The following is a 57,671-nucleotide window of genomic DNA, read 5'->3' as shown; positions in this document are numbered from 1 at the left end:
CAATGCCGAATCGGCACTCATTGATAGAATTCATCAAGCTCGCGAAGACAAGGTGGACTTCATCATTATTAATCCGGCCGCCTATACTCATACGAGTGTAGCGATCAGAGATGCGTTATTAGGGGTCGATATCCCTTTTATCGAAGTCCATTTATCAAACGTACATGCTCGTGAAACCTTTCGACACCACTCCTACCTATCAGATGTCGCCAAAGGCGTTATTTGTGGTTTAGGAGTTGATGGCTATAATTATGCGTTGAGTTCTGCAATAAAACTGACAGAAATCACCTGAACCCGAACACAAAGCGAATTTGTATCCCGCTTTATATTGAGAGAATGAGATTAGAATGGACATCCGCAAAGTAAAAAAGCTGATTGAACTTCTGGAAGAATCCGATATTAACGAAATCGAAATCAAAGAAGGCGAAGAGTCGGTACGTATCAGCCGTGCCTCTAGCGTTCAGCCACAATATGCAATGCCTATGGCTCCTCAAGGCTATGCTCCTGCACCTGTAGCAGCTCCTGCTGCACCAGTGGCAGCGGCGCCAACAGAAGCTAAGCCTAATGGCCACGTGGTCTGCTCGCCAATGGTCGGAACTTTCTACCGTTCAGCATCGCCTAGCTCACCTGCGTTCATCGAAGTAGGCCAACATGTTAAAGCCGGTGAAGTTATCTGTATCGTCGAAGCTATGAAAATGATGAATCAGATTGAAGCTGACAAATCAGGTGTTGTTGAAGCTATTTTGATCGAAGATGGCCAGCCAGTAGAGTTTGATCAGCCATTGGTCACTATTGTTTAATTGCCCGAATATAGCTAAAGGAACTTAACCAGATGCTGGAAAAAGTTGTTATTGCCAACCGTGGCGAGATTGCTCTGCGCATTCTGAGAGCCTGTAAAGAGCTCGGCATAAAAACCGTTGCCATCCATTCTCAGCCAGACCGCGACCTTATGCATGTACGACTGGCCGATCAGGCTGTTTGTATTGGCCCTGCGTCCTCAGCAAAGAGCTACCTAAATATCCCTGCAATTATAAGCGCAGCAGAAGTTACTGATGCTACCGCTATCCACCCAGGGTATGGCTTCTTAGCTGAAAACGCTGCATTTGCAGACCAAGTAGAGCAGTCAGGCTTTGTATTTATCGGCCCTACTGGCGATGTTATTCGCAAAATGGGTGACAAAGTTTCTGCCATTGCAGCCATGAGAGAAGCGGGTGTACCTACGGTTCCTGGTTCTGATGGTGCATTGCCAACTGACCCTGACAAGATTCACGCTATTGCTAAACGTATTGGCTACCCAGTCATTATCAAGGCAGCATCAGGCGGCGGTGGTCGCGGCATGCGCGTGGTTCATTCAGAAGCATCACTCATTAGCTCCATTCACGTGACACAATCTGAAGCCGCAGCAGCTTTTGGCGACGCAACTGTTTACATGGAAAAATTCCTTGAAAACCCACGTCACGTGGAGATTCAGGTATTAGCAGACGGCCAAGGCAATGCGATCCACCTTTATGATCGCGACTGCTCAATGCAACGCCGTCATCAAAAAGTTGTTGAAGAAGCACCAGCACCACAAATTGATCCTGAAGCACGTCGTCAGGTTTTACAGTCTTGCGTAGATGCTTGTATCAAGATTGGTTATCGTGGCGCTGGCACTTTTGAGTTCTTATACGAGAACGGTGGTTTTTACTTCATCGAAATGAACACCCGTGTTCAGGTTGAACATCCAGTAACAGAGATGATTACTGGCGTTGATATCGTAAAAGAACAGCTACGCATTGCGGCAGGCCTTCCGCTTTCTTATAAGCAAGAAGATATTGTTGCACGCGGGCATTCATTTGAATGTCGTATCAATGCTGAAGATGCTAAAACATTCTTACCAAGCCCAGGAAAGGTTGTTCATTTTCATGCGCCTGGTGGTAACGGCGTACGTGTTGATTCTCACTTATATGATGGCTACACAGTGCCACCACATTACGATTCACTCATCGCTAAGCTCATAACTTATGGAGAAGACCGCGAAACGGCTCTTACCCGTATGAAAAACGCATTAGATGAAATGCTGGTTGAAGGTATTCGCACCAATATCGGCTTGCATCAAGAGATTGTTCGTGACGCCCACTTTATGGAAGGCGGTATGAATATTCATTATCTTGAAAAGAAACTAGATATGTAAATATCCATTTTCACTTTTAAAGCCCGCACAGCGGGCTTTTTTGTTCTCACAAAGGAATCTTTGAACAAAACTTTACCCTAACCGTTCGACTGAGGATTTTAGATACTATGCCCTGGCTTCAACTCAAAATGGAAATCAAACCCGAATTATCAGAACAATTCGAAGATATTCTCCTGGCTGCAGGATGCGCCGCTGTTACTTACGAAGACAGCGCAGATCAGCCTATTTTTGAGCCAGATTTGGGCACTACTCCTCTATGGCAACACACCACCATTACTGGTTTATTTGCGGCCGAACACGACGTTCAAATAACTGAAGATTTTATTAGACAAGCACATAAGCAAATTTTTGATAACTCGCCCTTCCCTCCTTTCAAAGCTGAAATATTGGAAGACAAAGACTGGGAACGTGAGTGGATGAAAAACTACCATCCCATGCAGTTTGGTAAGCGTTTATGGATATGCCCAAGCTGGAGAGATGTTCCTGACCCTAAAGCAGTCAACCTAATGCTTGACCCAGGATTAGCCTTTGGCACAGGCACACACCCAACTACTGCGCTTTGTCTTGAGTGGCTAGATAGCCAAGAACTTGATAATAAAACGGTCACTGATTACGGCTGTGGTTCAGGCATTTTAGGCATAGCTTCTTTGTTGCTTGGCTCAACCCACGTTACTTCTGTTGATATTGACCCACAAGCATTACAGGCCACTCGCGATAATTTACAGCGTAACAAGCTGCCAAATAAGCTTATGGATGTTTATTTTCCTGAAAATGCACCACAAGTTGAAACCGATGTGCTGGTCGCTAATATTTTAGCAGGACCACTAACCGCATTAGCACCTACGCTAGCTAAACGTGTGCGCCAAGGTGGACTCATCGCATTATCCGGTTTATTAAACCAACAAGCTGAAGAAATTCAAAAAACCTATGGTGAGTGGTTTGATTTAGACCCCGTTTGTGAACGGGAAGAATGGATTCGCATTACCGGCAGGAAGCGATGAATGAAAGCTCTATAAACACTTGCTGTCCAGCCTGCAAAACCCACTTCAACGTTACCACAGGGCAGCTTAAAGTAGCTGCCGGCATGGTGCGTTGCGGCAGCTGCTTGCACGTTTTTAATGCAACACCTATTGACCACATTAGCAAACCATCCGTAGCTAAAACATCTGCACTTAAACCATCGGTAGTAAACCCACCCAAACAAGCCAATGAAACTATCGATCAAAAACCTCATAAAATTGACAGTAACAAAACGCGCACCCAAACAAAAAAGCCAACCCCAACCAGCACTCCCATACAGCCCAAACAATCATTAAGCCAAGGCATACTCCAAAAGGAAAATTCAAAAATAGCAGCATCGCGTACCACATCGCTTAACATTCCCCAGATCGATACTGAGCTACATGAAGAAGTCGTTGTTACAACGCTCTCTCCTTTTCGATATATAACCGACCTCTGCATCGCCGCACTGATTGCGCTCCTCATCAGCCAACTACTTTGGTTCAAACAGGATCAGTGGACCCAAAAAGATTTACTAAGACCTGTTTACAAAACGCTTTATGAGCTTGCTGAGTTACCCTTACCTACTAAAAAAGCGCCTCAACTTATTCTTAATAAAAAACTTATCATCCAACCGCACGAAGAACTGAGTGACGCAATTCGTGTCTCTGTATTGCTTGAAAATACTGCCCATTTTTCGCAACCCTTTCCTACATTACAATTACTCTTTACTGATATAAAAGGCCGCACAACATCTCAGCGCACCTTAGCTGTTGAGGAATATATAAATACCTCTCTATTCCCTGAACGACTAATGCCTAGTGAACAACCCATTCAAATTCAGATCGACCTAATGGCTCCCGGTCGTCGAGCTGTTGGCTACCAGTTGAACCTGCTTTTCAACTAAAACGCTGCTTATTCACAAAAACCAAAATGATCAAAAAATCATCAAAACGTCTTGGAGCCTCAGGCGCAAATGGAGTATCATTACGCCCTTCCCTTGAATAAACATTTCACTGTCCTTTATGGAGAGTGGTTAACTATTGTTTCTGACAACTAAGGCATGTCATGTTCCAAATCGGTCCCTACAACATCGACAGCCAAGTGATCCTTGCTCCTATGGCTGGCGTTACTGACCAACCCTTTCGACAGCTATGCCGCCGCTTAGGTGCAGGTCTTGTTGTATCCGAAATGGTGACCTCTGATACTCGCTTATGGAATAGCCGCAAGTCAGCTCACCGGCTTAACCATGCTGGCGAAGATGAACCTCGTTCGGTACAAATTGCCGGTGGCGACCCTCTGATGATGGCAGAAGCTGCTCGCATGAACGCAGAACGAGGCGCTCAGATTATTGATATCAATATGGGCTGCCCTGCAAAAAAAGTCTGTAATAAAGCGGCAGGATCAGCTTTATTAAAAGATGAACCCCTAGTGCTGTCCATTTTACAAGCAGTCGTCAGCGCGGTAGATATTCCGGTGACTCTTAAAATTCGTACAGGCTGGTCAACTGACCAAAAGAACGCCGAAACAGTCGCTCGTATGGCCGAAGATTCAGGCATTCAAGCACTCGCCATTCATGGAAGAACCAGAGCCTGTGGCTACAAAGGCGAAGCCGAGTACGACACAATAGCGAAAGTCAGAAAAATTATTGAAATACCTCTGTTTGCTAATGGCGACATTTCATCTCCTGAAAAAGCAAAAGAAGTATTAAATCACACCGGCGCAGATGCCGTTATGATTGGCAGAACAGCACAAGGGAACCCATGGATTTTTAAGGAGATCGATCATTATCTCCGCCATAACGAGCGATTAGAGAAGCCTGCATTAAAAGAAGTTCAAGACACTCTTCTTTCGCATGTTGCCGCTTTACATCAATTCTATGGTGAATATTTAGGCGTTAGGATAGCCCGAAAACATGTTGGTTGGTACTTGCATCACCAGCCAAAAGGCGTATCTTTTCGCGCTCACTTCAACCAACTGGAATCAGCAGTCGAACAGGTAGCCGCTATCGAGCAATATTTTAAACTGGCTCATGTGACAATTGCTGCTGCCTGATTCAAGTCAATGGGTATAGGTATATAAGTACTGTGGATATTAAAGAAAACTCAACAATAGCTTTTACCAGAACAACAGGATCTCAGGAAGAGACACAACACCAAACGTTACGCGACAGTGTTCATACATCGCTGGGGCATTACTTTAAACAGTTAGATGGCCAGCCTGTTACTGATGTTTACCAAATGGTATTAGCAGAAATCGAAGCTCCATTATTTGAAACAGTGATGGCATATACCAAAGACAATCAGACCAAAGCCTCCGAGTTACTCGGTCTTAACCGCGGCACTCTACGCAAGAAGCTGAAACAATACGGCTTACTGTAATTTTTTTCATTTCCAACGATAGTGACATTACCAATGGCTGAGCAAAACTACACTCCTATTCGTCGAGCACTTATTAGTGTCTCAGATAAAACCGGAATCATTGAGTTCGCACGTGCGCTACAAGCACAAGGCGTAGAAATTCTTTCAACAGGTGGAACATACAAACTTCTGTGTGATAACCAAATTCCTGCAGTTGAAGTGTCCGACTACACCGGCTTTCCTGAAATGATGGATGGGCGTGTAAAAACTCTGCACCCCAAAGTTCACGGCGGCATTTTAGGTCGTCGCGGTAAAGATGATGCCATCATGAACGAGCACGGTATCAATCCAATTGATATGGTAATCGTCAATCTTTACCCGTTTCAAGAAACCATAGCACGTCCTGATTGCGACCTAGCACTTGCTATCGAGAACATTGATATTGGCGGCCCTACCATGGTTCGCTCTGCTGCTAAAAACCATAAAGATGTTGCTATCGTTGTTAACGCTAATAGCTATGAAGTAGTACTTGAAGAGCTTACTACTAACAAAGGCTTGTCGCACAAGACTCGCTTTGACTTAGCCGTACAAGCATTTGAGCATACTGCTGCATACGATGGCATGATTGCTAATTACCTAGGCGCTATTGTTGAAAGCGACGATATTGAAGATCCTGCCACTTTCCCTAGAACATTTAACACTCAGTTCATTAAAGCGCAGGACATGCGATACGGTGAAAACCCTCACCAGCGCGCAGCCTTCTACGTTGAGAGCAACCCAGTCGAAGCATCTGTAGCCACTGCTCGCCAACTACAAGGTAAAGCACTTTCTTACAATAACGTTGCAGATACTGATGCGGCCTTGGAATGTGTGAAACCATTCCGTGAACCAGCGTGCGTTATTGTTAAACATGCTAACCCTTGCGGTGTTGCTGTTGGTAACGACCTTCTGAGCGCATATAACCTGGCTTTCCAGACAGACCCAACATCTGCATTCGGGGGCATTATTGCCTTCAACCGTGAGCTTGATGCAACCACGGCTCAAGCCATTGTTGATCGTCAGTTTGTAGAAGTGATCATTGCGCCAAAAGTGACACAAGCAGCATCAGATATCATCGCAGCTAAGCCGAATGTTCGCTTATTAGAATGTGGCGAATGGGATTCTGAACGATCACATGGTTTTGACTACAAGCGCGTTAATGGCGGCCTACTCGTCCAAGACCGTGACATGGGTATGGTTAACGCTTCTGAATTAAAAATTGTTACTAAGGTTGCTCCTACTGAACAAGAGATTCGCGACCTACTATTCTGCTGGGAAGTTGCTAAGTTTGTTAAATCAAACGCCATCGTTTACGCCAAAAATGGCCAAACCATCGGCATAGGCGCAGGTCAAATGAGTCGCGTATATAGCGCCAAAATTGCAGGCATTAAAGCAGCAGATGAAGGTTTAGAAGTAAAAGGTTCCGTTATGGCATCTGATGCATTCTTCCCCTTCAGAGACGGCATCGATGCCGCGGCTGCTGCTGGTATTAAAGCGGTTATTCAGCCAGGTGGGTCAATGCGCGACCAAGAAGTTATTGATGCTGCCAATGAAGCTGGCATGGCAATGGTCTTTACTGGCATGCGCCACTTTCGCCATTAATCGTTAACGTCAGTGCAGTTTTCGGGCTGCACAGGACAACAAGAGTAGATTCAGATGAAAGTATTGATTATTGGTTCTGGCGGACGTGAACATGCACTGGCTTGGTCTGCTGCAAAAGACACCCGTGTGAGCGAAATTTTTATTGCTCCAGGTAACGCGGCAACCGCTCTAGAAGACAAAATGAGTAATGTCGCTATTGATGTAATGGACATTGATGGTTTGATCGAATTTGCTAAAAGCAACGCGATTGACCTCACCATTGTTGGCCCTGAAGCACCACTGGTTGCTGGGGTTGTTGATAGTTTCCGTGATGCTGGTTTAGCTATTTTTGGCCCGACAGCAGGCGCAGCTCAACTTGAAGGCTCTAAAGCTTTCACAAAGGACTTTTTAGCACGCCACAGCATCCCTACTGGCTGGTATCAGAACTTTACTGAGATCGAACCTGCTCTTGCTTATGTTCGCGAAAAAGGCGCTCCGATTGTCATTAAAGCTGACGGCTTAGCCGCGGGTAAAGGTGTTATCGTTGCGATGACATTAGATGAAGCAGAAGCCGCTATTCGCGATATGCTAGCCGATAACGTATTCGGCGATGCCGGTAGCCGCGTTGTTATTGAAGAGTTTCTTGATGGTGAGGAAGCCTCTTTCATCGTTATGGTTGATGGCGACAATGTACTTAGTATGGCCACCAGCCAAGACCATAAACGTGTTGGCAATGCTGATACTGGTCCAAACACTGGCGGTATGGGTGCATACTCACCTGCTCCAGTAGTTACGCCGGATATCCATCAACGCGTTATGAATGAAGTGATCATGCCAACAGTTAACGGCATGAAAGCAGAAGACAATGAGTACACAGGGTTTCTTTACGCTGGACTGATGATCATGGCAGACGGCACGCCTAAAGTGATTGAGTACAACTGTCGCTTTGGTGATCCAGAAACTCAACCTATCATGCTTCGATTAAAAAGCAGCATTGTTGAATTATGCCAGGCCGCTTTAGCTAAGAAGCTCGATACAACAACAGCAGACTGGGACCCAAGAAGCGCAGTAGGCGTTGTAATGGCAGCCGGTGGCTACCCTGGTGACTATAAAAAAGGCGACATTATTTCACTACCCTCTTCTACTCCTGAAGGAACGAAAGTATTCCACGCGGGTACTAAAGAAGTTGATGGCAATGTTGTTACAGCAGGCGGGCGTGTACTATGCGTCACAGCATTGGGCGATAGCGTGACACAAGCCCAACAACGCGCTTACCAGCTACTAGAAAAAGTCAGCTGGAAAGATGCTTATTTTAGAACAGATATTGCATACCGGGCTATTGCCAGAGAGCAGTCATAATCTGATCGATTAAAAGCCACTTTCGAGTGGCTTTTTTACAGTTAGTTTTTACTAAATTAACAACCCATTAAGCAAAATTGTCTATACTTTCAGACGCTACGCATAATCTGAATATTCAGGTTATAATTGATACAACATAGGTTATGCCAGTTATTTACATTTTTCGATAATGGCACAAACATCAAGCGATCACTTCAGCGGATTAAGACAGCGATTCATGGATATTAAACTTACACCTATTGCTCTATTTATTGCTGCCACTATGACCACTACTGGTTGCAGCGCAGACAGCCAAGATGCTAGCACCAGTGAATACTGCCGTAACGGTGGCTTTAGCACTGATTACACCTGCGACCAGGATAAGCAGATCCCTGATAGAAAAATGATCGACGTTAAAGCTTTACCATCAACTGATGAAGCCTGGATGGAAGGTAAGCTTGCCGAAATCAAAGCATGGCTTCAGCAAGAACAAGAACCAACAGGTACTGCAAAGAACATATCTAACCCACCCTCTGCCGTCACTCCTCAGGGCATTGCCGTTAGAAACCCATCAGCTACTGACCCTGAGTTGATGCGTATTGAGGCAATGTCGCGAGAGAATAACCATCGCGCTGCGATGTCTGCCGTTAACAGTTTTTTAGCCACTCACCCAGATAGTCTTGAAGGTAAGCTAACAAAGAGCCTCGTATTGAATAATATGGGGCAATTCAAAGAAGCAGAAGCACTGCTAAAAAACACCATTGCCCGCTACCCTAGCTCGCCAGAAGTGTATAACAACTTGGCTGTTCTTTATGCAGGCCAAGGCGACAATGGCCGCGCTATTGAGACATTACTAAAAGCATTCAGCACTCATCCGACATATGCTCAGGTACATCAAAACTTGCGTGAGCTATATGCGACTGTTGCCTCACAAGCTTATAACCGCGCTTTGGATTTAAACGAGAAGAACAGCGCACCTCAATTAGTCATGTTACGACGAACCTCTGGTAACAACACACCGGCTTTAAACTACCAATCCAGCACGATAGTATCTAACGATACATTAGCAGCAATAAAAGCAGTGCCCGCTAACACAGTCGCGCAACCCGCACCGAAAAAACCTGTTGTTGCTACCCCCCCCATCACAAAGCCTGTTGCTAAAAAGCCTGTCGTAGCTAAAGCAATGACCGAAGTACCCAACATTAAAGCCCCCGTCATCGTTGAAGCATCAACGCCAGTTAAACCGATTAATACAAAGCAGTTGGTACAAGAAGCGGTAAGCCACGTTAACAGCTGGGCTTCGGCATGGTCTAAGCAGAATGTATCGGGCTATTTGAACGCTTATACAACTGGTTTTCGCCCTTTAAATGGATTATCAAATAATGCATGGCAAACACAGCGCAACCAACGTTTAACAAAGCCAACATTTATCAAGGTTAAGCTAAATAATATCCGCACTAGCCTCATCAATGCTGACACGGCTAAAGTGACGTTTAAGCAAACATATCAATCCAATACTTTTAAAGACACATCTAAAAAGCAGATCCTGTTAACTCGTGTTAACAACGCATGGCGCATCAAAGAAGAGCGCTCTCTTTAAAGATCACTCTTTTGATAATAGGCGAACCTCTTGATTGGTTTCGCCTATTATTTTCAAGATACCACCCTCTTCTCTTATCGACATCACCTTTAACGTGTCATCTTGATAGCCATCTGAACGATACAGCTGCCAGAATGAAGCACGAAACTCATCCTTAGTTACGCGAACAAGGTCGACAGGCCCAATCTCAATACTAATCCAAGTGGGCTGCTTCAACCTGTCTTGACGCCATAACCTCCATTCATCTGGCAACATGTAACTGTATGCAGAATAGCCTTGTGCGTACATAGAGAAGTACTTATCAATACTTTGCGCCTGCCATGCAGCCGACCACTGCTTTATGAATGAAGAAACTTTCAGAGCTTCATTTTGCGGAATAGGTTCTAGAATAGCCATAGGCTTCTGCTCTTCCAACAGCTTAACACTCTCTATTTCAAGCACCTTTTCAGTCGCTACTTCCTGTACAGGCACAGGTTTATTTTGCGTTGCAGAGAGGACCCCTACTGCAATAGTCGTCACACTAATAAACCATAATACTGAAGCCTTGTAGCGAAAAAGTACTGAAGGCTTATACAGCAACCTAGATGAGCTGCTGGAAGTATGAAGGAGTGACGGATGAGAAAAATCAGGCCCGCCTACACGTTCGTGAACAGCACTTAAGAGTGGTTGACATACTTTAGAATGGAGTTTTTCATCAGATATTTTAAGCAATATACGAATCGCAAACTGCCCTTTCTTTGACAAGGGAGCATACTCTTTTATTTGCATTAGGAGCTCATTTGAAAGAGTCTCCCCATCAACAACTAACCACAACACGCCATCGTTTTCTGCCCATTTTCGCAAACTATGCTGAAGATAAGCATGATCAGTAGTTGAGATACTTAATGTATCGGCTAATAACTCGGCAAAGCAGGAAAACGACTCCGAAGAATACCAATGCTGAACGGTGCACCCAAGCGCACGCTCAAACTCTGCTTGTATATTATCAGCCCTACTACCTGTTAATTGAACAATGCCAAAATCGGGCAGAGCCTGCATCAACCAATGCGCTTTTAAAGCTTCTTTGGTTGATGAATCCTGCGAGTACAAAGGGCTGGAATTAAAAACTAGACCACGTGTCATTCATCTCTCTAAGCACAATGATAATTGAAACAATACGCAGCACTTCTTATGGCTTACCTTTGGAAGGCTTACCTTCGTAAGCGATTTTCCACTGCCCTTCTTCTTTAACCCAATACTGGCGCTTTACAGACTCGCCGGCATAATTATTTGATTCATAATTCTGGTTAAAGGTAGCCACCATCAGGTTAGGGTCATTTGGGTAACGGAAAAGGCTTATGTCCTTCAAATCAACTTTAATAAACTCTTTGCTAGCGTTAATACGTTTCTTATAGTCAGAATACGCTTGGTAGTTACGAACACCATCACTGTATTTTTTAGAGTAATGAGTGATATAGCGACTATGCTCTTGGCTTTCCCAGTCAACACGCCATTGCTCTACATACTGCTGAATTTCATTTTGTTGAGCAATCCAATTTTTTTGATCAATCCATTTAAAGTCACTACCAATCAAAACAGGCGTGTTCTTTATATCAATCAGTTTATCAAGGTCAATAAAGTCTGGATTTGTCAGCGAAATGCAACCTTCACTCGCTTTTGGTGGGCGGCTATACGTATCCACAGGAGACCCATGTACCCATATTCCACTTCCCGTACGCCCCTTGCGTGAATCCCATACGTTTGGGTAATTTATAGGTAATGCTCCAGAGCCATAACGCTCAGGAAGGCGCGAATCAAAAAAACGATTCGTTACAAAATAAACACCAAGCGGTGTTTTTAAATCACCTCTTTTAGTTTTTTCAGTGCCGCCACGCCCATAAGATGCGTAGTAATCTTTTATCAGTGTTGGTACACCTTGGCGATTTTCAAAAACAAATAACCGAGAGAATTTTGTATCAATAGCAATCAGGTATTTTTGATCGTCACTCATTTTTATCAAGCTACTAGGAATCAATCCAACTCTTGGTTTATCTTTATTAATCAATAACCGAGCACGTGCTTCATCAATAAGGCCGTTTATCTCTTTCTTTTTTTGAATTCTTTCACTACCAATTTGCCCCAAAGGGTTAGCTTGAGACGCCATCAAATCAGCGTATACCAACTGCGCCAAACGAAAGTCGGGACGTTTGATCGTCAGCTCTTTAAACTGCGATAACGCTGTATCAAATTGCTGAGAAGCTAGGGACTCCAAGCCTTTTAACAATAGCTCTTCATTACCTTCAGAGATGCCGTAATCCGATGCTGCGTGCAACGGCAAGGAGCTCAATAGAAAAGAGCCGCAAAGAACAGAGTTAAGTACCATTGTTTTAAGCTTGCGCATGAATAACCCGAATCACGTTGAACAAAAATAATTATTAACTCGTAATGTACCACTTATATTCTAGTACAGCCGATCATCTTTACATTTTTATTACTAATAATTGTACTTTATCGACCAGCATACTCAAACATTCAGAGTCTTCAGTTTCTTTTAATTTTCTAAAATTTATTTAAATTTGCTTCAATGCACAATATTTTAGCTAAATATCCCTTATTACAGTGAATTAGCTTATCTAAGCCGCTAATTTGTATATTTTTTGCGACGCAAAATAAACATCAATCTAAAAACATAATAATTAAATACTGGCGGAACTTTCCTGCGAATTGTGCTATCCAGATAATAAGCATTAAAAAAAGCGGATGTATTAAACAACCTGATTTCCACAGTTAACTACAACGGAGGATCCCGTTATGTTTACCCAGATGGAATACGTAGGCACCTCGGATCTGCACTTATATCACGATGCGGCAACTAGCTTACAAGCGATCATTGCCATCCATTCAACGACTCTTGGCCCTGCGATTGGTGGCTGTCGCTTCATTCCGTACTCTAGTAGTGACGATGCAATAAAGGACGCCCTAACTTTAGCCAAAGGAATGAGCTACAAAGCAGCCTTAGCAGGTTTGCCACATGGCGGTGGAAAGTCAGTCATTATGCTTCCCAATAAAGAGTTTGATCGTCAAGCGTTAATGCGCTCATTTGGCCAGTGCATCGAACAACTTCAAGGCCGCTACATCACTGCTATGGATAGCGGCACGTTAACCTCAGATATGGATGCTATTGCACAAAGCACCCACGGGGTGACCTGCACAAACAGTTCAGGTGACCCTTCGCCATACACCGCCCTGGGTGTAATCCAAAGCATGAAAGCTGCAGTCAAATACCTGTTTGGTAAGGGTGATCTAGAGGGCACCCGCGTTTCTATTCAAGGATTGGGGCATGTCGGTATGGCTGTTGCCTCACATTTATCACTTGAAGGCGCGCATCTAACTGTTACCGATATTAATAATAATTTGATAAAAGCTGCCGTTGACGAGTTCCATGCAACCGCAGTAGCCCCTGATGATATATATACCGCCGATGTCGATATTTTCTGCCCTTGTGGTTTAGGTGCAATACTCAATGAAAGAACCATCGGCACAATCAAAGCACAAATTATTGTAGGCTCAGCCAACAACCAGCTAAACAGCCCTAAAGATGGCTATTCACTTCATCAGCGAGACATTCTCTACTTACCTGACTATATCGTTAATAGTGGAGGTCTGATCTTTGTTGCTCTCACTCATGCCGGCGAAAACACGCAAACAATCCACCACCAAGTAACAACAATTGGCACCACGCTGACCGACCTTTTGCTATCGTCTCACTCCAGTTCAATTCCACCTTTCGCCCTAGCCAACCAAAAGGCGGAGGCTATTTTAAACCGTGCAAGTGCTGTGGCAAAAACAGATAAGAGGGCTAACTTATGAGCATTTCCTTTGAAGGACAGATTCCTTTTTATCAATATATGGACGAACAGAGCGAGGTTGTTAATACACTTCCTGAGTGGGCGCTCATTGATGAAACACTGGTACGTTATTACCAACAAATGGTGATTGCTCGACAATTCGATAACAAGGCCATCGCTTTACAACGAACCGGACAGCTCGGCACTTACGCATCCTCTGCAGGCTGTGAAGCCATCGACGTTGTCACTGCGTCTTTGATGAAAAAAGAAGATGTATTGGTGCCTTACTATCGCAACCATGCCATGCAGATGGTCCGAGGCATGAAATTATCAGAGGTTCTACTCTATTGGGGTGGTGATGAAAGAGGCAATAGTTCACCCGCACAGGGAGAAGACTTCCCGAACTGTGTACCCATCGCCACCCAATGCCTTCATGCTTGCGGTGTCGCCAGTGCTATAAAAATCCGCGACCAACAACGTGCAACTGTTTCTATGCTAGGTGATGGCGCCACTTCCAAAGGTGACTTCATGGAAGCATTAAACGTTGCCGGAGTCTGGCAGCTGCCTGTTGTATTTATCATTAATAACAATCAATGGGCGATTTCTGTACCTCGTGCATTACAGTCAATTGCCCCAACGCTTGCCCAAAAGGCGCTCGGAGCGGGCATTCGAGGCGAGCAGGTAGATGGCAATGATGTTATTGCTCTTCACCAAAGTGTGGAGCAAGCATTAATACGAGCACGTGAAGGAAAAGGGCCCACTCTCATCGAAGCGGTTAGTTATCGTTTATCTGATCACACCACCGCTGACGACGCGACCCGTTACCGTCACCCGGACGCGCTGAAAACAGGTTGGGACAAAGAACCTATCAAGCGTTTACGTGATTACTTACATGCTCAAGGATGGTGGAATGAAAGCAATGAAACACAGTGGTTACAACACACCACAACACTCATACAAGAAGCTGTGGATCAGTACTTAGAAACGTCTCCCCAACCTGCAAGTGCAATGTTTGACTATCTATATGCTGAACTACCCTTGCAGCTCAAAAAGCAAAGAGAAATCGCCATTGCTAGAAGCGATAAGGGGGTATCATAATGAGCACTCAACAAGCCATTTGCATGGTAGAAGCCATCAATTTAGCGTTGCATCATGCCATGAGAAATGATGATGACGTGGTATTACTGGGCGAAGATGTCGGTACAAACGGCGGTGTTTTTCGTGCCACTATTGGCCTAAAAGAAAGCTTTGGTATGAAACGCGTGATGGACACACCTCTCGCCGAGAATATGATTGCAGGGTTATCCATAGGTATGGCTGCCCAAGGCTTAAAACCAATAGCAGAAATTCAGTTTCTGGGTTTTATTTTTCCCGCAATGGAACACATCATTTGTCATGCTGCCCGCCTACGCAACAGGACCCGTGGTCGCCTCAGTTGCCCGCTTGTTATTCGTGCACCTTATGGCGGAGGTATTCATGCACCTGAGCACCACTCCGAAAGCACCGAAGCCATCTTTGCACAAATACCAGGCCTAAGAGTTGTCATACCCTCGTCACCACAACGTGCCTATGGATTGCTGTTGTCAGCCATACAAAACCCTGACCCTGTCATATTCCTCGAACCCAAACGTATATACCGAAGTCAGAATCAAATCGTTGAAGATAATGGCCAAGCACTGCCTTTAGATACCTGCTTCACTTTGCGCGAAGGCGCTGATATTAGCTTAATCAGCTGGGGGGCGATGATCAAAGAAACACTAGAAGCGGCAGACCACTTGGCTGATGAAGGCATCCAATGCGAAGTCATCGATGTGGCCTCTATGAACCCACTCGACCGAGAAACCATTTTAGCCTCTGTCGGTAAAACTGGCCGGTGCGTCATTATTCAAGAGGCTCCTTTAAGCTGTTCTGTGGGTTCGGAAATTGCCAGCCTATTAGCAAGCGAGGCACTGATGGATTTACGCGCGCCAGTCGCCCGTGTCGCAGGTTACGACACTGTCATGCCTTATTTTCGACTAGAAGATCAATACATGCCCCTGACAATACAGATTATCGACGCTGCAAAACGCACGATGGAGTTCGCATAATATGAAATACTTTAAATTACCGGACCTAGGCGAAGGACTGCCAGAAGCGGATATTCTCGAATGGCATGTCAGCGAAGGTGACCATGTTGATGAAGATCAGCTATTGGTTTCTGTTGAAACAGCAAAAGCAGTCATTGACGTTCCCTCTCCTCAGACAGGAATCATCGCCCACCTTTTTGGTGCTGAAGGCGATACAGTTCATACAGGAGAGCCTTTGGTCGAGTTTATTAGCGATGATAAGGAAGAAGATGCAGGCACCGTTGTTGGGTCTCTAGTGACCGCAGAGACAGCGAGTCAGGAGGACACCTTTATTATTGGAGCATCGCCCAGCTCTCTTGCTCATAGACAACAACGAGCGACTCCTGCAATACGAGCATTAGCTAATCGCTTAGACATTGATCTTGACACCATTAAAGGCTCAGGCCAACAAGGCACGATAAGTACCCATGATGTTGAGCACGCTGCTCGCTTTAACAAAACTTTTGGTGCACCAGAGCGCTTAAAGGGCGTTCGTAAACATATGGCCATCAACATGAGCCAAGCACACGCCCAAATAGTGCCCGTTTCTCTTTTTGAAGATGCACACATTAGTCACTGGCCGGCTAAAGCGGATATTACGATGCGTCTTATCCAAGCGATTGCTGCTGCGTGCCAGCACGAACCTATTCTTAATAGCTGGTTTGATGGTCAGCAACTGACATTACGCCAGCACCAGCATATTGACCTCGGCGTTGCTGTTGATACAGATAAAGGCCTATTTGTACCGGTGTTAAGGAATATTGCAGGGCGCTCAGAAACAGCACTACGCGAAGGCCTTGACCAATTACGTAGCGATGTACTCGCCAGAACTATTCCTGCAGCAGAGCTACAGGGGGCAACGATTACATTAACCAACTTCGGCACTATGGCTGGCCGGTACGCTACTCCCATCATTGTACCGCCACAGGTGGCTATTATTGGCGCAGGTGTAATCCGAAATGAGGCCGTTGTACGTAACGGAAAGATAGAGATTGGAAAAGTATTACCAATCTCTCTAACTTTTGACCACAGAGTCGCTACAGGGGGCGAAGCAGCTCGTTTTTTAAGTGTTTTCATACGTTCGTTAGAAGATAACTTAAACTAAAATGAAACCAAGAGCTTAGACAAAAGGTCTAAAAATTAGCGAATATAAATGTAAAGTGTGAGCTACACTGAAATTATAGGTGCTTCAAAATAAAGCTTTTCTATTCAGCGCCTTGACCAGCTCGCCAGCAAACATAAAGGTGAATGTAATGGGTATCTTTGAGAATTATAAATCGCGCTATACCGCTACAATACAGGAAGAAATGTCTCTCACGGAGTATCTTGAGCTCTGCAAAACTGACCCTATGACATACGCCAGTGCCGCAGAAAGGATGCTGCAAGCAATAGGGGAGCCTGAGCTAATTGATACCGCAAAAGACCCTCGTCTAAGCCGTATTTTTTCCAATAAGGTAATGAAACTCTATCCAGCATTTCATGAATTTTATGGTACTGAAGACGCCATAGAAAACGTTGTTTCTTACTTCCGCCATGCCGCTCAAGGACTTGAAGAGCGTAAACAGATTCTTTATCTATTAGGCCCTGTGGGTGGCGGTAAATCTTCACTTGCTGAACGTCTGAAACATCTAATGGAAAAGATTCCTTTCTATGCTATCAAAGGATCGCCAGTTTTTGAGTCTCCACTAGGGTTATTCAACCCTGAAGAAGACTCCGTAATTCTTGAAGAAGAGTTTAATATTCCGCACCGCTATTTAAAAGGCATCATGTCGCCCTGGGCAGTAAAACGCTTGCATGAATATGGAGGGGATATATCTAAGTTTAAAGTCGTCAAATTATATCCCTCTATTTTAAACCAGACTGCTATTGCAAAAACCGAACCCGGCGATGAAAACAATCAAGATATTTCCTGTCTTGTCGGTAAGGTTGATATCCGTAAGCTAGAAGAATTTCCACAACATGACCCAGATGCCTATAGCTTCTCGGGTGCGCTTTGCCATGCGAACCAAGGGGTCATGGAGTTTGTTGAGATGTTTAAAGCACCGATAAAAGTGCTTCACCCTCTCTTAACAGCCACTCAAGAAGGTAACTACAATAGTACCGAAGGAATGGGAGCCATCCCTTATGACGGTATTATCCTAGCTCACTCCAATGAGTCCGAGTGGCAGACATTTAAAAACAATAAAACTAACGAGGCCTTTATTGACCGAGTTTATATTGTCAAAGTGCCTTATTGCACACGTATTTCTGAAGAGATAAAAATATACGAGAAGCTCTTAGAAAACAGTTCTTTACACGCAGCGCCTTGCGCTCCAGACACACTAAATATGCTAGCGCAGTTTTCTGTACTATCCCGCATGAAAGAACCAGAAAATTCTAATCTTTATTCAAAAATGCGTGTTTATAACGGTGAAAACCTGAAAGACACTGACCCCAAAGCAAAATCAATGCAGGAATATAAAGACCTTGCCGGTGTTGATGAAGGAATGAAAGGCTTATCTACCCGTTTTGCCTTCAAGATTCTTTCAAAAGTCTTCAACTTTGACCCTTCTGAAGTCGCCGCTAACCCTGTTCATTTAATGTATGTATTAGAACGTGAGATAGAACAGCAACAATTTGCTCCTGAAGTTCAAGAAAAATATATTGGTTTCATAAAAGAATATATTGCACCCAAATATATTGAACTTTTGGGCAAAGAGATTCAAACAGCCTACCTAGAGTCGTATTCTGAGTACGGCCAAAATATTTTTGATCGATACGTCACCTATGCTGATTTCTGGATTCAGGATCAGGAATACCGTGACCCCGAAACTGGCGACATTCTTAACCGTCAGGCCATCAGCGAAGAACTAGAGAAGATTGAGAAACCTGCCGGCATTAGTAATCCAAAAGATTTCCGTCATGAAATTGTTAACTTCGTATTACGTGCTCGTGCCAGCAACGATGGTAACAACCCATCGTGGTCAAGCTATGAAAAAATGCGCTCCGTTATCGAGAAAAAAATGTTCTCCAACACTGAGGACTTACTACCCGTCATCTCTTTCAATGCGAAAGGCTCTAGTGATGAGCAGAATAAGCATGGCGAATTTGTGCAACGGATGACCGAACGAGGCTATACAGAGAAACAAGTACGCTTGTTATCTGAATGGTATATCCGCGTTAGAAAATCCCAGTAACAGAATTCGGTTTCTCGCCGAGAAGGAGTACGGAACATGAGTTACATCATTGATCGCCGTCTCAATAGTAAAAAGAAAAGTGCTGTCAATCGACAGCGCTTTCTTCGCCGATATAAAAAACAGATAAAACACGCTGTTGAAGAATCGATCAAAAAACGTTCTATTCAAGACATGGACCGCGGGGGAGAGATTACAATCCCCCGCAAAGGTACCTCTGAACCCATGCTTCATCATGGCCAAGGAGGTAAACAAACACGCGTCTACCCTGGTAACAAAGAGTTCGACACTGGTGATGAATTTCAACGTCCTCAAGGAGGAGGCGGTGGTGGCGCAGGTCAAGGACAAGCCAGTAATCAAGGTGAAGGAGAAGATGACTTTTCTTTCTCTATCAACCAAGAAGAGTTTCTAGACTTTATGTTTGATGGGTTAGAACTCCCCTACTTGGTAAAAAAACAACTGATGGATACCACACAGTTTGAAACTCACCGAGCAGGATTCACGCAAGCAGGCTCACCAGACAAACTGAACATTGTTCGCTCACTCAGAGCAGCACATGCTCGACGCATTGCCCTTTCGGGTTCTGATAGAGACGAAATAAGAGAATTAAAAAAGCAATTATGGGCGCTGGAAAAAGAATCTATTAGTGATGAGAACAGCCAAAAAATACATGCTTTACAAGAACAGATCAAAACTCTGGACATCAACAAAAAACGCATCCCGTTTATTGATGATTTTGATTTGCGCTACAACAACATTGTAAAAACTCCCGTTCCTTCCAGCAAAGCTGTGATGTTTTGCATCATGGATGTTTCAGGCTCTATGACACAATCTATCAAAGAGATTGCTAAGCGCTTCTTTATTCTTTTATATCTATTTTTAACGCGAAACTACAAACAGATCGAAGTAGTTTTTGTACGACATCACACGCATGCAAAAGAAGTAGATGAAGAAGAGTTTTTCTACTCACGTGAAACCGGCGGTACGATTGTTTCTAGTGCCCTGGAACTCACAGCAGATATTCTTCAAGAGCGCTACCCTCGTAGTGACTGGAATATTTACGTGGCTCAAGCATCTGATGGCGATAACTGGGATGGCGACTCACAACGATGCAGCAAACTTCTTAGCGAAAAAATATTACCGCTGGTTCAGTATTACGCCTACGTAGAAATAACCAATGGGCCACACCAAAACCTGTGGAATGAGTACCAAGAAACCCACCAGCAACACCCTGAACAATTTGCAATGCAACACATCGAAGATGTAGCTGATATCTTTCCCGTTTTCCGTCGACTATTTGAGCGTAAGACTAAGGGGGCCGCATGAAAAAACCGCCTATTTCAACCGGTGCAGAATGGACCTTTGAGCTTATTGAAGCCTACGATCGAGAGATTGGCCGCATTGCAGCGGACTTCGGCTTAGATACCTACCCAAACCAAATTGAAGTGATTACATCTGAGCAGATGATGGACGCCTATGCATCTGTTGGGATGCCCCTTAATTACCATCATTGGTCATACGGTAAACAATTTGTGGAAACAGAACAACGCTATAAACGTGGCCAGATGGGGCTAGCATACGAAATCGTCATCAACTCCAACCCCTGCATCGCTTATTTGATGGAAGAGAACACCATGACCATGCAGGCGCTCGTTATTGCGCACGCCTGTTACGGACATAACTCTTTCTTTAAAGGTAACTATTTATTCCAAACTTGGACAGACGCCTCTGCCATTGTGGACTACCTAGTATTCGCCAAGCGTTATATAGCACAATGCGAGGAGCGTCATGGCATTGATGAAGTAGAATCACTCCTTGATGCCAGCCATGCCTTAATGAATTATGGCGTTAATCGTTACCTGCGCCCAAAACCATTAACAGCTGAAGAAGAAAAAGAGCGCGTCAACGCTCGTGAAGAATATAACCAACGCCATATAAATCAGTTGTGGAATACCATTCCTAAAAAAGATGAAGATGACACAGCCACTCAACAAGCACGTTATCCATCTGAGCCAGAAGAAAACATTCTCTACTTCATCGAAAAAAATGCACCTTTACTCGAACCCTGGCAACGAGAGATTGTGCGCATTGTACGCAAAATCGCACAATACTTTTATCCACAAAAACAAACCCAAGTTATGAATGAAGGCTGGGCCTGTTTTTGGCATCACACACTGCTACACCAGCTATATGATGAAGGCTTGGTAAATGATGGCTTTATGATGGAGTTCCTTCACTCTCATAGTAGTGTGGTCTATCAACCCTCATTTGATAACCCGCACTTCTCCGGTATAAACCCTTATACGCTTGGTTATAATATGATGCAGGATATAAGGCGAATTTGCGAAAAACCAACACCTGAAGACTATGAATGGTTTCCAGACATTGCCGGTAGCAACTGGCAAGAAACACTCGACCATGCCATGCGAAATTTTAAAGATGAAAGCTTCATACAACAATTTTTATCGCCACACCTTATCAGGGAGCTAAAACTTTTTTCCATTGTTGATGATTCAGAGCAACCCGTACTAAAAGTCTCTGCTATTCATAATGAAACGGGTTATCGAAAAATCCGTGAAGAACTTGCAGCGCAATACAACTTAGGAAATAGAGAACCTAACATTCAAATATATGACGTTGATGTACGTGGTAACCGCTCACTCACATTGCGGCACTTCATGCATAATAAACAACCACTCGGAGAAGATACTGAGGAGGTACTAAAGCATATCCATACGCTATGGGGGTTCGATGTTCACCTAGAATCGGTCACGCCCGAAAAAGCAACGGCAGCCAGTTTTCATTGTCCACCAAAAGAGAAGCTTGAGCTCTACTAACCCACCTAGCTATACTCAACCTCTGATGTACTTCCAAACACGGTAGCGGTACTACTGCTACCGCTTACATTAACGTAAAAACAGAGAATAAATAATGGATTGCCTTTTTTGTAAAATAACTAATAAAGAAATTCCTGCGCAAATTATTTATGAAGACGAACACGTTATTGCCTTTAATGATATTAACCCACAAGCTCCAGTGCATTTTTTAGTCATTCCTAAAAAGCATATCAGCACCCTAAATGACATCGAAGAAGGTGATCGTGAGCTGGTCGGGCACATGTTGATGAGCGCAAGTAAAATCGCTAAAGATCAAGGTGTTGCAGAAGACGGATACCGAACTGTCTTTAACTGTAATAGCCATGGCGGACAAACTGTTTATCATATTCACCTACATGTTCTCGCTGGAAAAGCCCTAGGTTGGCCTCCTTATCAAGCAGCCCTAAAACAACCTATTTAAATGTTTTTAAAGGAAAAAATGAACAAAATATGAACAATTCCATTCATATTTCCTTCATTAAAATATGTATAGACTTCTCCTACCCCAAAAATATTAATGCGCAGGGAAGTCTGTCATGAAAAAGCAAATTTTTACTTTCACCGTTTCAGCTCTAGCTATTGCAGTACTATCAGGCTGCTCAGCTACTAACAACTCTGCTCAGATGGATATTAAAGATTCTTCTGAGTACAAATCTCTTCAACAAGAACTAGCTTCTGTCAGAAACGCACAAGGCGATACTTCTCAGCTAGAATCTGAAATTGCACGCCTCACTCGTGAAAGCCAAACAACTAGCTTGCTACCACCAAACCCTAAAGCGGGCGAGTGTTATGCACGCGTTGTTATTCCTGCTAAGTACACTATGGCATCAGAAACTGTTCAGGTTCGTGCAGCAGGCCAGCGTATTGAAACAACAGCGCCTAAATACGGTTATGTTGAGCAGCGTGTTTTAGTAAAAGATGCTTACGAACGTCTTGAAGTTGTCCCAGCTACTTACAGAAATGTAACAGAAACAATTGAAGTTGCTGAAGCATCTGAACAGCTTGTTCGTGTACCTGCAAAATACAAAACAGTAACAGAAAAAATTCTAGTACGCCCTGCGCACACTGAATGGAAGAAAGGCACAGGCCCAATCCAGAAAGTTGATGCTGGGACTGGCGAAATCATGTGTTTAGTTGAAGTACCAGCTGTATACAAAACTGTTACAAAAACAGTCATGATTGCACCTGAATCTGTTAAAACAGTTGCTGTACCTGGTAAAAGCCAGACAATTTCTCGTCGTGTAGTTGACCAGCCTGCCGCAACTCGCAAGATCGTTGTTCCTGCTGTATACAAAACTATTAAGGTTCGTAAACTAACTAAAGCAGCACAGCAAACTGCTATCGCTATTCCTGCTGAGTACAAAACAGTTGAGAAACGTGCAAAAGTTAGTGATGCATACCTAGAGTGGCGCTCTATTCTTTGCGAAACAAACACTCAGCCTAGCCTAATCCGTGATCTTCAGCGTGCTCTAAAAGCTAAAGGTTATAACCCAGGTAGTATCGATGGTGTATTAGGCCGCGGTACAATGGCTGCTGTTAATTCTTACCAAAAAGCTAAAGGCATGGCTTCTGGCCAGCTAACAATCAACACATTGAAATCATTAGGCGTTGCTATCTAAGCACGTTTAACTTCCCTTTTAAGGCCCACATACGTGGGCTTTTTTTATTTATGCCCACTTATACAACCCATCACACGTCACTCTAATATCAGCCCAGCAACTCACTGAATAACCAAGCAGCAATCGTCCACATCATTAGCCCCACCAACGCTTCTACCCAACGCCATATCGAAGGCTTTCCTAACCAAGGAGATAATCCTTTTGCTAATAGTGTTAACAAAACAAACCACGAGAACGAAGCTAATATCGCTCCTATCCAAAAGCTGTACTTTTCACTCCCGACAAATTGATTACCCAAGCTGCCTAGTAGAACGACTGTATCCAAATATACATGTGGGTTTAAACAACTAACGGCCAATGTTGTTATCAGCGCCGATTTCAAGTCCCCTTTTGCTTGGCTTGCAGTTAACGCTACTGGCGACAAAAATGCTCTAAAAGCGAAAAACCCATAGCCAAACAAGAAAATAAAACCTCCTATCTGTATTACGGTAAGAGCATTGGGCCAGTGCTGAATGACAACACCAGCACCCACCATTCCTAGACTAATTAAGATCGCATCAACAAGAAAGCAAGTAGCTGCTACAGGCCAGTGATGCTGGCGCTTTACGCCTTGAGCTAACACAAAAGCATTCTGTGCTCCTAACGCGATGATTAATGCAGCTGCTGCCATATAACCTTTAGCTATGAAAAAAATCATGTTTTTTCCCTGAGTTAAGACTGGTAGATATGGTGCATGAGGAATAGAATTAATAAAAACTAATGATTTTAATATTTAATTAGAAATTCTTATGATTGATTATAAACAGCTTAAAGCGCTTTCTACTGTTATTGAAGAGCAAAACTTCGATAGAGCAGCATTACGTCTTCATATTACACAGTCAGCTGTTTCGCAACGTATCAAACAATTAGAAGAAATGGTTGGGCAAACATTACTCATTCGCTCGCACCCCATCTGCCCTACACAAGCTGGGCAAGCATTGCTAAAGCACTATCGCCAAATAGAAATGCTACAAAATGAAGTGATGTCAGAGCTTAATCCAGTATTACAGTCAGGGCACATTAGATTAGCAATTGCTGTTAATGCTGATAGCCTAGCCACTTGGTTTTTACCCGCTGTTGACTCTATTTTAAAACAACATAATGTTCTATTTGACCTTAAAGTTGACGACCAAGATCAAACCCAACAACTGCTGCGTAGCGGAGAAGTAATGGGATGTATTACCTCTAGCTCATCGCCCTTACAAGGTTGTCACTGTATCCCTTTAGGCGTTGCGGTGTATCGTTGCCTCGCCTCACCTGAATATATCAAACGCTACTTACCCAATGGCTGCAATAGAAGCAGCTTAATACACGCTCCTATTGTCGAATATAATCATAAAGATGCACTGCAACATCGTTATTTAAATCGCTTTTTTGATCTATCACCTGGTGACTACCCTACGCATCGAGTGCCTTCATATAGCGCTTTTATCGATATGATTATTCGAGGGTTTGCAGCAGGCATGATACCTGACCAACAAGCTATTCCTTATATGAAATCAGGCCAACTTATTGATATTAATCCAAGATATTATTTATCTGTGCCACTTTATTGGCATGTCTGGAATCTTAAAACGCCTTTAGAAAACGAACTAACCAGCGCTCTTTTAGATCAAGGAAAAATGGACTTAGAAGCTTTCTCAAAACACCCAGAACTCACATCACCATAATAATCATTAGACTTTATGATATAGGTCACCAAAATATTTGTTGCACCGCGTCATATTCGTGACATTGTACTACACTACAAATACATTCCAGAATTTATAGCACTGGATAATCCTTGAGTTTAGGTAAATTGATCATGATCCTTAAAGAAAAGCCTCCTGTACATAATCAGCTTGAGTTTTTTATTGAAGAGGCCGTTAAAGCTCGCCCCATTCGCACCGCTGTTGTCCACCCTGTAGACCACAATGGTTTGATGGGGGCTATTGAAGCTGCTGAGCACAACTTAATTGTTCCAGTTTTGATCGGTCCTAAAAGTAAGATTTTAGCTGCCGCAGAAAAAGATAATTTGAACATTGCTGATTATGAAATTATCGATGTAGAGCACAGTCACGCCGCTGCAGAAAAGGCATGCGAGCTTGCAAGACAAGCTAACGTCGAAGCTATTATGAAAGGTGACTTAGGTAGCTCAGAACTTATCAGCGCTGTTATTCACAAAACTAAGGGGATTCGTACTGAACGTCGCCTTAGCCATGTTTTTGTCTTTGATATTCCCAATTATCATAAGCCCTTAGTCATTACTGATGCGGCTATTAATGTCGTACCTAACCTAATGACCAAACGCGATATTGTGCAAAACTCTGTCGATTTTTGTCGCGCTCTGGGAATAACAGAACCTAAAGTAGCCCTGTTGGCAGCGGTAGAAAAAGTTAAAGCCTACATGCCAAGCACTATCGATGCAGCATGCCTTTGTAAAATGGCTGACCGTGGACAAATCACCAACGCTCTATTAGATGGGCCATTGGCGTTTGATAATGCAATTTCCTTACAAGCAGCTATCGATAAGCACATCACCTCATCTGTTTCAGGTGATGCTGATATTCTCCTTGCTCCTGACCTAGAATCTGCCAATATGATTGCTAAACAATTAATCTATCTGGCTGATGCAAAGTCAGCAGGTATCGCCTTGGGCGCTAAAGTACCCATTATTTTGACTAGCCGTGCAGAAACTCCTTTAGGTCGTATGGCTTCCTGTGCATTGGCATCACACATGGTTCATCATCCGGTATCGTAAGAATATAATATGCAAACAATTCTGACTATTAACGGCGGCTCCTCTAGTCTCAAGTGCTCCCTCTTCAAATCAGGAGAGCGTCAGGTCACCCCTATTTATCAGTTTAAACTGGGTAATATTATGGGTGAACCTCGCATTACATTAACGGATGGCGCTGGTAATAAAATTACACCTCCAAAAGTTGATTTTAGTAATATAGAGAAAGCCCAACGGCATCAGGCATCACTCAGTACCGTATTAGATTGGCTTGCACAACAGGTCCCCCATTTAAAGCTCACTGCTTTTGGGCACCGTGTTGTACATGGTGGCGAGCACTACAGCGCCCCTGTATTAATTGATAAGCATAAAGTAAATCAGTTAAAAGCTTTTATTCCACTCGCACCCCTACACCAACCTTATAACTTATTACTGATCGAAGCTTGCCACACTCTGGCTCCAGAACTGCCACAAGTAGCCTGTTTCGATACCATGTTTCACGTAGGTCAGCCTGCCGTTGAGCGTCATTATGCGATTCCTCGTAAATTCACACAGGAAGGCATACAACGATACGGTTTTCATGGCTTGTCTTATGAATATATTCAGAAGAATTTGAGTAGCCTTTCTGAAGAGGCAAGAGTAGCCAAAACCATTATCTGTCACCTAGGCGCTGGTGCCAGTATGTGCGCAGTCAAGCAGGGAAAGAGCATCGCCTCAACTATGGGCTTTACTGCTGTTGATGGGTTACCTATGGGTAGCCGGTGCGGAAATCTTGATCCAGGTGTTCTACTGTATTTGCAACGCCATCATCACATGGACACAGATGCACTCGAAAAGATGATCTATCAGGAAAGCGGCTGGTTAGGCGTCTCTGGTGTCTCTTCAGACATGCTAGCCCTACATAATGCTCATACACCTGAAGCAGAAGAAGCTATTGATATGCTGGCTTATCGTATCGCATTAGAACTAGGGCGTCTTTCAGCAGCGTTGGAAGGGCTAGATCAAATCGTCTTTACCGGTGGCGTGGGTGAAAACGATGCGGATTTGCGCAAACGGATTTTAGATCGCAGCCAATGGTTAGGCATTAAGCTAAATGATAAAGCCAATACAGGCAACCTAGCTACGGTTAGCGAAGAGTCCAGTAACGTTGTTGTTAGAGTTATACCGACAAATGAAGAAGCTATGATTGCTATACACACAACAGAAGTGATCGGTAGCTAGACGAATAAAACAGTAGCTCAAAATCAGTCCCCTAGATTAAAGGAGTAATCAGGGGGGCGTTATCAATGCTCGTTACCACCATAAATCCACATTGCTTCTGCCATTCCCGCCTTTTCAAAACCTAAGCTTTTATAAAAGCCGACTGCATCACCATCAGCCGTTAACATTTGCTGATGAAAGCCCGCATACTTTGTTTGCATCGCTTCCATTAATTTACGGCCGACTCCCCGACCGTGGTAAGTAGGATGAACCAACATATGAGGGTAATAAACAACTAAATATCCATCTGAAATAGCATTAGCTAGCCCCACTAACTTACCATCAAGGCGCGCCGTCACTAAAGCATCAGATTTACGTAACGCACGCATCAACAAGTCAGGTTTTTCAGCAGAAGACCAATGATTTTCACAGTACAATTCTAGTACTTCATCTAACCCAATTACATCATCCATACTTATGTTAATCACGTTAACCTATCACTCCTGTAATTCAAGAATACACTCGAGTACATCAGCCAATGCTTTTCCCAGTACCTGGTGCTGGTCCTCGTCAAGATGTATTCCATCCACTCTACTCGCATCTGTTACATCAGCAGAATCATAAAAATAGACCTGCTGTTCTTCAGCAACAGTTTTTAAGGCCTCGGCTAGGCCAACACATTTAAGCTCAGCACCTTCAAACTTTGCAGCAACAGGCCCTTTAGGGGCAAGCATTTTTGGCGGAGCTACCACTAAGATATCAGGTACAAGCATACCGGGCTCTAACGGCGCCTGACGAATGATATTAATTAGCTTCGACATACCCTGCGCAGACATCCAAGCATTATTGGTATGCATAATTTGGAAATCATTTGTTCCCAGCAGCAGCACAACCAGTGATAAAGGAGAACTTATTTCAATAAGCTGGGCTAACCCTTCTGAGCCATCACGGCCTGCTTTAAAAGGGTCACTCCATACCGTGCGGCGACCATTAAGACAGTTTTCGGTTATTCTAACGGTTACTCCGTCACCTTGTAGTTGATTTTCAACCACGCCAGGCCAGCGCCTATCAAAGGACAAACGCTTTCTGCTGTTAGGAATAATTCCCCAAGAAAGAGAGTCGCCATACACTAAAATATGTTTCATCATGTCATCCTTAACAAATTAGCCTGTTCAGAGCCGGTAACGTTGTTTATCGACTATACCTGACGCTGCCTTGCTGCCTCAAATAAACACACGCCGGTTGCCACAGATACATTCAAACTACTGACTTCACCTGCCATTGGGATTTTAACTAAGAAATCACAGCCTTCACACGTCAGCCTGCGCATTCCCTTACCTTCAGCGCCCATAACAAGTGCCATAGGCCCCGTCAGGTTTGCCTGATATACCATCTGCTTAGCTTCACCTGCCGTGCCCGTGATCCAAATACCTCTTTGCTGCAGCTCCTGTAAAGTACGAGCAAGGTTAGTCACTTGAACATAAGGCATTACTTCAGCTGCACCACATGCTACTTTTGAAACAGTCGCATTAAGCGGGGCCGATTTATCTTTAGGAGCGATGACCGCATGTACACCCGCAGCATCCGCTGTGCGTAAACAAGCACCCAAATTATGCGGGTCAGTTACACCATCAAGTACCAGCAGGAAGGGGGCCTCATCTAGCTTATCTAACAATTGATAAAGAAAGCGCTCAGTCTTGGACTCCATAGGCTTACAAAAAGCAATAACACCTTGATGAACACCTCCCTGAGCTAACTCATCGAGCTTAGGTCTTGATACACGCTCGACACTGATATCTCCTGCTTCTTCAAGTAGTTGGTTAAGACGCTCATCTTCGCGCCCTTTAAGCAGCATGATACGCTGAACTCGAAACGCATCATATTTGAGCGTGGTCTTTACCGCATGAAAACCGAATACTAATTCAGACTGCATTATTTTTTCTCATCTGCTTGATTATCTACTTTAAGCCAGTCCGCGGCTTGCTCTTGAACTAAGGTCATTAGGGCTGCAATGAATGCCTGCGAGCTATTTACTGCCGGAATATATTGGTATGACTCTCCGCCCGCCTTGTGAAAAACCTCTTTATTTTCTTCAGCTATCTCTTCTAATGTTTCAAGACAGTCTGCTGTAAAAGCAGGACAAACAACATCAATCGCTTTTACTTGTTTCTGAGCAAGGCTTTCCAAGGTTTTGTCCGTATAAGGCTGTAACCATTGCGCCGGGCCAAAACGCGATTGAAAGGTGGTTACCCACTCGTTTTCAGAAAGCCCTAGTGCTTTCGCTACCAATACAGATGTTTGGTGGCATTGCTGCGGATACGGGTCACCTTTATCGGCGTATTCCTTTGGAATACCATGATAAGACAACATTAACTTATCAGCTGAGTGTGCCGATTGGCGAAATGAGCGAATACTTTGAGCCAAAGAGTTGATGTATGCCGGATGATTATAAAATGACTTCACTATACGAATATCAAGTACTTCACGGCGGCCTAACTGAAACCTAGCCACCTGATCATAAATCGGTGCAGTGGTCGTTGCGGAGTATTGTGGGTACATAGGGATAACTAACACGCGCTGGTAGCCGTGACTGGCCAATGATTCCAAACGATTCTTTAAGCTTGGTGAGCCATAAGTCATTCCCGCAAACACACAAGGCGCTGTTTCATAACGCTGTTGTAAGAGTAATTGCAACTCAGTTACTTGCTCATTCAGGATTTTACGCATTGGGGAATCATCTTCCCATATAGAGCGATATAACTTTGCCACCTTACGTGGTCGTAAATTTAAAATAATAAAGTTAAGAACAGCTAACCATGCAATACGTCTTAAGCCTTTTCCTTCGACAACACGAGAATCAGATAGAAACTCTCGAAGATAACGTTTTACCGCACTCGCTTCTGGTTTATCTGGCGTACCTAGGTTTGTCAGTATGACCGCTGTTTTTATTGAATCCGACATGTGGATTATCTGCTTAAAATGAAAAGCATCTATTATCCAGAAGAAGCGCCCAAAAACCCAGCACTGCTTTCACTGAACAGACTAAAATAAAAAAGCCGCATAAAGCAGCTTTTATATTAAACATTTGTACGCGTATTTAGTACGACTATGCTAGACCTGAAAACACACCGTCACGAATATCATTAACACTACCAACACCAGCAACATAAACATACTTAGGTGCGTTAGCTTCCTTCGCTTCAACCCAGCCTTTGTAGTATGAAATTAATGGTGCTGTCTGGTCATGGTAAATTCGTAGGCGATCACGCACTATGCTTTCAACATCATCAGCACGCTGTACTAGATCTTCACCAGTAACATCATCCTTACCTTCCACTTTTGGAGCGTTAAATACTAGGTGGTAAGTACGACCTGAACCAGGGTGAACACGACGACCGCTCATACGCTTAATGATTTCTTCATCAGCCACATCAATTTCAACAACTGCATCAATCATCACGCCAGCATCTTTCAACGCATCTGCTTGAGGAATAGTACGTGGGAAACCGTCAAACAAGAAACCGTTTTCACAATCCGCTTCGCTAATACGCTCTTTAACTAGCCCAATGATCAGATCATCAGAAACTAGCTCACCAGCATCCATTACTGCTTTGGCTTTAACACCTAAAGGCGTTCCTGCTTTTACAGCCGCCCGCAGCATGTCGCCAGTTGAGATTTGAGGAATACCGTACTTCTCGGTAATGTACTGCGCTTGAGTGCCTTTACCAGCGCCTGGTGCGCCAAGAAGAATAATACGCATTAAGGATGTCCTCTGCTCTAACTATTAAAAATGAATTTTTTAGTGTACTCGATCAAACCATTTATAAGCGGTCTGTTTCGCTCTTTACGTCTTAAACTCAACGCAACTTACACAATATTGGATAAGAACCATACTGGGGCATCTAAATGCCGACAATTCGACATTAGCACTAGCATCGCTTCCAACTAATGGTATAAATCGGCAATTATCTAACTAAAAAGCGTATATATTTCAAATACCGACACGCGAGAGTAAGCCAAAGTTGCCTTTGGCTCAACCCCGCACAAAAATTAACCCGTATTACGCATACCGGCAGATATACCCGCCATTGTTACCATTAAAGCATGCTCAAGACGCTGGTCAGGATGATTTCGATCACGATAAAGCAGTTCAGCCTGCAAAAAATGTAGCGGGTCTATATAAGGGTTTCGAACATCTATTGATTGCTGGATAACGGGGTTAGCCACTAACAAACCTTCACTCTGTTTAATATCCAGTACCTTTTCGACTGCCACATCTAAGCGATGCCGTAGGCTAGAACCTAACACTTTAAGCTCTTCAGAGACTAATCGAGATTCATAATACTCTGTTAATCGCGTATCACTTTTTGCCAATACCATTTCCAGCATATCAACGTAGGAGCGAAAGAATGGCCATTTTTCATACATTTCATGCAGCAAAGGCAATTCATTATTGCGCACAGCCGTATCCAATGCAGTATCTGAACCTAACCACGCGGGCAACATGAGACGAATTTGCGTCCAAGCAAAAATCCATGGAATAGCACGTAAGCTTTCAACGCCACCATCCGCTTTGCGTTTCGCTGGACGAGATCCCAAAGGTAACTTGCTTAACTCCTGTTCCGGGGTTACTGCTCGAAAGTAAGGTACAAACTGCGAATCATGGCGTACTACTGATCGATAAGCTTGCAGGCCCGTTTCTGCCATTTTTTCCATCTGGTCACGCCAAACATTTTTCGGCAACGGTGCAGGAGAAAGCGTTGCAGCCAACACCGCTCCCGTATAAAGCTCCAAATTTCGAACCGCTAATTCTGGTATGCCAAATTTAAAACGAATCATCTCCCCTTGCTCAGTAACACGCAGGCTACGATCTACAGAACCCGGTGGTTGTGCAAGTATCGCGGTGTGACTAGGGCCACCGCCACGCCCAACGGTGCCTCCACGTCCATGAAACAGAGTAAGATGAACATCGTGTTCTTGGCAAAGCTGTGTCAACGCTTCTTGCGCTTTAAATTGTCCCCAGGCCGCTGCCAGTTGCCCTGCATCTTTTGATGAATCAGAGTAACCAATCATGACCTCTTGATGGCCGTGAGTGTATTGTTTGTACCAAGGAACAGATAACAGGGCATCGATACAATCACGTGCGTTATCGAGATCATCCAATGTTTCAAACAGTGGCACTACGCGCATATCATGGCTAATACCCATTTCACGCAGTAACAAAATTACTGACAATACATCCGAAGGCTGGCTTGCCATTGAAATCACATAAGAACCTAACGAAGCAGGATCAGCTTCGGCAACAACTTTACAGCTATCTAAGACTTCACGTACTTCTGGAGATGGCTGCCAGCCGTGAGGAATAAGTGGCCGTTTGCTCTGTAGCTCTTTTAATAGAAATGCCTGCCGCCCTTCTTCTGTCCAATTGTTATATGAACCCAACCCATAAAACTGGGATATCTCTTCAAACACTTGAGCATGACGATCTGAGCTTTGTCGAATATCTAACCTAACAAGCGTCATACCAAAGCAGCCAATACGCCTGATAATATCTTCAAGCGGCCCCTCTGCTATGATATCCATTCCACATTCAACTAAAGAACGGTGGCACAACATTAAGGGATCAAGAAGTTGATCTGATGTGAGCATTGGACAGGTGTCATGACTATCAGCACTGGGTTTGCCTAAGCGCTGCTTTATCCAGTTTTTAGTGCATTCCAAAGAGTCTCTCACTGCACTCAACAAATGACGATAAGGCTCAGCAACATCCCCTACTTGTTCGCGTAACTCTTGATTGCAGTTATGCATTGATAATTCAGCACGCAGGGCATCAATATCTCTTATGTACAGATCAGCAGCCATCCAACGAGATAGCATCAGCACCTCTTCGGTAACAACCGCCGTAACATTAGGGTTACCATCCCGATCGCCTCCCATCCAAGAAGAAAAGCGTACAGGGGAGCAATCCAACGGTAAGCCCTGCCCAAGAATAGCGCGGGTCTGTCCATCTAAGCGCTTTAAAAATGTTGGAACCGCTTCCCATAATGAATTTTCTATAACGGCGAAGCCCCACTTAGCTTCATCTATGGGTGTAGGTCTAATTTTTCGGATTTCATCGGTGTGCCAAATCTGGCTAATCAATTCATTTAAACGATGGTGTTGAGACTCGCCTCGATCGAACCCTTGTAAACAATCAGTTATGGAATCATATTTTTGAATTAAGGTGCGGCGGTTCACTTCAGTAGGATGTGCGGTAAGCACTAAATCTACATGCATTTCTTGTAATGTCTGCAAGATCTGTTTTTTGGGTAGGCCTTCTTTCTTCAACTTTTTCAGCAATTGGACATAAGAGTCAGTCGCTTCTAAGTCGCATATTTCCTGATGCCGACGCACTCTGTGATGCTCTTCAGCGATATTAGCCAAATTAAGGAATTGTGTGAAAGCACGCGCAACAGGGAGCATTTCATCTTCACTCAACCCCTTGAGCTCTGTCAGCAGATTCTCTCTATCACTTTCAGTACCACTACGGCCTGCTTTAGCAAGCTTTCGAACGCGTTCAACTTTCTCAAGAAAGCCTTGGCCGTGATGTTTCTCTATTGTTTGTCCAAGACTGCCGCCCAGCATCCTAACATCATCGCGTAAGGCTTCATGCAGATCATTCATACCTAACTCCTTAGTGAAAATCTAATCACAGTCAACAGAGCATAGGTATTATTTTAGCTTTGCACAAATCAGGCTTTAGTCGTCAGGGGCAAGTTAATAGGAACTGTTTAAATTATCTAACGTCCTGATTGTTATACACTGAGCTAGCGAATAGCGCTCTGCAGCGAATCTAAAGCGGCTCTTGCTAACGTCTCATTCTCATACATAATTGGCACTACAGCGCTCTCAGAAGGCACTAGCTGCAATTCAATACGAAAGTTCTCATCCATTTGAACACCCCTGTCATAAAGAACTTCGCTAGAAGTGATAGCCTCCATCAGGATGACTCGGTAATTATTAGCGCTAACCAAGGCTACGCTCTTATTTGTTCTATTAACCACCAAACGCGGCTCTCCTTTGAGGTCGTCAGTGACATCAAAACCGCTACTTTTTAAAATTCTGAGCTGTTCCTGACCTTTTTGCCAATTCCAGTACCCTAAACCTGCCATCACAATGATAGCCAATACAACCCATGTCATTTTCATAGCCCTTTCTGCTTTGCCTCGTCCCAAAACTGATCAAGTTCATCCAAAGCATACTCATCCCAGCCTTTACCTGAGCTTTCTACACACGCCTCAACATGATTAAAACGCCGCTCAAACTTCTGATTAGTCGAGCGTAGTGCAATTTCAGCCTTAACACCTAGGTGCCGGGCTAAGTTAACCTGAGCAAAAATAACATCACCCATTTCGTCAAGAATCTCAGCCTGGTTACCTTGCTGAATCGCTTCTCGCAGCTCAGCAATTTCTTCCTCTATCTTATCCAATACCAATAATGGATCATTCCAATCAAAACCAACTTGTGAAGCACGCTTTTGAAGCTTATCAGCGCGACTCAACGCCGGCAGCCCTTTGGGAACGTCATCTAAAATACGAGCTTTCTTTTTTCCGATACGCTCTTGCTGCTTAATATGCTCCCACGCTGAATTAACCTCTTCACCTGAAAGCGATATTGCACCGGGCAGTGTTGTTAACTGTCCATCAGGAAACACATGCGGATGACGGCGGATAAGCTTAGTGACGAGCTGATTAACAATCGAGTTAAACTCAAACAAGGACTGCTCTTTACCAAGCTGACTATAAAAGATAACTTGGAATAACAGATCGCCTAATTCATCCTCCAAATGTGCCCAATCTTTGCGTTCAATTGTGTCAGCTACCTCATACGCCTCTTCCAACGTATGAGGAACAATCGAGCCAAAATCTTGCTTAAGATCCCAAGGACAACCATGCTTTGGATCACGAAGCCGTTCCATTAAATAGATCAAATCGGGCAATGTATAAGAGTGACTCATTGAGTGAACCCATTACGTTGACGGTGTACATCAACCACGTTAGGTAGCTGGTTAATTTTATCCATAATACGCCCCAACAATTCCAAACGTGAAATTTCAACAGTAAGCGAAAGGCGTGCAACATTACTGTTTTTATCCGTTAAGGTATTAGCCGATAATATATTAAGATTTTCATTAGCTAATACCATCATAACGTCGTGCAGTAAGCCCGAACGATCATAGGCTTCGATATTAATATCAACTGGGTAGGTCGTTTCATTACCTTCATCCCAATCAACAGCTACCACACGTTCAGCTTCGTTCTCTCGTAGGCTTAGAAGGTTTGTACAATCCTCACGGTGAATTGACACGCCTCTTCCTTGAGTAATAAAACCAACAATCAGATCGCCAGGCACTGGTTTACAGCACGACGCGATAGTCGTTAGCAGGTTACCTACACCGAGAATACGTATTCCTGCTTCAGTTGGTCTCTTCTGTTTTTCTCTAAACGTAGCCGGTAATTCTAAATCTAGTTGTTCATCATGAGAGCTTGTTTCTACCTGCCTCTGTGCTGCATTCAAGATTTGAGATAAACGAATATCTCCTGCACCTAGTGCAGAAAAAACATCTTCTGAAGACTTGTAATTCACTTCCTGAGCAAGGAGTTTCATATCAACTTCATTCATTGAAATAGCCAAACGCTTGAACTCCCGCTCAACCATATGGCGACCCGCTTCCTCATTCTTATCTCTATCTTGCAACTTAAACCAGTGTGCTACTTTAGCGCGTGCTCTGGATGTTGTTAGATAACCAATATTGGTATTCAGCCAGTCTCGTCGTGGTTGCTCCTCTTTACCCGTTAATATCTCTACTTGATCTCCCGTTTTCAAAGGCTTATTCAAGGAAATAATACGGCCATTAACCTTCGCGCCACGACAACGATGCCCTATTTCAGTATGCACCCGATAAGCAAAATCCAAGGGGGTTGAGCCCAATGGCATATCAATAACATGCCCCCCCGGCGTGAACACATAGAGCCGATCTTGAACAACATCTCCACGTAAAATATCACCAAAACCTTCGGTATCACCAAGGTCCTCATGCCACTCTAATACCTGCCTCAGCCAAGCAATCTTATCTTCATAGGCATCACTTTTAGAGTGCGTATCCGTACCTTTATAAAGATGATGAGCACACACGCCTAACTCGGCCTCTTCATGCATCTCTGGGGTGCGAATTTGTATTTCCAGCACCTTGCCTTCTGGTCCAAATACCGCCGTATGCAAAGACCTATAACCATTAGGCTTTGGCGACGCTATATAATCATCAAACTCATGCGGTATATTTCTCCATAAACCATGCACAATACCCAATGCGGTATAACAGTCCCTAATTTCAGGCACTAAGATACGAACAGCACGCACATCATAGACTTGGCTAAACTCAATATTCTTACGCTGCATCTTTCGCCAGATGCTATAGATATGTTTGGCCCGCCCATTTACGTCAGCATCAATTTTCTGAGTACCCAAGTCTCTTTTTAACGTACTCACAACCGTCTCGATGAAGTCTTGGCGATCCAGACGTTTCTCATCAAGAAGCTGAGCTACATGCTTATAATCATTCGGTTTTAAGTAGCGAAAGGAAAGGTCTTCCAATTCCCATTTGATATGCCCAATGCCCAAGCGATGAGCAAGAGGTGCGTAGATATCAAATACCTCACGGGCAACAAGGAAGCGTTTTCTACGTGAGGATTCTTTAACGCCACGAATAGCACTCGTACGTTCGGCAATCTTAATGAGTGCAACGCGCACATCATCAATCATAGCCACCAACATCTTACGCACGGTATCAATTTGGCGCGCATTAGCGCCTAAAACAGTATGCTCTACACGCGGGTTGGCTCGGCTACCAATAGCCGCCATCTGTAGCACACCATGAATTAATGAGCCGATAACTGGCCCAAATTGATTCTTAACGGTATCAAGTTTTAGTTTATCTTCGCGAACACTGCGATACAGAATTGCGGCAATAATGGATTCTTCATCTTGCTGCAGTTCCGCCATAATTTGAGCCATTTCAAGGCCCGCAAGATAACTATTATTGGATGTTACTTCTGCCTGGTCATAAACTTGTTTTGCAATATCACAGGCCAGCCGTACCTGCTCTATATCTTCTATCTCTACTTGCTGCTCCAGACGCCACAGCCACAAATCAAGATCTACAGTCCCATCATCATGAATGGGATGATCATCACGCACTTTAACCATGGCTAATTGCCACTCCTCTAGTCACGACTCTGCCGCTTTGATTGCGGTTCTTTTTTTATTCAACTGTACAGAAAAACAAAACTCGGTAGCACACGGGTTTTCTGTCGCTGTGAAGAGTCGAATATTCTATTCATAAGACATAAAATAATGAGCAAGTTCCATGCTTTTTCAGCTTGCTCTATACACGATAATGAAAAGAGCCGCTGTTGCGGCTCTTTCATTATAGGTTATATGGGGTCAAACACCCCGGTTGACAAGTACCTATCACCACGATCGCAAATTATACAAACAATGACCGAGTTTTCGACCTGCTCGCTGAGCTGTATTGCGCCAGCGACCGCGCCACCAGATGAAACCCCGCAAAAAATACCTTCTTGAGTCGCTAAATCCCGCATAGTGACTTCGGCATCTTGTTGGGAAATATCCAATACTTTATCAACGCGTGTTTCATCATAAATACTAGGTAAATACTCTTTAGGCCAGCGGCGGATACCTGGGATTTGGGAGCCATCTTCAGGCTGCAAACCAACAATATTAACTAAAGGGTTTTTCTCTTTTAAAAAACGTGAGGTACCCATAATTGTGCCAGTGGTACCCATGGAGCTTACAAAGTGAGTAATCCTTCCTTGAGTTTGCTCCCACAGCTCCGGTCCTGTACCGGTGTAATGCGCTACTGGGTTATCCTGATTTGCAAACTGGTCTAACACAGTACCTTGTCCATTTATCTGCATATCCAGAGCAAGATCTCGAGCAAACTCCATACCTTGCTCTTTTGTTACTGATATAAGCTCAGCACCGTATGCTGTCATTGCCGTCTTGCGCTCCATGCTCATATTATCTGGCATGATCAGCACCATTTTATAGCCTTTAATCGCTGCGGCCATAGCCAAAGCAATGCCGGTATTACCCGATGTAGCTTCAATCAGTGTATCACCCGGCTTAATATCGCCGCGCTGCTCTGCTAATTCAATCATACTTAACGCGGGGCGGTCTTTAACCGAGCCTGCTGGATTATTACCTTCCAACTTACAAAGAATCACATTACCACGAGAATTACCGCCAAGGCGCTGCAAACGGACCAACGGGGTTTTTCCTACATAGTCAGCTATTGTGGGAAATTCTGTGCTCATTTAATTTACCTGCCCGCGTCTTAAAACAAAATGGACTAAAAATCCAAGGAATTATTACTTAACATTCTACTAAGGAATAATAAAGCCGGCTAAAACAGGAGTCAAATAATTAGAGGGAAGCAGATACACAAGGAAACAGACTGCTTAAAGCCCAATAAAGAGATTAAGTATGCACTTCTAGTTTATTGAGTGAACGAGAGAGCGAAAAGCCCAACTGCTGACTCAACTCACGCGCCTGTATTTTGAGCTGCTTTACCGACTGAGTATCAAAACTCGTACCCGCGAAAATCAACCAATTACCACTTTGAGTTGCACAACTGCGTATATCAGGAAACAGTTCACGTAACGTATCGATAGTGGCTTCACCTTGATGATCACGCCAGCAATTTAACACCAACCAGCCACCGGGTTTTAATCGATAGTAGCACTCATGTATAAAATCAGGCCGCAGCTGCTGTTCATCCAAACCATCAGCGCCATAAATATCACTAAAAATGATATCTGCTTTTTTACTCTCAACGCATTGCAAAAAGTCTTGTGCATCCATCTGATGCAAAAGCAGCCTTTTACTCCGTGGTAATTGGAAATACTTATAAGCAGCATCTATGACGCCTGCACGCAGCTCAACTACCTCTTGCTTTAACGAGGGGAAATTAAAATGTAGGCAGCTATTCAAACTCCCTGCACCTAACCCAAGACTTATACATCGCTTGGGCTCACAGAATAATAAAACTAACAGCATCGCACGTACATATTCGTGCTGCGGGATATTGGGTTCACTTTTTAGCCAGCAGCTTTGCTCATCAACATCGCCAAAAGAAAGGTAACGCTTATTGCCATCATCTAAGACCCGTATAACACCAAATTCATCGTAGCCACGATAAATCTCTTTTCCGGGAATCGACATGAAACATCCTTAAATAAGTTAAAACGATAAGAAAAATGCTGGGGGGTGTTATTTCAAGAAACGAGCAAATCTGTTTTTGCTGCACAAATCAGATCATTGCGGTGTAAGCCATTAATTTTATGCGTCCACCATGTCACCGTAACTTTCCCCCACTCAGTTAAAATAGCAGGATGGTGTGATTCTGCTTCTGCAAGTTCAGCTATTTTTTGTGAAAACGCCATCGCATCAACAAAGTTGCTAAATGCAAAACTTCGTTCCAACTGAAGAATGTTGTTACGTATTTCTAAACACCACTCAGGGATTTGCAGCATAAACTCTTGCAGCTCTTCTTGCGTAACCAAAGGAGCACCAGAACGACAAGCCTCACAATGTAAACTACTTAGTTTATTCATACCATGCACCCTTAGAGGAAAAAGCTATAAGCTAGCTCTGATTTGCAAACCAAGCTCAGTGCTATAGCCCATGCTCGACTTCTCTATTTTACCCTCAGCGTTAATAATATAGTAAGTAGGAAAAGCCTTGATTTTATAAGCTTGGGCAACCGCAACACCCCCTAATAGCACGGAAACATCGATATCCAGCCCGGTAATAAAATCTAAAACTTCCTGTTCATCACTATAGTCCAAAGCAATAGCAACAACTGGCATCTTTCCTTCAAGGTGAGCAAGGTTGCTCATACTGAATTTACAAATAGAACACCAAGGTGCAAAAAAATAGATTAAGGAACGCTGCTCCTGTAAATAAATTGGGCGCGCGGGAAGAGCAGCTACCGATGACGATGCAAGAGACGATGTATTAACATCATCTATAAACGATAGATGAAGCGGCAACAACTCAAACATTGGAGCCGCTTCTTGTGTCGCTAAAAGATCTCTCTCTTGCCAAAGGGAGATAGCAAAGAAAATGGCGATAGCCACCGGTACCTCTATACTCCAGCGACGTATTTTCTTGATAATTTTACGCCTGACCTTTTAGACTCATTCTTCAGCTTTTTTGTCTGCGCCGCCCAAGACTTCAGCCAAATTACTTTTAGACAACTCACCTTTAAGGTTTCCATCCTCATCAACTACTGGCAGTGAATAATCGGCATCCAATGTTTCTGGAATAACACTCTCTAGCATTGCATCAGGTGAAATACTCGGCAGGTCTTCCCAGACGGTATCGTCCATCTCTTGAGAAGTAGAGGTATCATCACAACACGCCTCAAGTGCGTCTTGAGTAACAACACCTTGGTAACCATCGTCATTGACGTAGTAGCCATAGTCACCTTTGATCGCTTTCATCTGTATAAGCGCTTCTTCAATTGTGTCTGCTGTAATACGTCGAGATGGTGGTTTCATCACGGTTTCAACCGTTAACGCTCTTGCACGGTTTACATCTTTAACAAAAGCTTCTACATAATCATTGGCAGGGTTAAGCAGAATATCATCTGGCGTTCCTTGCTGTACCATTTCGCCATCTTTTAAGATGGCAATACGGTCACCAATACGTAAAGCCTCATCAAGGTCATGCGTAATAAAGATAATAGTTTTGTGCAGTGTATCCTGCAGCTCAATCAACTGATCCTGCATCTCACTACGAATGAGAGGATCTAAAGCAGAAAACGCCTCATCCATTAACAGTATTTCAGCATCTGTACACAAGGCCCTTGCTAGTCCGACACGCTGCTGTTGACCACCAGAGAGCTGCGCAGGGTATTGTGCTTCATAACCCGCCAAACCAACTGTTTCTAGCCATTCTTTAGCTTTAGCAGACCAAACAGCCTTACCCTGCCCTTGAATAGATAAACCATAGCCAACATTTTCGAGCACTGTACGGTGAGGCATCAAGCCAAAGCGTTGAAAGACCATTGACATCTTATGCCTTCTGAAGTGCTCCAACTCTTTGGGCGGTAGCTTCATGACATCAGTGTCTTCAACCTTAATAACACCTTCGGTAGGGTCTATTAAGCGATTAAAGTGACGAATTAATGTCGACTTCCCTGAGCCAGACAGGCCCATAATGACAAAAATTTCACCTTTATTAATCGTTAAATTAATATCCTTTAATCCTAGTGTATGCCCTGTTTCAGCAAGAATATCGTCTTTCGAACGCCCTTCGTGCACCATCGGCATAACTGATTCTGGCTTACTACCAAAAACTTTATAAAGGCCTTCAATCGTAATTAGTGGTTCAGGCATTTTCTATACCTTGCATATGTCGTTGGGTTCGTTTTGCATAAGCTTGTGAAACACGGTCAAAAATAATAGCAAGTGCAACAATTGCCAGACCATTAAACAAACCTAACGTGAAATATTGATTGGTAATCGACTTCAATACAGGCTGTCCTAATCCTTTGACACCAATCATTGACGCAATAACAACCATAGAAAGCGCCATCATAATTGTCTGATTAATACCCGCCATAATCGTAGGCATAGCTAAGGGTAGCTGAACACCAAATAGTCGTTGAGTTGGGTTTGCACCATACGCGGTAGCAGCTTCCATTACCTCAGAGTCGACTAAACGTATTCCAAGGTTAGTTAAACGAATTACGGGAGGAATTGCATAAATAATAACCGCTATAACACCCGGTATTTTTCCGATTCCCAGCAGCATAACCACAGGTATCAAGTATACGAAAGCTGGCATCGTCTGCATGATATCGAGCAAAGGCGTAATAACGCTACGCGCTTTATCTGAACGCGCCATTACAATCCCAATAGGGATCCCTAAACCAATCGCCATTAGGGTACAGACCGTGATGATACTCAAGGTCCTCATGGTGTTATCCCACATCCCGAAATAACCAATAGCCAAGAATGAAACAACTACGCCTAAAGATAGCTTCCATGAACGGCTGACTAGATAAACCAACGCAGCCACTGCAACAATGACAATAAACCAAGGTGTCGTCAGCAATAATTTTTCAAACCAAACAAGAAAGGTCAGTAAAGGATCAAAAACAGACTCTATAACCTCTCCGTATTCTCTTGAGAATTCACGATAAGCTGAATCGAGCCCTTTGCGAATTTCAAGAAGGTCTACACGGTCCATCTGGGGGAATTTTGTTAACCATGACGACTCAGCCATGTGGGCACCTCGGGGTTTCAAGCAGGAAGGAAAAAGGCCAGCAAAAGCTGGCCTGAATTTTCAGTATTACAGGTTATCTAGTGCTTTTTGTACTTTTACAGCTACATCTGCAGAAACCCATTTCGTCCAATCACTTTTGTTATTGGTTAGGTAATACTCCATCGCCACATCACCATCAGCTTGGTTGTCTTCCATCCAAGCAAGTAGCTCGTTCATTTTGTCGTTCTTAAATGAACGCTTAGATAAGTAATCATAAGCGGCAGGAGACTTAGCTGCAAAATCCTCTGTCGTTACAGTTTGTACTAGCGAAGGTGGATACATGGTTACTTTTGGCTCAAGACAATCAATATTTGATGAACAGTTAATAAACTCTTCTTTATCAACACCTGATCCAAAGTCAACTTTAACCATTTTGTACTTACCAAGCACGGCGGTAGGCGCCCAGTAGTATCCAAACCATGGTTCCTGTCGTGCGTACGCCTTAGCGATCGAACCTGATAAACCAGCACCCGAACCTGGATCAATCAGATCAAACCCTGCATCTTTAAGTTTTAGAGCGGTAAATATATTCCCTGAAGAAATCTGACAATTCCACCCTGCTGGGCAGCCATAAAAAGCTGATTGCTCGGGATCTTCCGGATGCTTAAACATCGCGGCATTTTTAAGAACGCCTTCAATCGTCGCTAAGCTCGGGTCTTTATCCACCATATACTGTGGAACCCAAAAACCCTCTTCGCCACCATCAGATAAAGAATTACCAGCGAAACGTAAACGTTTCTCAGCGACACCTTTATCTAAAGCATCTTTCATTGCATTGCTCCACATTTCAGGAGCGATATCTGGTTCACCTTTTTCGATCATGGCTGTACCTGTTGGCATCGTATCGCCAGGAACAAGCTCAGCTTCACAGCCATATCCATTTTCAAGAATAAAACGGTCAATATTGGCGATCAAACTGGCAGAGCTCCAGTTCATGTCTGCAATAGTGACTTTTCCACAATTTGTATCAGCTTGCGCAAAAGCACTCGCAAGCAACAGCGGCACTGCCATTAACATCGGCTTCATTGATTTCATATATTTATTATTTCCTGAATTTGACCTCTAAGACAATATACTTTACACCTCTAATGATTACATCTCAAATTATTATTCTTGTCATAACCTAGCATTTTTATATAATGCAACCTCTGAGTTCTTGGAATTAACTATGAACACCACCCCGTACTGGCAAGAAGTCCTCGTATCGCTTCGCAGGATTATTCGCGCCACTGACATGCAGTCTAAACGCATCATGAAAACCTGCGGATTAACTATTCCTCAGGTCATGGTATTGCGCGCTATTGCTACACTAGGCGACGTTACTGTTAAAAGAATTTCTGATGATGTTTCGCTAAGCCAAGCGACAGTTACAACGATTCTTAATCGTCTTGAAGACCGCAAGTTCGTTGAACGTGTAAGAAGCATAAAAGATAGACGAATTGTAAACGCCCGGCTAACAGAATCAGGCAAAGCAACACTGACATCAGCTCCGCCTCTTCTGCACGAAGAGTTTATAAATCGCTTTGAAAGCTTGGATGATCAAGGAAAGATTAAAATTCTCTCTTCCTTGCAACAGGTAGCAACAATGATGGATGCAGAATCTATCGATGCTGCGCCCCTACTTGATATAGCAGCTCCGGCAAAAGATTCTATTCCAGAAGAAAAGTAAGGTAGCTTTAAGCGGACTCGGCTACTGCAAAAGCGACTACGTAATCTTGCTCATCACTATAGGAAATATGCATAGTCGCAATACCTTGGCGCTTTGCATGCTCTTGAGCTCCCGCTGACAGCGTAACTTCAGGCTTACCTAGTTCATTGTTAGTAATTTCAATATGCTGCCAACTAACACCACGCCCTATACCGGTACCTAAAGCCTTTACTATGGCCTCTTTTGCTGCAAAACGCTTTGCAAAAAAGCGCTCACCAACACCTGACTTCTTATAAGAGTCTAATTCGACTGGCGTTAATACCCGCTTAGCCAAGCCCGGCGTACGCTTAAGCGCATTTCGGGCTCGCTCAAGTTGCAAGATATCGGTACCTATACCGCGAATCATTTTACTAATATCATTTAAGTAAGGCATCTCGCTGATGCTGCACACGCGCTTGCGTGCTTTGCATTAACTTACGCATTTCAGATACGGCTTCTTTTAAACCGACGAAAACAGCTCGAGCTATAATCCCATGCCCTATATTGAGCTCATTAAGCTGAGGGATCTCAGCAATCTGCTCAACATTATGATAATGCAAACCATGACCTGCATTTACAATTAAGCCCTTCTCGTAAGCATAAGCGGCTGCTTTTTGAATACGCTCAAGCTCCAATCTCTGAATTTGTGGGTTATCAGCATCAGCATAAGCACCCGTATGTAGTTCAATCACAGGAGCGCCACAAGCTATCGTCGCATCAATCTGAGCATTGTCAGGATCAATAAAAAGTGAAACTTCAATTTGATTAGCCGCTAAGCGCTGTGTCGCTGATTTGATTTTTTCTAACTGCCCTACAACATCCAAACCACCTTCAGTCGTTAGCTCTTCACGTTTTTCTGGCACTAAGCAGCAGTGCGATGGCTTTACTTCAGATGCGATAGCAATCATCTCTTCCGTCACAGCCATTTCAAAATTCATACGCGTTTGCAGCGTATCTTTGAGCATGTAGATATCACGATCCTGAATGTGGCGTCTATCTTCGCGCAAATGAACGGTAATACCATCTGCACCGGCTTCTTCTGCTAAGGCTGCAGCCAATACGGTATCGGGGTAACGTGTCCCTCTTGCTTGTCGAAGGGTCGCCACATGATCAATATTTATACCTAAAAGCAAACGGCTTGGCTCAACCACAATTTATCCTCATTATTTCTTAAAGAGTGTTCGGCTATGTAAAGGCCGACCCGCGAGTAAATGATCTATAGCTAAACGCATCAAGCGTTTAGCTGATTGCCGAACTTCAGGCTCATCATAACAATCCTCATCAATAGCCAGAAGATCTTTTCCATGAAAACAGCGGTTACGATCGCCTTCAGCTATTTTTTTAACTACTTTAAACTGCCATGTAGTCACATCAAACAAGTAAATCTGGTCAGAAAAAACAGCAGCCATAGATAACCCATAACCTGTTTCTGCTAATAAACGATGTTCAAAAGTACGTAAAGCACCTTCAATATCTTGACCTGAAACTAACTCATTTAGAACATACTGGTAATAAACATAAAGACGGGGATGGGAATCGAAAGGCAATAATAGACGCTGCATCATTTCATTGACATACATGCCGCACATCAAAGCACTACCCTGAAGTATCCCATTCATACCGACAGGTTCTGCTTGTGTCAGTGTTTTAAGCTCCTGTCGCCCACGCAAAGCAATTTGAAGAGGGACAAAAGGTTGCAAAACACCGCGTAATTTAGAGCCTGGGCGGCGTGCTCCTTTTACAACAGCACTAATTCGCCCCTGCTCCAACGTAAAAAGATCTACTAAAGCACTCGTTTCAAGGTAGGGGCGAGAATGAAGTACATAGGCCGCTTGTGCATCAACCTTGTGATTCATTATTCGCCATGGTCATACCCAAGACTACGTAACGCGCGCTCATCATCCGCCCAACCACGACGAACTTTCACCCAGAGTTTCAACATAACTTTACAGTCGAACAAGCTTTCAATATCAAGACGAGCATCTCGGCCGATCGTTTTCATTCGATCACCCTTATCACCTATGATGATCTTCTTCTGGCCATCTCTCTCAACCAAAACAAGCGCGCTAATCGTTAATAAAGAACCGTCATGCTCAAATTGTTCTATTTCAACAGTAGCACCATAAGGTACTTCATCACCTACATTACGCATCAGTTTTTCACGAACAATCTCAGCGACCATAAAACGAGAACTACGATTAGTTAACTGGTCTTCAGGGTAGTGATGCGTACCTTCAGGCATATAGCTGCAGATAATTTTTTCAAGCTTATCTACATTCGTACCGCTTTTTGCCGATATAGGGATGATATCAGCAAAGCTCATTTTTTCAGATAAAGCACCCAACTGAGGTAGCAAAGAAGATTTATCAGCAAGTTGATCTACTTTGTTAACGACTAAGACAACAGGGCATTTTGCATGCTTAACCTTATCAAGTACGATCTGATCTTCTTCAGTCCAAGCCGTTCTATCAACGAGAAACAACACTAAATCAACACCACGCAACGCTTCTGACGCCGTCTTATTCATATAGCGATTGAGCGCTTTATTCTGCTCTTTGTGTAGACCCGGTGTGTCAACAAACATAATCTGCAGATCATCAATAGTCTTGATACCGAGTATTTGATGACGGGTTGTCTGAGGTTTTTTCGAGGTAATACTAAGCTTTTGACCTAGCATAAAGTTCATCAGTGTTGATTTCCCCATATTAGGGCGACCAACAATCGCAACAAAACCACAGCGTTGCTCATCAGCACTATCATTTTCAGGCTGAATCCAGCTTTGCATATCTTCACTCATTTTGTCACCTCTTCTAGTTGAAGAAGTGCTGACTTAGCAGCTTCTTGCTCTGCTTGTCGGCGACTATTCCCCACACCTTCAGTTGGATTTTCCAGCGGCTCTATATTACAAAGAATATAAAAAGTTTGCGCATGAGCTTCACCATCAACACTGGTCAATTGGTAATCAGGCAAGGGCAAACGCCGAGACTGCAGATATTCCTGCAAGCGTGTTTTTGAATCCTTAAGCGCTTCATCAATATCAAGTTTATTTAAGCGCTCTTCGAACCAGCCTAAAATAAACCCCCGAACAATTTCAAGGTCGCTATCTAAGTAAATAGCGCCAATCAAAGCTTCTACGCCATCAGCTAAAATAGAATCACGACGAAAGCCACCGCTTTTCAACTCACCAGGGCCAAGGCGCAAATAATCGCCAAGCTTAAGCTCACGAGCAATTTCAGCAAGTGTTTCACCCTTTACCATACTGGCGCGCAAACGGCTTAACTGCCCTTCACGTGCATTGGGAAAGCGCTGAAAAAGATCGTCTGCTATGACAAAATTCACAATCGAGTCGCCAAGAAATTCAAGGCGTTCATTGTTCTTTTTTCCACAGCTTCTATGTGTTAACGCTAACTCACAATAAGCTATATCGTTAAATGTGTAACCGAGTCGGCGTGTAAGGTCTGGTATTGGCTTAATCAAGGTATTACTGCTTCATAAGATTCAGAGAATTTAACAACGGCATCAACATTAAAGAACATTGGTAGCCTAGTCTCATACTGTAAATTAAAGGTTAAGACGCCTTTATCATTAACAATGGTTAATGCTTCTTGCGTTGGCAAACTGACTTGATTGATATACAAGCGTTTATTAACATCGCTTTTAATGGTCGCTATCGGCTTACGCAACACATCATAGTCCTGTGTAATATTTTCAACCACAGACTTAATTGTCATATGGTCCAGATAAGGTTGGTAGATTTTGAATGCTGTTGCCAACAAACTACCCGCCATCATCAGTACTATTAACATACCAAAAAACGACGCACCTTTTTCTTGTTTACACATTATGTCCACCATTTCATCGGATATTAACGGATAGCACGCATTGCCGTAACATCAGGAACACTGAAGAAAGTAGGCCAATGCATCCAAACAGCGAAGGCTTTACCTACCAATAACTCATCTGGGACAAAGCCCCAATAACGGCTGTCATTGCTGTTATCTCGGTTATCTCCCATCACAAAATATTGGCCTTTAGGAACCGTCCATTCACCACTTCTGTTCGGTGCTTTGATATCAGTATAGATTTCATGAGCAACATCGCCCAATTTTTCATTATAAAGTAGGATTTCAGGTGCCCTAGGTGGTAATTGAGCCAATAGATCTTGCACTTGAGGCTCACCATTTACATAAATGACCTTATCTTTGTAGCGAATAATGTCACCTGGCAAACCAACAACGCGCTTAATGTAATTAACGGCAGGATCATTCGGATATTTAAAAACAACAACATCACCACGAACAGGATCATTGATAGGAACAACTTTTGCGTTTACTACTGGCAAACGCAAACCATAGTGGTATTTATTCACAAGAATAAAATCACCAATTTGCAGCGTTGGTAGCATTGAGCCTGAAGGGATTTGAAATGGTTCTACCAAAAATGACCTAACCACCAAAACAACAGCAAGTACAGGAAACATTGATTTAGAAAAATCAGCCCACCATGACATCCTAGTCACGGTTTCTTTCACATCTTCAGGCAATTCTTCGCCAGCCGCTTGCTCTGCAGCTAACAAAGTAGACTTCCTACCTCCGGCAAACAGTAATGTATCTAACAGCCATAAAACGCCTGTCACAAAAGTGGCCAACACCAAAATTAGCGCAAAATCAAAATTCATGGTTCTTCCTTAACTATCCATTTTCAATACAGCGAGGAATGCTTCCTGTGGAATATCCACACTACCAACCCGCTTCATGCGCTTTTTACCTTCTTTCTGTTTCTGCAGAAGCTTCTTCTTACGACTCACATCACCGCCATAGCATTTTGCGATAACGTTCTTACGTAGTGCTTTAACAGAAGTTCGAGCTATGATCTTCCCACCTAGTGCAGCTTGAATAGCCACATCAAACATTTGCCGAGGTATAAGCTCTTTCATTTTTTCGCATAATATACGGCCTCGGTACTGTGCATTGTCTTTATGTAGTATCAACGCCAAAGCATCAACTTTTTCACTATTGATTAGTACATCCATACGCACCAAGCCGGCGGGCTCAAAGCGAATGAAGTTGTATTCAAGAGAAGCATATCCACGACTCACTGACTTCAAGCGATCAAAGAAGTCCAAAACCACTTCAGCCATCGGAAGCTCATAAGTTACTTGAACTTGTTGACCAATAAATTGTAGGTTTTTTTGAACACCACGTTTCTCTACACACAGGCCAATCACCTGACCAAGATAGGTGCTAGGCACCAGAATATTAGCTAGAACAATGGGTTCACGCATTTCTTGAACACGTGCAGGGTCTGGTAACTTAGACGGACTATCAATGTGTATAACATCGCCAGTATTCAGCACTATTTCATAGATAACAGTCGGAGCAGTCGTAATTAAATCTAGGTCGTATTCACGCTCCAGGCGCTCTTGAATAATCTCCATATGAAGCATTCCAAGAAAACCACACCTAAAACCAAAACCTAATGCATCTGATGTTTCCGGTTCAAAAAATAGAGAAGCATCGTTCAAAGTTAACTTATCAAGCGCATCTCTGAAATCTTCATAATCATCCGAGCTTGTTGGAAAAAGCCCAGCATATACCTGTGGTTGTACTTTCTTAAATCCAGGCAACACAGATACATCAGGTGTTTTTACATGAGTGATTGTGTCACCAACTGGAGCACCATGAATATCTTTAATTCCCGCTACAACATAACCAACTTCACCCGCTTTGAGCACACCTGTTTCTTTACGTTTAGGTGTAAAAATACCAACAGAGTCAACTTGCTGAGTTTGCCCTGTGGATTTAAGCAGGATTTTATCTTTTTTCCGCAAGGTTCCATTTTTCACACGCACCAACGAGACAACACCTAAGTAATTATCAAACCATGAGTCAATAATGAGAGCCTGAAGAGGCGCATCAGGATCGCCTTCAGGGGCTGGAATAGTTTGTACTAATGCTTCAAGTACATCATCAATACCCATGCCACTTTTAGCAGAGCACGCAATAGCATCGGTGGCATCAATACCAATAACTTCTTCAATCTCATGACGAACACGTTCCGGTTCAGCCTGAGGCAGATCCATCTTGTTCAAGATAGGCAACACTTCTAGACCTTGCTCTAATGCGGTGTAGCAATTTGCAACGGACTGAGCTTCAACCCCTTGAGCTGCATCTACAACTAGAAGAGCACCTTCACAAGCCGCTAGTGAACGCGACACTTCATACGAGAAATCGACGTGCCCTGGCGTGTCAATGAAATTCAATTGATAAGTGATACCATCTTTAGCCGTATAATCTAAGGTTACACTTTGCGCTTTGATAGTAATGCCGCGCTCTTTTTCCAGCTCCATTGAGTCAAGAACTTGCGCAGCCATCTCTCGTGATGATAAACCACCGCATGTTTGGATGAAGCGGTCAGCTAAGGTGGATTTACCATGATCAATATGGGCAATAATAGAAAAATTGCGAATGTGCTCAGTGTTACTCACGATATATAATTCTCAGGCGCTTGAAACGATTAGCGAAACTTGCAAAAAAGGCGCAAGTTTAACGTATTTATGGAGTTTCGGCTATCTTAACAGCCCGAATAGTGCAATCACACTGGATACAAAAACACCCCATCCGGGGTGTTTTCTAGTGAATTTATTTTTCCTCAGTGCTTACCCAGCTTGAGAGGTATAAACAAAGGACTCCCCCTACGAACAATTCTCATGGGAACAGAGCGTCCCTCAGGCAAATCATTCACCAATGACACGAAATGTTTGACAGATTTAACACGCTTACCGTTTAGAATTGTAATAATATCACCAGCAACAAGTCCCGCGTTAGCGCCTGCTCCGTTCAAAACCTTATCTATGGTAATACCATTTCGAATATTCCATTTATTTTTTTGCTGTTCGGTTAGCTCAGTAACGACCACATTTAAACGATTACTTTCAGGCTCAGAAGAAATACGGTTAGAAGCTTTTAACGGTGCTTCGCCATCAGATAAAGTGCCAATTTTTGCAGGTATTGTTTTACTCTTACCAGCCCTGATAATGCCTAGTTTCACGTTACTTCCTGGCACAACCCTTCCCACTTGATGAGGCAGATCAGAAGATAAGTTAATCACTTTGCCGTTAAATTTCAGAATAATATCGCCATCCTGTAAACCAGCAGCTTCGGCGGGACTTCCGGGAAGCACTTTAGCCACTAGCGCCCCTGCGGGCTTATCTAATCCAAAAGACTCAGCCAAATCTTTATTCACTTCTTGAATCACAACCCCTAACCAACCTCTTGTGACAAAACCATCTGATTTCAGCTGCGTTGAAACATTCATCGCAACATCAATAGGAATAGCAAAAGACAGCCCCATAAACCCACCAGAACGTGTATATATCTGTGAGTTAATACCAACTACCTCACCTTCCAGATTAAACAAAGGGCCTCCAGAATTGCCTGGGTTAATAGCTACATCGGTTTGAATAAACGGTACATAAGTTTCATTTTCTAATGCCCGGCCTGTCGCACTTACTATTCCGGCTGTTACTGTGTGGTCAAAACCAAAAGGAGAGCCTATAGCTAACACCCATTCCCCTGCTTCCAGTTTTGACGAGTCCCCAAACTTAGCAACAGGTAGGTTTTTTGCGTCAATCTTCAGTAGAGCCACATCAGAGCGCTCATCAGAACCAACAACTTCGGCTTCTAATTCACGACGATCATTGAGTCTTACAAGAACTTGATCAGCCCCTTTAATCACATGATGGTTCGTCAAGATGTATCCATCGGTACTGATAATAAAACCAGAACCTAGGGATTGCGGTGCTTTTTGGGAGGGAGAATCAGGCGCTTGATTAGGGTTTGGAAAGCGAAAGAAGTGACGAAATATTTCAGGAATCTCCTCGCCATTAGGCCCTTGAAAATCAAAGCCAGGCACTCCTTGTCGCTGCCTTTTTTGTATAGTGCTGATATTAACGACGGCTGGAGCGGCCTTCTTTACCAAGTTTTTAAAATCAGGTAATTCAGCCTGTACTGGCGTTATAACGAACGATAATAAAAAAAAAGACGCGATAACAAAACGTTTCATGACTCTACTACCCTTGTATCATTAAGCAATATTCGAAGCAAAACGGGCTTATACTGACAACTTTTTTCAAGTTGCCGCCCCAACAGCCGAGCTCCCACAAAACCAACAACAAGACCTGCGAATGAAAAAACGATGGTCGACATCTCGGTGCCAATCCAAAGATTCGCCAAGCCTCCCAATAGCAGCATCGTAACCAACGGTAATAAATACATTAAAGCTGATGCTTTTAAAAAGCTGCCTTCATCAATCCCGACAACAACTTTATCGCCAGCACCGACATTAAGACCATTAGGATTATCTATTTCTAACTGTGTCATCTTAGAAGATGCCCACTCTGAAATAGCTTTTTGACCGCAGCTATTTCGTGCCTGACATTGTCCGCAAGCCGAGCTTCGAAAAGACTCTATTAACACTCGGCCTGCCGTTATACTTACAACCGTTGCATTCTCTTCAATCATAATTACCGTACAGCTTTCACTGACTCAGCAATACGATCAGCTATCATCAGTGGAACATCTCCTACAACAGTAATAAAACCTTCAGCCTTGACTCGCCCTACAGCAACGATGTTATTTGTTTGCACAACGCCTGCCGGCACACTTTGACGCCCAAGCGGCTCAACACTTATTGAAACTGAATGCTTTCCATCAGAAAAAACCATCACTTCTGCATGCGGCATAACTTCATGGCGCACTTGTGAAAAACCTTCTGGCAACCAGTTCGTTTGCCATGCAGGCTGACTTGAACTCAGCAAATGACGATGTTGGTCGATGTAGCGGTTAAGTCCTTGCGAAAGTCTTATAACTTCTGGTTCACCACCACCAACGGCCGCACTTTGTTGCCTAGGGTAATTACTACTATATTGAGCCCTAACAAAATCTTTTGAAGCTTGTATACTAGGAATGGTATAGGCCTGTCGCAGTGAAGTATCTACGGCTCCATCTGGCATAAATTGCTGCCCACCTAAAATAACAACCGCAGTCACTGAGGCTGCCATTGCCATACTGGCGACAGGCTTCCACCAAGCATGAGGCGTACTCTGTTCTTCAACGTCAGGGGCGTCCAAATCTAGCTGAAGGTTTTCACCTTCTATAGCTGCACCTACTCTTGAAACTAGATCAACGCTTATAGTTTCATTAGAGAGTTTTTCACCATGCATCATTTGCTGTGCAAGATGGTAACGCTGCCACTTACCCAAAGAGGGCCCATTAGTAGGAGTTTGCCCATCTTGGATTCGGGCCAGCATTCGACGTAATTCAAAAGACGATACTTCGCCATCCATTGCCGCCGAAAGCGACTCGCAAGACTCATCGCTCATTTTATTACCCTCATCATTTGAACACCATGTATAAGCACCCGACACATCAATCCATCAGCGGCGCTATCTCTTTATCAATTGCTTCTCTTGCTCTAAAGATACGAGACCGAACGGTACCCACAGGGCAATCCATAACAGTCGCAATATCTTCGTAGCTCATACCGTCAAACTCACGCAATGTTAAAGCTGCACGTAAATCTTGAGGCAGTTGGTCCAACGCTTTTTTAAGAACAGACTCTAACTCGTCTCTAAATAGACTGTTTTCAGGGTTCTCAAGTTCCCTTAATTCATCACCACCATCAAAATACTCGGCATCAGCGACATCTACGTCTACATCAGGCGTTCTTCGGCTTCTTGAAACCAAATGATTTTTTGCAGTATTGATGGCAATCCTATACAGCCAGGTATAAAAAGCACTGTCACCCCTGAAACGCGGCAACGCACGATAAGCTTTAATAAAAGCTTCTTGTGCTATATCCATAGCCTCATGATGGTCGTAAACATACCGACTAACTAAGCCAATTATTTTATGTTGATACTTACCAACCAAAAGATCAAAGGCGCGCTTATCTCCGGCCTGAACTCTCTCCACAAGCTGCTGGTCAATATCCGTCTGGCTTTCACTCGACACTACAAATCCTTATCACCAATAAGAACAAAATCCTACCCGAAAACTACGGACACTAAAACAGCTCAGTATGTAACTGGACATCGTTTAAATGCAACCTAATGACACTTTAAACGTTCAACAATATGACTTTGCAGATAATGAAAAGTTCATAAAAAAAACATCAGATAAAATATATGACGAATTCATAAAGAAAGCGGCATAATAGGCTGCTCGATTAATCGGTGTGAATGTGATCAGCATGCAACAAGAATTTGATGTCCTTATAATCGGAAGTGGCGCTGCAGGTTTATCTTTAGCTTTACGTTTAGCGGATACAGCCAAAGTAGCCGTACTTAGCAAAGGTAACTTAACGAGCGGATCTACATGGTTAGCACAAGGTGGTATAGCAGCAGTTCTCGATGAGAGTGACCTTATCCAAGACCATGTATCCGACACTCTTACGGCCGGGGCTCACTTGAGCCACAATGATGCTGTTGAGTTCACTGTCAAAAACGGAAAGCGATCAATCGAGTGGCTAGTCAACCAAGGCGTCCCCTTCACCAGAGATGGGCCAAGTTACCACCTAACAAAAGAAGGTGGGCACTCTCACAGGCGAATCATTCATGCTGCTGACGCAACGGGAAGAGCGGTTCAAGAAACACTAGTCAAACGAGCTCAGGAACACGAGTCAATTCATCTATTTGAGTACTGCACTGCCGTAGATTTAATTACTAGACGTAAACTAAAGCATGCGCACAACCGCTGTTTAGGAGCCTACGTTCTGGATTCGTCCACTGGGCATGTCAATGTATTCCAAGCAAAATATGTTGTTTTAGCGACAGGAGGAGCATCAAAAGCTTATTTATATACCAGTAATTCTGATGGCTCTAGCGGGGATGGGATAGCTATGGCTTGGCGCTCAGGCTGCCGAGTTGCCAATATGGAATTCAACCAATTTCATCCGACTTGCTTATACCATCCCCAAGCAAAATCTTTTCTTATTACCGAAGCTGTTCGCGGGGAAGGAGGAAAACTCTTATTACCTGATGGAACCCCCTTCATGGAGCAGTTCGACGAACGTGCAGAGCTAGCTCCGCGCGACATCGTAGCCAGAGCAATTGATCATGAAATGAAACGCCTCGGCTCAGATTGCTTATACCTTGATATATCCCACAAGCCCCAAGCATTCCTTCTTGAGCATTTCCCCACCATTTATGAGCGCTGTTTAAAATTAGGCATTGATATATCCAAGGCCCCTATCCCTGTAGTACCTGCCGCTCACTATACCTGTGGAGGCGTAATGACTAATCAACAAGGACACACGGACTTAAATGCACTTTACGCCATTGGGGAAACATCTTTCACTGGGTTACATGGGGCCAATAGATTAGCGTCAAACTCATTACTTGAGTGCTTAGTTTTTGCTGAGTCAGCAGCTACTGACATACTAGCTAGGCTAGATGAAAAACTTGAAGCCGTGGATATACCTGACTGGGATGAGTCACAAGTAACCGACTCAGATGAAGATGTTATTATTTCACACAACTGGGACGAACTCAGACGATTCATGTGGGACTATGTAGGAATAGTCAGAACGAATAAAAGACTCCGAAGAGCTAAACACCGCGTCGACCTATTACAGCAGGAAATCACTGAATACTATTCCAATTATAAAATCAGTAAAGACCTATTAGAGCTTCGCAACCTAGCATCCGTATCTGATTTAATTATACGCTCTGCCGCACTTCGCAAGGAAAGCCGCGGCTTACATTACACTTTGGATTATCCGAATCAAGGGCCTGAAGCACGAGACACCATACTTACGCCCATTAACTTTGAATGGCCTCAGTAACAGCTAAAGGCATCTTTCCTAAACGCAACGCAACCCTCAAACGCCTGTATTCATTCTTCGATACTGAGTCTGGAAAAACACATACAAATATAGACTTTCCAGACACAGGCTTTACCTTAAAGAAACATAGCCCTGGAAGCAGGTGAATTTTTTCTATTCGCTCGCCCACTACCCACCCCCTGCTTTTACACAACAGGCTCATCGAAGAACGATCTAAATCCCACACTACTTGTAGAACAGACCGCTTTGGAAATAGCAGAGATAACGTTAAAGCAGCCCAAACCCCTAGCATAGAAACCTGCAATATCCCGATGGCACCGGAGTAGAGTAGGGCAAGCAATGCAACTACGCTACAGAGGCCACAAAAGTAATTAAAGCTTCGTGACGGCATAATATCTAAACTAAGAGGGCTGAACACGATCTAAAATAATACGTACAATTCGATGTAAACCAGGGTCACTTGGAACCTCTCTTTCCATCAACCACAAAAATAAATCTTGATCCTCGCAGGCTAACAACCTCACAAAATGATCTTTATCTTCTTCAGATAAATTCCGAAATGCGTCTTTGACAAACGGAACAAATAAAACATCAAGTTCTAACATACCGCGACGGCTTTGCCAGGCTAAACGGCGAATATCTTCTTCAGAATACATAACGGCTCAAATCTATCTATTTAGGGTGTGGCTATTTAACACCAATATAAAATACTTAAATAGTCTGTTTCGTCATTTTCTACAATTTTGTCATTACATATTCACATAACCATTCTGAAAAATGACCAGAATTAAACCGCCTACAGAACATCATCGCCCCCTATTCTCAACTCGTAGACATAAAAAAACCCTGATCACGAAGTGATCAGGGTTCTCTATTAAAAGCTTGGCGATGACCTACTCTCACATGGGGAGACCCCACACTACCATCGGCGCTAAAACGTTTCACTTCTGAGTTCGGGATGGGATCAGGTGGTTCCATTTCGCTATGGTCGCCAAGCATAAACTGTCACAACATGGATTCGATGAATTTCTGTGTCTTTGTCTGTTTAACAAGCGCTAGTCTGTAATCTTATCTGTTACTACATGCTTCCCACACGCCTTTG

General features: G+C 43.6%; 57 protein-coding genes and 1 rRNA gene (1 of these 58 running past the window's edge). 24 read left to right on the top strand and 34 right to left on the bottom strand.

The genetic code is table 11. The annotated features are described in order from the left end of the window. The 10 genes from aroQ to G511_RS0114810 form a co-directional block, all read left to right on the top strand. Positions 1-292, top strand: partial view of a type II 3-dehydroquinate dehydratase gene (gene aroQ / locus G511_RS0114855; protein ID WP_028470329.1) — the 3' portion only. Its footprint begins 152 nt before the window's first position; 292 of the gene's 444 nt are visible here — the last part of the coding sequence; its start codon lies off the left edge, out of view; it ends in the stop codon at positions 290-292. A gap of 55 nt (positions 293-347) precedes the next feature. Beyond that, positions 348-800, top strand: coding sequence for an acetyl-CoA carboxylase biotin carboxyl carrier protein (accB, locus tag G511_RS0114850; RefSeq protein ID WP_028470328.1), 453 nt, complete (start codon positions 348-350; stop codon positions 798-800). A gap of 32 nt (positions 801-832) precedes the next feature. Then, entirely contained in the window at positions 833-2,173 is a 1,341-nt protein-coding gene (accC, locus tag G511_RS0114845; RefSeq protein ID WP_028470327.1) for an acetyl-CoA carboxylase biotin carboxylase subunit, read from the top strand. 107 nt (positions 2,174-2,280) lie between these two features. Continuing rightward, complete coding sequence (prmA, locus tag G511_RS0114840) at positions 2,281-3,174, top strand: 50S ribosomal protein L11 methyltransferase (protein WP_028470326.1); 894 nt, start codon at positions 2,281-2,283, stop codon at positions 3,172-3,174. After that, entirely contained in the window at positions 3,144-4,079 is a 936-nt protein-coding gene (locus G511_RS0114835; protein WP_156905230.1) for a zinc-ribbon and DUF3426 domain-containing protein, read from the top strand. The genes prmA and G511_RS0114835 overlap by 31 nt, the downstream gene beginning before the upstream one ends. A 161-nt stretch (positions 4,080-4,240) precedes the next feature. Beyond that, positions 4,241-5,227, top strand: a complete 987-nt coding sequence (gene dusB / locus G511_RS0114830; RefSeq protein WP_028470324.1) for a tRNA dihydrouridine synthase DusB — start codon at positions 4,241-4,243, stop codon at positions 5,225-5,227. 38 nt (positions 5,228-5,265) lie between these two features. Continuing rightward, the gene (fis, locus tag G511_RS0114825; RefSeq protein WP_293267266.1) at positions 5,266-5,553 is read left to right on the top strand and encodes a DNA-binding transcriptional regulator Fis; all 288 of its coding nucleotides are present in this window, start codon (positions 5,266-5,268) and stop codon (positions 5,551-5,553) included. A 33-nt stretch (positions 5,554-5,586) separates the two neighbouring features. Continuing rightward, the gene (gene purH, locus G511_RS0114820; RefSeq protein ID WP_028470322.1) at positions 5,587-7,173 is read left to right on the top strand and encodes a bifunctional phosphoribosylaminoimidazolecarboxamide formyltransferase/IMP cyclohydrolase; all 1,587 of its coding nucleotides are present in this window, start codon (positions 5,587-5,589) and stop codon (positions 7,171-7,173) included. Between the two features lie 54 nt (positions 7,174-7,227). Beyond that, positions 7,228-8,511: a phosphoribosylamine--glycine ligase gene (gene purD, locus G511_RS0114815; protein WP_028470321.1), complete on the top strand. Its 1,284-nt coding sequence runs from the start codon at positions 7,228-7,230 to the stop codon at positions 8,509-8,511. A gap of 217 nt (positions 8,512-8,728) precedes the next feature. Next, positions 8,729-10,090 carry a tetratricopeptide repeat protein gene (locus tag G511_RS0114810; protein ID WP_028470320.1) on the top strand — a complete coding sequence of 454 codons (1,362 nt, stop codon included), beginning with the start codon at positions 8,729-8,731 and terminating at the stop codon, positions 10,088-10,090. Between the two features lie 3 nt (positions 10,091-10,093). Here the strand turns inward: G511_RS0114810 and G511_RS0114805 are convergent, their stop codons facing one another. Together G511_RS0114805 and G511_RS0114800 are read right to left on the bottom strand one after the other, a co-directional pair. Further along, a complete protein-coding gene (locus G511_RS0114805) occupies positions 10,094-11,212 on the bottom strand; it encodes a L,D-transpeptidase Cds6 family protein (RefSeq protein ID WP_028470319.1) in 1,119 nt (372 codons plus the stop codon). A gap of 46 nt (positions 11,213-11,258) precedes the next feature. After that, positions 11,259-12,470, bottom strand: a complete 1,212-nt coding sequence (locus tag G511_RS0114800; protein WP_028470318.1) for a L,D-transpeptidase family protein — start codon at positions 12,468-12,470, stop codon at positions 11,259-11,261. A gap of 410 nt (positions 12,471-12,880) precedes the next feature. Between G511_RS0114800 and G511_RS0114795 the strand changes: the two genes are divergently transcribed. From G511_RS0114795 to G511_RS0114755, 9 genes are all read left to right on the top strand, one after another. Further along, the gene (locus tag G511_RS0114795; RefSeq protein ID WP_028470317.1) at positions 12,881-13,939 is read left to right on the top strand and encodes a Leu/Phe/Val dehydrogenase; all 1,059 of its coding nucleotides are present in this window, start codon (positions 12,881-12,883) and stop codon (positions 13,937-13,939) included. Further along, positions 13,936-15,015 carry a pyruvate dehydrogenase (acetyl-transferring) E1 component subunit alpha gene (gene pdhA / locus G511_RS0114790; RefSeq protein WP_028470316.1) on the top strand — a complete coding sequence of 360 codons (1,080 nt, stop codon included), beginning with the start codon at positions 13,936-13,938 and terminating at the stop codon, positions 15,013-15,015. Before G511_RS0114795 ends, pdhA begins: the two co-directional genes overlap by 4 nt. Continuing rightward, positions 15,015-16,004 carry an alpha-ketoacid dehydrogenase subunit beta gene (locus G511_RS0114785; protein WP_028470315.1) on the top strand — a complete coding sequence of 330 codons (990 nt, stop codon included), beginning with the start codon at positions 15,015-15,017 and terminating at the stop codon, positions 16,002-16,004. Before pdhA ends, G511_RS0114785 begins: the two co-directional genes overlap by 1 nt. A gap of 1 nt (position 16,005) precedes the next feature. Then, complete coding sequence (locus G511_RS0114780) at positions 16,006-17,127, top strand: dihydrolipoamide acetyltransferase family protein (RefSeq protein ID WP_028470314.1); 1,122 nt, start codon at positions 16,006-16,008, stop codon at positions 17,125-17,127. Positions 17,128-17,275: 148 nt separating this feature from the next. Further along, positions 17,276-19,198 carry a PrkA family serine protein kinase gene (locus tag G511_RS0114775; RefSeq protein ID WP_028470313.1) on the top strand — a complete coding sequence of 641 codons (1,923 nt, stop codon included), beginning with the start codon at positions 17,276-17,278 and terminating at the stop codon, positions 19,196-19,198. 36 nt (positions 19,199-19,234) lie between these two features. Beyond that, positions 19,235-20,521 (top strand): YeaH/YhbH family protein, encoded by a 1,287-nt coding sequence (locus tag G511_RS0114770; RefSeq protein ID WP_028470312.1) that lies wholly within the window; start codon positions 19,235-19,237, stop codon positions 20,519-20,521. Beyond that, entirely contained in the window at positions 20,518-22,032 is a 1,515-nt protein-coding gene (locus G511_RS0114765; protein ID WP_028470311.1) for a SpoVR family protein, read from the top strand. Before G511_RS0114770 ends, G511_RS0114765 begins: the two co-directional genes overlap by 4 nt. Positions 22,033-22,126: 94 nt before the next feature. Further along, on the top strand, positions 22,127-22,492 hold the full coding sequence (locus tag G511_RS0114760; RefSeq protein ID WP_211224920.1) for a histidine triad nucleotide-binding protein: 366 nt from the start codon (positions 22,127-22,129) through the stop codon (positions 22,490-22,492). A 115-nt stretch (positions 22,493-22,607) separates the two neighbouring features. Then, the gene (locus tag G511_RS0114755; RefSeq protein ID WP_028470309.1) at positions 22,608-23,690 is read left to right on the top strand and encodes a peptidoglycan-binding domain-containing protein; all 1,083 of its coding nucleotides are present in this window, start codon (positions 22,608-22,610) and stop codon (positions 23,688-23,690) included. An 88-nt stretch (positions 23,691-23,778) separates the two neighbouring features. On the opposite strand, the gene G511_RS0114750 is transcribed toward G511_RS0114755, so the two are convergent. Beyond that, a complete protein-coding gene (locus tag G511_RS0114750; RefSeq protein WP_028470308.1) occupies positions 23,779-24,387 on the bottom strand; it encodes a LysE/ArgO family amino acid transporter in 609 nt (202 codons plus the stop codon). 91 nt (positions 24,388-24,478) lie between these two features. On the opposite strand from G511_RS0114750, the gene G511_RS0114745 reads away from it, so the two are divergent. The 3 genes from G511_RS0114745 (at position 24,479) to G511_RS0114735 (ending at position 27,666) form a co-directional block, all read left to right on the top strand. Further along, positions 24,479-25,399, top strand: coding sequence for a LysR family transcriptional regulator ArgP (locus G511_RS0114745; protein WP_028470307.1), 921 nt, complete (start codon positions 24,479-24,481; stop codon positions 25,397-25,399). A 134-nt stretch (positions 25,400-25,533) separates the two neighbouring features. Further along, positions 25,534-26,469: a bifunctional enoyl-CoA hydratase/phosphate acetyltransferase gene (locus G511_RS0114740; protein ID WP_028470306.1), complete on the top strand. Its 936-nt coding sequence runs from the start codon at positions 25,534-25,536 to the stop codon at positions 26,467-26,469. Positions 26,470-26,478: 9 nt separating this feature from the next. Next, complete coding sequence (locus G511_RS0114735) at positions 26,479-27,666, top strand: acetate/propionate family kinase (protein WP_028470305.1); 1,188 nt, start codon at positions 26,479-26,481, stop codon at positions 27,664-27,666. A gap of 62 nt (positions 27,667-27,728) precedes the next feature. On the opposite strand, the gene G511_RS0114730 is transcribed toward G511_RS0114735, so the two are convergent. The 16 genes from G511_RS0114730 to G511_RS0114655 form a co-directional block, all read right to left on the bottom strand. Continuing rightward, positions 27,729-28,133 carry a GNAT family N-acetyltransferase gene (locus tag G511_RS0114730; protein ID WP_245574070.1) on the bottom strand — a complete coding sequence of 135 codons (405 nt, stop codon included), beginning with the start codon at positions 28,131-28,133 and terminating at the stop codon, positions 27,729-27,731. Between the two features lie 9 nt (positions 28,134-28,142). Continuing rightward, positions 28,143-28,793, bottom strand: a complete 651-nt coding sequence (locus tag G511_RS0114725; RefSeq protein ID WP_245574068.1) for an SGNH/GDSL hydrolase family protein — start codon at positions 28,791-28,793, stop codon at positions 28,143-28,145. Between the two features lie 50 nt (positions 28,794-28,843). Next, positions 28,844-29,578 carry a 23S rRNA (guanosine(2251)-2'-O)-methyltransferase RlmB gene (gene rlmB / locus G511_RS0114720; RefSeq protein ID WP_028470302.1) on the bottom strand — a complete coding sequence of 245 codons (735 nt, stop codon included), beginning with the start codon at positions 29,576-29,578 and terminating at the stop codon, positions 28,844-28,846. Next, positions 29,578-30,606, bottom strand: a complete 1,029-nt coding sequence (gene hemH / locus G511_RS23060) for a ferrochelatase (RefSeq protein ID WP_036552171.1) — start codon at positions 30,604-30,606, stop codon at positions 29,578-29,580. Before hemH ends, rlmB begins: the two co-directional genes overlap by 1 nt. A gap of 145 nt (positions 30,607-30,751) precedes the next feature. Then, positions 30,752-31,405 (bottom strand): adenylate kinase, encoded by a 654-nt coding sequence (adk, locus tag G511_RS0114710; RefSeq protein WP_028470301.1) that lies wholly within the window; start codon positions 31,403-31,405, stop codon positions 30,752-30,754. A 290-nt stretch (positions 31,406-31,695) separates the two neighbouring features. Then, complete coding sequence (gene ppc / locus G511_RS0114705; protein WP_028470300.1) at positions 31,696-34,308, bottom strand: phosphoenolpyruvate carboxylase; 2,613 nt, start codon at positions 34,306-34,308, stop codon at positions 31,696-31,698. 143 nt (positions 34,309-34,451) lie between these two features. Continuing rightward, positions 34,452-34,832 carry a hypothetical protein gene (locus tag G511_RS0114700; RefSeq protein ID WP_028470299.1) on the bottom strand — a complete coding sequence of 127 codons (381 nt, stop codon included), beginning with the start codon at positions 34,830-34,832 and terminating at the stop codon, positions 34,452-34,454. Continuing rightward, complete coding sequence (gene mazG, locus G511_RS0114695; protein WP_028470298.1) at positions 34,829-35,641, bottom strand: nucleoside triphosphate pyrophosphohydrolase; 813 nt, start codon at positions 35,639-35,641, stop codon at positions 34,829-34,831. The genes G511_RS0114700 and mazG overlap by 4 nt, the downstream gene beginning before the upstream one ends. After that, on the bottom strand, positions 35,638-37,890 hold the full coding sequence (relA, locus tag G511_RS0114690; protein WP_028470297.1) for a GTP diphosphokinase: 2,253 nt from the start codon (positions 37,888-37,890) through the stop codon (positions 35,638-35,640). Before relA ends, mazG begins: the two co-directional genes overlap by 4 nt. A gap of 227 nt (positions 37,891-38,117) precedes the next feature. Further along, positions 38,118-39,020, bottom strand: coding sequence for a cysteine synthase CysM (cysM, locus tag G511_RS0114685; RefSeq protein ID WP_028470296.1), 903 nt, complete (start codon positions 39,018-39,020; stop codon positions 38,118-38,120). A 163-nt stretch (positions 39,021-39,183) separates the two neighbouring features. Beyond that, positions 39,184-39,927: a spermidine synthase gene (locus tag G511_RS0114680; RefSeq protein WP_028470295.1), complete on the bottom strand. Its 744-nt coding sequence runs from the start codon at positions 39,925-39,927 to the stop codon at positions 39,184-39,186. 53 nt (positions 39,928-39,980) lie between these two features. Beyond that, entirely contained in the window at positions 39,981-40,319 is a 339-nt protein-coding gene (locus tag G511_RS0114675; RefSeq protein WP_028470294.1) for a 4a-hydroxytetrahydrobiopterin dehydratase, read from the bottom strand. A gap of 24 nt (positions 40,320-40,343) precedes the next feature. After that, a complete protein-coding gene (locus tag G511_RS0114670; RefSeq protein ID WP_051222101.1) occupies positions 40,344-40,844 on the bottom strand; it encodes a TlpA disulfide reductase family protein in 501 nt (166 codons plus the stop codon). Between the two features lie 60 nt (positions 40,845-40,904). Next, a complete protein-coding gene (locus G511_RS0114665) occupies positions 40,905-42,107 on the bottom strand; it encodes a quaternary amine ABC transporter ATP-binding protein (protein ID WP_028470292.1) in 1,203 nt (400 codons plus the stop codon). Then, complete coding sequence (locus G511_RS0114660; RefSeq protein WP_028470291.1) at positions 42,100-42,999, bottom strand: ABC transporter permease; 900 nt, start codon at positions 42,997-42,999, stop codon at positions 42,100-42,102. Before G511_RS0114660 ends, G511_RS0114665 begins: the two co-directional genes overlap by 8 nt. Positions 43,000-43,065: 66 nt before the next feature. Next, positions 43,066-44,073 carry an ABC transporter substrate-binding protein gene (locus G511_RS0114655; RefSeq protein ID WP_425411404.1) on the bottom strand — a complete coding sequence of 336 codons (1,008 nt, stop codon included), beginning with the start codon at positions 44,071-44,073 and terminating at the stop codon, positions 43,066-43,068. A 133-nt stretch (positions 44,074-44,206) separates the two neighbouring features. Between G511_RS0114655 and G511_RS0114650 the strand changes: the two genes are divergently transcribed. Continuing rightward, entirely contained in the window at positions 44,207-44,707 is a 501-nt protein-coding gene (locus tag G511_RS0114650) for a MarR family winged helix-turn-helix transcriptional regulator (RefSeq protein WP_028470289.1), read from the top strand. Between the two features lie 7 nt (positions 44,708-44,714). Here G511_RS0114650 and acpS read toward each other — a convergent pair whose 3' ends face one another. From acpS to rpoE, 12 genes are all read right to left on the bottom strand, one after another. Beyond that, positions 44,715-45,119, bottom strand: a complete 405-nt coding sequence (gene acpS, locus G511_RS0114645; protein ID WP_342664799.1) for a holo-ACP synthase — start codon at positions 45,117-45,119, stop codon at positions 44,715-44,717. Continuing rightward, a complete protein-coding gene (pdxJ, locus tag G511_RS0114640) occupies positions 45,103-45,876 on the bottom strand; it encodes a pyridoxine 5'-phosphate synthase (protein WP_028470287.1) in 774 nt (257 codons plus the stop codon). The genes acpS and pdxJ overlap by 17 nt, the downstream gene beginning before the upstream one ends. Positions 45,877-45,888: 12 nt before the next feature. Then, positions 45,889-46,581: a DNA repair protein RecO gene (recO, locus tag G511_RS0114635; protein WP_028470286.1), complete on the bottom strand. Its 693-nt coding sequence runs from the start codon at positions 46,579-46,581 to the stop codon at positions 45,889-45,891. After that, positions 46,581-47,522: a GTPase Era gene (era, locus tag G511_RS0114630; RefSeq protein ID WP_028470285.1), complete on the bottom strand. Its 942-nt coding sequence runs from the start codon at positions 47,520-47,522 to the stop codon at positions 46,581-46,583. Before era ends, recO begins: the two co-directional genes overlap by 1 nt. Further along, the gene (rnc, locus tag G511_RS0114625) at positions 47,519-48,202 is read right to left on the bottom strand and encodes a ribonuclease III (protein ID WP_028470284.1); all 684 of its coding nucleotides are present in this window, start codon (positions 48,200-48,202) and stop codon (positions 47,519-47,521) included. Before rnc ends, era begins: the two co-directional genes overlap by 4 nt. After that, positions 48,199-48,567 carry a DUF4845 domain-containing protein gene (locus G511_RS0114620; RefSeq protein ID WP_051222099.1) on the bottom strand — a complete coding sequence of 123 codons (369 nt, stop codon included), beginning with the start codon at positions 48,565-48,567 and terminating at the stop codon, positions 48,199-48,201. Before G511_RS0114620 ends, rnc begins: the two co-directional genes overlap by 4 nt. 23 nt (positions 48,568-48,590) lie before the next feature. Continuing rightward, positions 48,591-49,403 (bottom strand): signal peptidase I, encoded by an 813-nt coding sequence (gene lepB / locus G511_RS0114615; protein WP_028470282.1) that lies wholly within the window; start codon positions 49,401-49,403, stop codon positions 48,591-48,593. Positions 49,404-49,412: 9 nt separating this feature from the next. Next, a complete protein-coding gene (gene lepA / locus G511_RS0114610) occupies positions 49,413-51,212 on the bottom strand; it encodes a translation elongation factor 4 (protein WP_028470281.1) in 1,800 nt (599 codons plus the stop codon). A 164-nt stretch (positions 51,213-51,376) separates the two neighbouring features. Beyond that, complete coding sequence (locus tag G511_RS0114605; RefSeq protein WP_028470280.1) at positions 51,377-52,789, bottom strand: DegQ family serine endoprotease; 1,413 nt, start codon at positions 52,787-52,789, stop codon at positions 51,377-51,379. Next, entirely contained in the window at positions 52,786-53,247 is a 462-nt protein-coding gene (locus G511_RS0114600; protein ID WP_028470279.1) for a SoxR reducing system RseC family protein, read from the bottom strand. The genes G511_RS0114605 and G511_RS0114600 overlap by 4 nt, the downstream gene beginning before the upstream one ends. 2 nt (positions 53,248-53,249) lie before the next feature. Next, positions 53,250-54,107, bottom strand: coding sequence for a MucB/RseB C-terminal domain-containing protein (locus tag G511_RS0114595; RefSeq protein WP_028470278.1), 858 nt, complete (start codon positions 54,105-54,107; stop codon positions 53,250-53,252). Between the two features lie 46 nt (positions 54,108-54,153). After that, positions 54,154-54,738, bottom strand: coding sequence for an RNA polymerase sigma factor RpoE (rpoE, locus tag G511_RS0114590; RefSeq protein WP_028470277.1), 585 nt, complete (start codon positions 54,736-54,738; stop codon positions 54,154-54,156). A 232-nt stretch (positions 54,739-54,970) separates the two neighbouring features. On the opposite strand from rpoE, the gene nadB reads away from it, so the two are divergent. Next, positions 54,971-56,569: an L-aspartate oxidase gene (gene nadB / locus G511_RS0114580; RefSeq protein ID WP_028470276.1), complete on the top strand. Its 1,599-nt coding sequence runs from the start codon at positions 54,971-54,973 to the stop codon at positions 56,567-56,569. Here the strand turns inward: nadB and G511_RS24955 are convergent. The 3 genes from G511_RS24955 to rrf all read right to left on the bottom strand — a co-directional run bounded on the left by G511_RS24955 (position 56,547) and on the right by rrf (position 57,565). Beyond that, positions 56,547-56,960 (bottom strand): protein YgfX, encoded by a 414-nt coding sequence (locus G511_RS24955; protein ID WP_156905229.1) that lies wholly within the window; start codon positions 56,958-56,960, stop codon positions 56,547-56,549. The two genes, nadB and G511_RS24955, sit on opposite strands and share 23 nt — an antisense overlap. Before the next feature lie 10 nt (positions 56,961-56,970). Continuing rightward, positions 56,971-57,225, bottom strand: a complete 255-nt coding sequence (locus G511_RS0114575) for an FAD assembly factor SdhE (RefSeq protein ID WP_028470275.1) — start codon at positions 57,223-57,225, stop codon at positions 56,971-56,973. A 224-nt stretch (positions 57,226-57,449) separates the two neighbouring features. Further along, positions 57,450-57,565: ribosomal RNA gene (rrf, locus tag G511_RS0114570) — 5S ribosomal RNA — on the bottom strand. Between the last annotated feature and the right edge of the window lie 106 nt (positions 57,566-57,671).

The organism is Neptunomonas japonica DSM 18939 (assembly GCF_000422765.1).
Taxonomy (GTDB): domain Bacteria; phylum Pseudomonadota; class Gammaproteobacteria; order Pseudomonadales; family Balneatricaceae; genus Neptunomonas; species Neptunomonas japonica.
Note: the sequence above shows the minus strand (reverse complement) of the source record. Positions and strands in the feature narration are given on the sequence as shown.

Bases quoted from the DNA above. Each gene is read 5' to 3' on its own strand.
- accB (WP_028470328.1), top strand. From the start codon at position 348: ATGGACATCCGCAAAGTAAAAAAGCTGATTGAACTTCTGGAAGAATCC.
- accC (WP_028470327.1), top strand. From the start codon at position 833: ATGCTGGAAAAAGTTGTTATTGCCAACCGTGGCGAGATTGCTCTGCGC.
- prmA (WP_028470326.1), top strand. From the start codon at position 2,281: ATGCCCTGGCTTCAACTCAAAATGGAAATCAAACCCGAATTATCAGAA.
- G511_RS0114835 (WP_156905230.1), top strand. From the start codon at position 3,144: ATGGATTCGCATTACCGGCAGGAAGCGATGAATGAAAGCTCTATAAAC.
- dusB (WP_028470324.1), top strand. From the start codon at position 4,241: ATGTTCCAAATCGGTCCCTACAACATCGACAGCCAAGTGATCCTTGCT.
- purH (WP_028470322.1), top strand. From the start codon at position 5,587: ATGGCTGAGCAAAACTACACTCCTATTCGTCGAGCACTTATTAGTGTC.
- purD (WP_028470321.1), top strand. From the start codon at position 7,228: ATGAAAGTATTGATTATTGGTTCTGGCGGACGTGAACATGCACTGGCT.
- G511_RS0114810 (WP_028470320.1), top strand. From the start codon at position 8,729: ATGGATATTAAACTTACACCTATTGCTCTATTTATTGCTGCCACTATG.
- G511_RS0114805 (WP_028470319.1), bottom strand. From the start codon at position 11,212: ATGACACGTGGTCTAGTTTTTAATTCCAGCCCTTTGTACTCGCAGGAT.
- G511_RS0114800 (WP_028470318.1), bottom strand. From the start codon at position 12,470: ATGCGCAAGCTTAAAACAATGGTACTTAACTCTGTTCTTTGCGGCTCT.
- G511_RS0114795 (WP_028470317.1), top strand. From the start codon at position 12,881: ATGTTTACCCAGATGGAATACGTAGGCACCTCGGATCTGCACTTATAT.
- pdhA (WP_028470316.1), top strand. From the start codon at position 13,936: ATGAGCATTTCCTTTGAAGGACAGATTCCTTTTTATCAATATATGGAC.
- G511_RS0114785 (WP_028470315.1), top strand. From the start codon at position 15,015: ATGAGCACTCAACAAGCCATTTGCATGGTAGAAGCCATCAATTTAGCG.
- G511_RS0114780 (WP_028470314.1), top strand. From the start codon at position 16,006: ATGAAATACTTTAAATTACCGGACCTAGGCGAAGGACTGCCAGAAGCG.
- G511_RS0114775 (WP_028470313.1), top strand. From the start codon at position 17,276: ATGGGTATCTTTGAGAATTATAAATCGCGCTATACCGCTACAATACAG.
- G511_RS0114770 (WP_028470312.1), top strand. From the start codon at position 19,235: ATGAGTTACATCATTGATCGCCGTCTCAATAGTAAAAAGAAAAGTGCT.
- G511_RS0114765 (WP_028470311.1), top strand. From the start codon at position 20,518: ATGAAAAAACCGCCTATTTCAACCGGTGCAGAATGGACCTTTGAGCTT.
- G511_RS0114760 (WP_211224920.1), top strand. From the start codon at position 22,127: ATGGATTGCCTTTTTTGTAAAATAACTAATAAAGAAATTCCTGCGCAA.
- G511_RS0114755 (WP_028470309.1), top strand. From the start codon at position 22,608: ATGAAAAAGCAAATTTTTACTTTCACCGTTTCAGCTCTAGCTATTGCA.
- G511_RS0114750 (WP_028470308.1), bottom strand. From the start codon at position 24,387: ATGATTTTTTTCATAGCTAAAGGTTATATGGCAGCAGCTGCATTAATC.
- G511_RS0114745 (WP_028470307.1), top strand. From the start codon at position 24,479: ATGATTGATTATAAACAGCTTAAAGCGCTTTCTACTGTTATTGAAGAG.
- G511_RS0114740 (WP_028470306.1), top strand. From the start codon at position 25,534: ATGATCCTTAAAGAAAAGCCTCCTGTACATAATCAGCTTGAGTTTTTT.
- G511_RS0114735 (WP_028470305.1), top strand. From the start codon at position 26,479: ATGCAAACAATTCTGACTATTAACGGCGGCTCCTCTAGTCTCAAGTGC.
- G511_RS0114725 (WP_245574068.1), bottom strand. From the start codon at position 28,793: ATGATGAAACATATTTTAGTGTATGGCGACTCTCTTTCTTGGGGAATT.
- rlmB (WP_028470302.1), bottom strand. From the start codon at position 29,578: ATGCAGTCTGAATTAGTATTCGGTTTTCATGCGGTAAAGACCACGCTC.
- hemH (WP_036552171.1), bottom strand. From the start codon at position 30,606: ATGTCGGATTCAATAAAAACAGCGGTCATACTGACAAACCTAGGTACG.
- adk (WP_028470301.1), bottom strand. From the start codon at position 31,405: ATGCGTATTATTCTTCTTGGCGCACCAGGCGCTGGTAAAGGCACTCAA.
- ppc (WP_028470300.1), bottom strand. From the start codon at position 34,308: ATGAATGATCTGCATGAAGCCTTACGCGATGATGTTAGGATGCTGGGC.
- G511_RS0114700 (WP_028470299.1), bottom strand. From the start codon at position 34,832: ATGAAAATGACATGGGTTGTATTGGCTATCATTGTGATGGCAGGTTTA.
- mazG (WP_028470298.1), bottom strand. From the start codon at position 35,641: ATGAGTCACTCTTATACATTGCCCGATTTGATCTATTTAATGGAACGG.
- relA (WP_028470297.1), bottom strand. From the start codon at position 37,890: ATGGTTAAAGTGCGTGATGATCATCCCATTCATGATGATGGGACTGTA.
- cysM (WP_028470296.1), bottom strand. From the start codon at position 39,020: ATGAGCACAGAATTTCCCACAATAGCTGACTATGTAGGAAAAACCCCG.
- G511_RS0114680 (WP_028470295.1), bottom strand. From the start codon at position 39,927: ATGTCGATTCCCGGAAAAGAGATTTATCGTGGCTACGATGAATTTGGT.
- G511_RS0114675 (WP_028470294.1), bottom strand. From the start codon at position 40,319: ATGAATAAACTAAGTAGTTTACATTGTGAGGCTTGTCGTTCTGGTGCT.
- G511_RS0114665 (WP_028470292.1), bottom strand. From the start codon at position 42,107: ATGCCTGAACCACTAATTACGATTGAAGGCCTTTATAAAGTTTTTGGT.
- G511_RS0114660 (WP_028470291.1), bottom strand. From the start codon at position 42,999: ATGGCTGAGTCGTCATGGTTAACAAAATTCCCCCAGATGGACCGTGTA.
- G511_RS0114655 (WP_425411404.1), bottom strand. From the start codon at position 44,073: ATGAAATCAATGAAGCCGATGTTAATGGCAGTGCCGCTGTTGCTTGCG.
- G511_RS0114650 (WP_028470289.1), top strand. From the start codon at position 44,207: ATGAACACCACCCCGTACTGGCAAGAAGTCCTCGTATCGCTTCGCAGG.
- acpS (WP_342664799.1), bottom strand. From the start codon at position 45,119: ATGCCTTACTTAAATGATATTAGTAAAATGATTCGCGGTATAGGTACC.
- recO (WP_028470286.1), bottom strand. From the start codon at position 46,581: ATGAATCACAAGGTTGATGCACAAGCGGCCTATGTACTTCATTCTCGC.
- era (WP_028470285.1), bottom strand. From the start codon at position 47,522: ATGAGTGAAGATATGCAAAGCTGGATTCAGCCTGAAAATGATAGTGCT.
- G511_RS0114620 (WP_051222099.1), bottom strand. From the start codon at position 48,567: ATGTGTAAACAAGAAAAAGGTGCGTCGTTTTTTGGTATGTTAATAGTA.
- lepB (WP_028470282.1), bottom strand. From the start codon at position 49,403: ATGAATTTTGATTTTGCGCTAATTTTGGTGTTGGCCACTTTTGTGACA.
- G511_RS0114605 (WP_028470280.1), bottom strand. From the start codon at position 52,789: ATGAAACGTTTTGTTATCGCGTCTTTTTTTTTATTATCGTTCGTTATA.
- G511_RS0114600 (WP_028470279.1), bottom strand. From the start codon at position 53,247: ATGATTGAAGAGAATGCAACGGTTGTAAGTATAACGGCAGGCCGAGTG.
- G511_RS0114595 (WP_028470278.1), bottom strand. From the start codon at position 54,107: ATGAGCGATGAGTCTTGCGAGTCGCTTTCGGCGGCAATGGATGGCGAA.
- G511_RS24955 (WP_156905229.1), bottom strand. From the start codon at position 56,960: ATGCCGTCACGAAGCTTTAATTACTTTTGTGGCCTCTGTAGCGTAGTT.
- G511_RS0114575 (WP_028470275.1), bottom strand. From the start codon at position 57,225: ATGTATTCTGAAGAAGATATTCGCCGTTTAGCCTGGCAAAGCCGTCGC.